The 57,010-nt window shown below is 70.0% G+C and carries 54 protein-coding genes, 4 tRNA genes and 1 rRNA gene (1 of these 59 cut by a window edge); 48 read left to right on the forward strand and 11 right to left on the reverse strand.

The genetic code is table 11. The annotated features are described in order from the left end of the window. The 18 genes from rrf to AC07FN_RS33100 all read left to right on the forward strand — a co-directional run. Positions 1-91: ribosomal RNA gene (rrf, locus tag AC07FN_RS33015) — 5S ribosomal RNA — on the forward strand; the annotation flags it as partial. Positions 92-477: 386 nt separating this feature from the next. Then, positions 478-1,776 (forward strand): geranylgeranyl reductase family protein, encoded by a 1,299-nt coding sequence (locus AC07FN_RS33020; RefSeq protein ID WP_478399148.1) that lies wholly within the window; start codon positions 478-480, stop codon positions 1,774-1,776. Between the two features lie 113 nt (positions 1,777-1,889). After that, entirely contained in the window at positions 1,890-2,300 is a 411-nt protein-coding gene (locus tag AC07FN_RS33025; protein WP_044577159.1) for an NADH-quinone oxidoreductase subunit A, read from the forward strand. Between the two features lie 70 nt (positions 2,301-2,370). Beyond that, the gene (locus tag AC07FN_RS33030) at positions 2,371-3,045 is read left to right on the forward strand and encodes a NuoB/complex I 20 kDa subunit family protein (RefSeq protein ID WP_452616287.1); all 675 of its coding nucleotides are present in this window, start codon (positions 2,371-2,373) and stop codon (positions 3,043-3,045) included. Positions 3,046-3,051: 6 nt separating this feature from the next. Beyond that, complete coding sequence (locus AC07FN_RS33035; RefSeq protein ID WP_478399149.1) at positions 3,052-3,765, forward strand: NADH-quinone oxidoreductase subunit C; 714 nt, start codon at positions 3,052-3,054, stop codon at positions 3,763-3,765. A 106-nt stretch (positions 3,766-3,871) separates the two neighbouring features. Continuing rightward, positions 3,872-5,227 carry an NADH-quinone oxidoreductase subunit D gene (locus AC07FN_RS33040; RefSeq protein WP_478399150.1) on the forward strand — a complete coding sequence of 452 codons (1,356 nt, stop codon included), beginning with the start codon at positions 3,872-3,874 and terminating at the stop codon, positions 5,225-5,227. Beyond that, entirely contained in the window at positions 5,224-5,982 is a 759-nt protein-coding gene (gene nuoE, locus AC07FN_RS33045; RefSeq protein WP_358574893.1) for an NADH-quinone oxidoreductase subunit NuoE, read from the forward strand. The genes AC07FN_RS33040 and nuoE overlap by 4 nt, the downstream gene beginning before the upstream one ends. 8 nt (positions 5,983-5,990) lie before the next feature. Continuing rightward, the gene (gene nuoF, locus AC07FN_RS33050) at positions 5,991-7,292 is read left to right on the forward strand and encodes an NADH-quinone oxidoreductase subunit NuoF (RefSeq protein ID WP_478399151.1); all 1,302 of its coding nucleotides are present in this window, start codon (positions 5,991-5,993) and stop codon (positions 7,290-7,292) included. Further along, on the forward strand, positions 7,289-9,811 hold the full coding sequence (locus AC07FN_RS33055) for an NADH-quinone oxidoreductase subunit G (protein ID WP_478399152.1): 2,523 nt from the start codon (positions 7,289-7,291) through the stop codon (positions 9,809-9,811). Before nuoF ends, AC07FN_RS33055 begins: the two co-directional genes overlap by 4 nt. After that, positions 9,808-11,121, forward strand: a complete 1,314-nt coding sequence (gene nuoH / locus AC07FN_RS33060) for an NADH-quinone oxidoreductase subunit NuoH (RefSeq protein ID WP_478399153.1) — start codon at positions 9,808-9,810, stop codon at positions 11,119-11,121. The genes AC07FN_RS33055 and nuoH overlap by 4 nt, the downstream gene beginning before the upstream one ends. Then, entirely contained in the window at positions 11,108-11,674 is a 567-nt protein-coding gene (gene nuoI / locus AC07FN_RS33065) for an NADH-quinone oxidoreductase subunit NuoI (RefSeq protein ID WP_452616294.1), read from the forward strand. Before nuoH ends, nuoI begins: the two co-directional genes overlap by 14 nt. Next, complete coding sequence (locus AC07FN_RS33070; RefSeq protein WP_478399154.1) at positions 11,671-12,612, forward strand: NADH-quinone oxidoreductase subunit J; 942 nt, start codon at positions 11,671-11,673, stop codon at positions 12,610-12,612. The genes nuoI and AC07FN_RS33070 overlap by 4 nt, the downstream gene beginning before the upstream one ends. Beyond that, positions 12,609-12,908 carry an NADH-quinone oxidoreductase subunit NuoK gene (gene nuoK, locus AC07FN_RS33075; protein WP_270947525.1) on the forward strand — a complete coding sequence of 100 codons (300 nt, stop codon included), beginning with the start codon at positions 12,609-12,611 and terminating at the stop codon, positions 12,906-12,908. The genes AC07FN_RS33070 and nuoK overlap by 4 nt, the downstream gene beginning before the upstream one ends. A 38-nt stretch (positions 12,909-12,946) precedes the next feature. Beyond that, positions 12,947-14,947, forward strand: coding sequence for an NADH-quinone oxidoreductase subunit L (gene nuoL, locus AC07FN_RS33080; RefSeq protein WP_478399155.1), 2,001 nt, complete (start codon positions 12,947-12,949; stop codon positions 14,945-14,947). 133 nt (positions 14,948-15,080) lie between these two features. Next, positions 15,081-16,658 (forward strand): NADH-quinone oxidoreductase subunit M, encoded by a 1,578-nt coding sequence (locus tag AC07FN_RS33085; protein ID WP_478399156.1) that lies wholly within the window; start codon positions 15,081-15,083, stop codon positions 16,656-16,658. 50 nt (positions 16,659-16,708) lie between these two features. Next, positions 16,709-18,241 carry an NADH-quinone oxidoreductase subunit NuoN gene (gene nuoN / locus AC07FN_RS33090; RefSeq protein ID WP_478399191.1) on the forward strand — a complete coding sequence of 511 codons (1,533 nt, stop codon included), beginning with the start codon at positions 16,709-16,711 and terminating at the stop codon, positions 18,239-18,241. A gap of 46 nt (positions 18,242-18,287) precedes the next feature. After that, on the forward strand, positions 18,288-19,319 hold the full coding sequence (locus AC07FN_RS33095) for a polyprenyl synthetase family protein (RefSeq protein WP_478399157.1): 1,032 nt from the start codon (positions 18,288-18,290) through the stop codon (positions 19,317-19,319). A gap of 311 nt (positions 19,320-19,630) precedes the next feature. Then, positions 19,631-20,671 carry a LapA family protein gene (locus AC07FN_RS33100; protein WP_478399158.1) on the forward strand — a complete coding sequence of 347 codons (1,041 nt, stop codon included), beginning with the start codon at positions 19,631-19,633 and terminating at the stop codon, positions 20,669-20,671. A 49-nt stretch (positions 20,672-20,720) separates the two neighbouring features. On the opposite strand, the gene AC07FN_RS33105 is transcribed toward AC07FN_RS33100, so the two are convergent. Next, a complete protein-coding gene (locus AC07FN_RS33105) occupies positions 20,721-21,164 on the reverse strand; it encodes an Lrp/AsnC family transcriptional regulator (protein ID WP_093265728.1) in 444 nt (147 codons plus the stop codon). 74 nt (positions 21,165-21,238) lie between these two features. Between AC07FN_RS33105 and ddaH the strand changes: the two genes are divergently transcribed. Further along, entirely contained in the window at positions 21,239-22,093 is an 855-nt protein-coding gene (gene ddaH, locus AC07FN_RS33110) for a dimethylargininase (RefSeq protein WP_478399159.1), read from the forward strand. Positions 22,094-22,143: 50 nt separating this feature from the next. Here the strand turns inward: ddaH and AC07FN_RS33115 are convergent, their stop codons facing one another. Continuing rightward, positions 22,144-23,055 (reverse strand): YceI family protein, encoded by a 912-nt coding sequence (locus AC07FN_RS33115; RefSeq protein ID WP_478399160.1) that lies wholly within the window; start codon positions 23,053-23,055, stop codon positions 22,144-22,146. 254 nt (positions 23,056-23,309) lie between these two features. Here AC07FN_RS33115 and htpX point away from each other — a divergent pair, with 254 nt between their 5' ends. Beyond that, complete coding sequence (gene htpX / locus AC07FN_RS33120) at positions 23,310-24,185, forward strand: zinc metalloprotease HtpX (RefSeq protein ID WP_358574906.1); 876 nt, start codon at positions 23,310-23,312, stop codon at positions 24,183-24,185. A gap of 412 nt (positions 24,186-24,597) precedes the next feature. Here htpX and rfbA read toward each other — a convergent pair whose 3' ends face one another. The 4 genes from rfbA to AC07FN_RS33140 form a co-directional block, all read right to left on the reverse strand. Beyond that, positions 24,598-25,479: a glucose-1-phosphate thymidylyltransferase RfbA gene (gene rfbA, locus AC07FN_RS33125; protein WP_478399161.1), complete on the reverse strand. Its 882-nt coding sequence runs from the start codon at positions 25,477-25,479 to the stop codon at positions 24,598-24,600. A 20-nt stretch (positions 25,480-25,499) separates the two neighbouring features. Next, positions 25,500-25,991, reverse strand: coding sequence for a YajQ family cyclic di-GMP-binding protein (locus AC07FN_RS33130; protein WP_132490318.1), 492 nt, complete (start codon positions 25,989-25,991; stop codon positions 25,500-25,502). 190 nt (positions 25,992-26,181) lie between these two features. Continuing rightward, positions 26,182-26,263 (reverse strand) — tRNA-Tyr (locus AC07FN_RS33135). A gap of 72 nt (positions 26,264-26,335) precedes the next feature. Then, positions 26,336-26,644, reverse strand: a complete 309-nt coding sequence (locus AC07FN_RS33140; protein ID WP_132490316.1) for a hypothetical protein — start codon at positions 26,642-26,644, stop codon at positions 26,336-26,338. A 104-nt stretch (positions 26,645-26,748) separates the two neighbouring features. Between AC07FN_RS33140 and AC07FN_RS33145 the strand changes: the two genes are divergently transcribed. After that, positions 26,749-27,006, forward strand: a complete 258-nt coding sequence (locus tag AC07FN_RS33145; protein WP_478399162.1) for a hypothetical protein — start codon at positions 26,749-26,751, stop codon at positions 27,004-27,006. A 32-nt stretch (positions 27,007-27,038) separates the two neighbouring features. On the opposite strand, the gene AC07FN_RS33150 is transcribed toward AC07FN_RS33145, so the two are convergent. Continuing rightward, complete coding sequence (locus tag AC07FN_RS33150; protein ID WP_478399163.1) at positions 27,039-27,458, reverse strand: TIGR03668 family PPOX class F420-dependent oxidoreductase; 420 nt, start codon at positions 27,456-27,458, stop codon at positions 27,039-27,041. Positions 27,459-27,486: 28 nt separating this feature from the next. Between AC07FN_RS33150 and AC07FN_RS33155 the strand changes: the two genes are divergently transcribed. The 7 genes from AC07FN_RS33155 (at position 27,487) to AC07FN_RS33185 (ending at position 33,119) form a co-directional block, all read left to right on the forward strand. Further along, positions 27,487-28,464, forward strand: coding sequence for an alpha/beta fold hydrolase (locus AC07FN_RS33155; protein WP_478399164.1), 978 nt, complete (start codon positions 27,487-27,489; stop codon positions 28,462-28,464). A 313-nt stretch (positions 28,465-28,777) separates the two neighbouring features. After that, positions 28,778-31,411 carry a putative bifunctional diguanylate cyclase/phosphodiesterase gene (locus tag AC07FN_RS33160; RefSeq protein WP_478399165.1) on the forward strand — a complete coding sequence of 878 codons (2,634 nt, stop codon included), beginning with the start codon at positions 28,778-28,780 and terminating at the stop codon, positions 31,409-31,411. Between the two features lie 133 nt (positions 31,412-31,544). Next, positions 31,545-31,617 (forward strand) — tRNA-Thr (locus tag AC07FN_RS33165). Positions 31,618-31,722: 105 nt separating this feature from the next. Continuing rightward, positions 31,723-31,798 (forward strand) — tRNA-Met (locus AC07FN_RS33170). A 67-nt stretch (positions 31,799-31,865) separates the two neighbouring features. After that, positions 31,866-32,030 carry a 50S ribosomal protein L33 gene (gene rpmG / locus AC07FN_RS33175; protein WP_010315521.1) on the forward strand — a complete coding sequence of 55 codons (165 nt, stop codon included), beginning with the start codon at positions 31,866-31,868 and terminating at the stop codon, positions 32,028-32,030. Between the two features lie 98 nt (positions 32,031-32,128). Next, on the forward strand, positions 32,129-32,593 hold the full coding sequence (locus AC07FN_RS33180; protein ID WP_478399166.1) for a MaoC family dehydratase N-terminal domain-containing protein: 465 nt from the start codon (positions 32,129-32,131) through the stop codon (positions 32,591-32,593). A gap of 100 nt (positions 32,594-32,693) precedes the next feature. After that, positions 32,694-33,119, forward strand: a complete 426-nt coding sequence (locus AC07FN_RS33185) for a MaoC family dehydratase (RefSeq protein WP_358574915.1) — start codon at positions 32,694-32,696, stop codon at positions 33,117-33,119. 60 nt (positions 33,120-33,179) lie between these two features. On the opposite strand, the gene AC07FN_RS33190 is transcribed toward AC07FN_RS33185, so the two are convergent. Further along, on the reverse strand, positions 33,180-34,409 hold the full coding sequence (locus AC07FN_RS33190) for a pyridoxal phosphate-dependent aminotransferase (RefSeq protein WP_478399167.1): 1,230 nt from the start codon (positions 34,407-34,409) through the stop codon (positions 33,180-33,182). 205 nt (positions 34,410-34,614) lie between these two features. On the opposite strand from AC07FN_RS33190, the gene AC07FN_RS33195 reads away from it, so the two are divergent. The 5 genes from AC07FN_RS33195 (at position 34,615) to rplA (ending at position 37,455) form a co-directional block, all read left to right on the forward strand. Further along, a tRNA-Trp gene (locus AC07FN_RS33195) sits at positions 34,615-34,687 on the forward strand. Positions 34,688-34,717: 30 nt separating this feature from the next. Then, a complete protein-coding gene (secE, locus tag AC07FN_RS33200) occupies positions 34,718-35,128 on the forward strand; it encodes a preprotein translocase subunit SecE (RefSeq protein WP_478399168.1) in 411 nt (136 codons plus the stop codon). 82 nt (positions 35,129-35,210) lie between these two features. Next, entirely contained in the window at positions 35,211-36,074 is an 864-nt protein-coding gene (gene nusG / locus AC07FN_RS33205; RefSeq protein WP_478399169.1) for a transcription termination/antitermination protein NusG, read from the forward strand. 156 nt (positions 36,075-36,230) lie between these two features. Continuing rightward, on the forward strand, positions 36,231-36,665 hold the full coding sequence (rplK, locus tag AC07FN_RS33210; RefSeq protein WP_358608342.1) for a 50S ribosomal protein L11: 435 nt from the start codon (positions 36,231-36,233) through the stop codon (positions 36,663-36,665). A gap of 82 nt (positions 36,666-36,747) precedes the next feature. Beyond that, entirely contained in the window at positions 36,748-37,455 is a 708-nt protein-coding gene (rplA, locus tag AC07FN_RS33215; RefSeq protein ID WP_132490298.1) for a 50S ribosomal protein L1, read from the forward strand. Between the two features lie 93 nt (positions 37,456-37,548). On the opposite strand, the gene AC07FN_RS33220 is transcribed toward rplA, so the two are convergent. Next, positions 37,549-38,367: a hypothetical protein gene (locus AC07FN_RS33220; RefSeq protein WP_478399170.1), complete on the reverse strand. Its 819-nt coding sequence runs from the start codon at positions 38,365-38,367 to the stop codon at positions 37,549-37,551. Positions 38,368-38,694: 327 nt separating this feature from the next. On the opposite strand from AC07FN_RS33220, the gene rplJ reads away from it, so the two are divergent. From rplJ to AC07FN_RS33285, 13 genes are all read left to right on the forward strand, one after another. Next, positions 38,695-39,222, forward strand: a complete 528-nt coding sequence (rplJ, locus tag AC07FN_RS33225) for a 50S ribosomal protein L10 (RefSeq protein ID WP_132490296.1) — start codon at positions 38,695-38,697, stop codon at positions 39,220-39,222. A gap of 87 nt (positions 39,223-39,309) precedes the next feature. Beyond that, a complete protein-coding gene (gene rplL / locus AC07FN_RS33230; RefSeq protein ID WP_093265703.1) occupies positions 39,310-39,693 on the forward strand; it encodes a 50S ribosomal protein L7/L12 in 384 nt (127 codons plus the stop codon). A 258-nt stretch (positions 39,694-39,951) separates the two neighbouring features. Then, positions 39,952-41,139 (forward strand): ABC transporter ATP-binding protein, encoded by a 1,188-nt coding sequence (locus tag AC07FN_RS33235; protein ID WP_478399171.1) that lies wholly within the window; start codon positions 39,952-39,954, stop codon positions 41,137-41,139. 56 nt (positions 41,140-41,195) lie between these two features. Continuing rightward, entirely contained in the window at positions 41,196-41,927 is a 732-nt protein-coding gene (locus AC07FN_RS33240; RefSeq protein WP_478399192.1) for an MlaE family ABC transporter permease, read from the forward strand. A 7-nt stretch (positions 41,928-41,934) separates the two neighbouring features. Beyond that, positions 41,935-42,774, forward strand: coding sequence for an MlaE family ABC transporter permease (locus tag AC07FN_RS33245; protein ID WP_132490288.1), 840 nt, complete (start codon positions 41,935-41,937; stop codon positions 42,772-42,774). Then, positions 42,771-44,120 carry an MCE family protein gene (locus AC07FN_RS33250; RefSeq protein ID WP_478399172.1) on the forward strand — a complete coding sequence of 450 codons (1,350 nt, stop codon included), beginning with the start codon at positions 42,771-42,773 and terminating at the stop codon, positions 44,118-44,120. The genes AC07FN_RS33245 and AC07FN_RS33250 overlap by 4 nt, the downstream gene beginning before the upstream one ends. After that, on the forward strand, positions 44,117-45,142 hold the full coding sequence (locus AC07FN_RS33255; RefSeq protein ID WP_478399173.1) for an MCE family protein: 1,026 nt from the start codon (positions 44,117-44,119) through the stop codon (positions 45,140-45,142). The genes AC07FN_RS33250 and AC07FN_RS33255 overlap by 4 nt, the downstream gene beginning before the upstream one ends. Continuing rightward, positions 45,139-46,119, forward strand: coding sequence for an MCE family protein (locus AC07FN_RS33260; protein WP_478399174.1), 981 nt, complete (start codon positions 45,139-45,141; stop codon positions 46,117-46,119). Before AC07FN_RS33255 ends, AC07FN_RS33260 begins: the two co-directional genes overlap by 4 nt. After that, positions 46,116-47,306: an MCE family protein gene (locus tag AC07FN_RS33265; protein ID WP_478399175.1), complete on the forward strand. Its 1,191-nt coding sequence runs from the start codon at positions 46,116-46,118 to the stop codon at positions 47,304-47,306. Before AC07FN_RS33260 ends, AC07FN_RS33265 begins: the two co-directional genes overlap by 4 nt. 119 nt (positions 47,307-47,425) lie before the next feature. Then, on the forward strand, positions 47,426-48,556 hold the full coding sequence (locus AC07FN_RS33270) for an MCE family protein (RefSeq protein WP_478399176.1): 1,131 nt from the start codon (positions 47,426-47,428) through the stop codon (positions 48,554-48,556). Continuing rightward, entirely contained in the window at positions 48,556-49,659 is a 1,104-nt protein-coding gene (locus AC07FN_RS33275) for an MlaD family protein (protein ID WP_478399177.1), read from the forward strand. Before AC07FN_RS33270 ends, AC07FN_RS33275 begins: the two co-directional genes overlap by 1 nt. Positions 49,660-49,671: 12 nt before the next feature. Beyond that, complete coding sequence (locus tag AC07FN_RS33280; protein ID WP_478399178.1) at positions 49,672-50,199, forward strand: hypothetical protein; 528 nt, start codon at positions 49,672-49,674, stop codon at positions 50,197-50,199. Between the two features lie 37 nt (positions 50,200-50,236). Continuing rightward, positions 50,237-51,208 carry a hypothetical protein gene (locus AC07FN_RS33285; RefSeq protein WP_478399179.1) on the forward strand — a complete coding sequence of 324 codons (972 nt, stop codon included), beginning with the start codon at positions 50,237-50,239 and terminating at the stop codon, positions 51,206-51,208. A 106-nt stretch (positions 51,209-51,314) separates the two neighbouring features. Here AC07FN_RS33285 and AC07FN_RS33290 read toward each other — a convergent pair whose 3' ends face one another. After that, complete coding sequence (locus tag AC07FN_RS33290) at positions 51,315-51,683, reverse strand: DUF1801 domain-containing protein (protein ID WP_478399180.1); 369 nt, start codon at positions 51,681-51,683, stop codon at positions 51,315-51,317. 144 nt (positions 51,684-51,827) lie between these two features. On the opposite strand from AC07FN_RS33290, the gene AC07FN_RS33295 reads away from it, so the two are divergent. Beyond that, positions 51,828-52,157 carry a YciI family protein gene (locus tag AC07FN_RS33295; protein WP_478399181.1) on the forward strand — a complete coding sequence of 110 codons (330 nt, stop codon included), beginning with the start codon at positions 51,828-51,830 and terminating at the stop codon, positions 52,155-52,157. Further along, positions 52,154-54,139 carry a sigma-70 family RNA polymerase sigma factor gene (locus tag AC07FN_RS33300; protein ID WP_478399182.1) on the forward strand — a complete coding sequence of 662 codons (1,986 nt, stop codon included), beginning with the start codon at positions 52,154-52,156 and terminating at the stop codon, positions 54,137-54,139. The genes AC07FN_RS33295 and AC07FN_RS33300 overlap by 4 nt, the downstream gene beginning before the upstream one ends. Positions 54,140-54,421: 282 nt before the next feature. On the opposite strand, the gene AC07FN_RS33305 is transcribed toward AC07FN_RS33300, so the two are convergent. Continuing rightward, positions 54,422-57,010: the 3' portion of a CHAT domain-containing protein gene (locus AC07FN_RS33305; RefSeq protein WP_478399183.1), read on the reverse strand. 549 nt of this gene lie beyond the right edge of the window; 2,589 of the gene's 3,138 nt are visible here — the last part of the coding sequence; the start codon falls outside the window, past its right edge — the gene reads right to left on this strand; its stop codon occupies positions 54,422-54,424.

The following is a 57,010-nucleotide window of genomic DNA, read 5'->3' on the forward strand; positions in this document are numbered from 1 at the left end:
GCCCGGTCCCATTCCGAACCCGGTAGCTAAGCTCCCCAGCGCTGATGGTACTGCACTCGACAGGGTGTGGGAGAGTAAGACACCGCCGACACATTTTGTGAGAAGGGTCCCTTCTTTTCCGGTCCACCGGAAAAGAAGGGACCCTTTTTTGTTCTCGCACAGTTCACGCGAACCGGTAAAAAGTGCCTCCTCTGGGAAAAATCACTCGCTCGCGCCGAGGTGGCAACGCGAGTGCCGCCGCGGGCTCCTCGGGTGCGCCGGCCGCGTCCCGGGGGCGCGCGGAGGTCACCTGGTCGGCCTACTTCGGGTGCCCTAACTGGGGTGATGCTCACTCGGGTGGCGTAGTTCGAGGGCTCGATCGCGAGGTTCGTCCGGCTTAGACTCGGGAGTTAGTGAACTCGTTCACAAGCGGGTTCCCGGGGCGGTCCACCGGGACGAGCGGGCCGCGCCGCGCATTGCACCGGATCAAGGAGTGTCATGACCAGCGCCACCAGCCGCCGCCGACCGGACGAGGACGCCGAGGTGATCGTCGTCGGAGCAGGACCGGCCGGATCGACGGCTGCGACGTACCTGGCCCGCGCCGGCCTGGACGTCCTGCTTCTCGAGAAGAGCGTGTTCCCGCGGGAGAAGGTCTGCGGCGACGGCATCACCCCGAGGGGCGTCAAGCAGCTCATCGACCTGGGCATCGACACCCGCGAGGAAGCGGGCTGGCTGCACAACCGGGGCCTGCGGGTCGTCGGCGGCGGCGTGCGGATGGAACTGGACTGGCCGAGCCTGGCAGCCTTCCCGCCCTACGGCGTGGTCCGCCCCCGCAACGACTTCGACGACCTGCTCGCCCGCAACGCCCAGCGCGCCGAGGCCCGGCTGCTGCAGCAGACCACGGTGACCGGCGCGATCACCGACGAGCGGACAGGCCGGGTCGTCGGCGTCGAGGCGAAGGCCGGCCCGGACCGGACCCCGGTCACCTACCGCGCGCCGTTGGTGCTGGCCTGCGACGGGGTTTCGGCCCGGTTGGCGCTGTCGGCGGGCATCGAGAAGCGCGACGACCGGCCGATGGGCGTCGCGGTGCGCCGGTACTACACGAGCCCGCGCAGCAAGGACGACTACCTGGAGTCGCACCTGGAGCTGTGGGACCGCTCGAACCCGGACGAGCCGAAGCTGCTGCCGGGCTACGGCTGGATCTTCGGGATGGGTGACGGCACCGTCAACGTCGGACTCGGGATCCTGTCGACCTCCAAGGCCTACGGCAAGACGGACTACCGCCAGCTGATGCGTTCCTGGTTGGACGGAACCCCGGAGGAGTGGGGGTTCAGGGAGGAGAACGCCACCGGCCGGATCGGCGGGGCGGCGCTTCCGATGGGCTTCAACCGGACGCCGCACTACCGGAACGGGCTGCTGCTGGTCGGTGACGCCGGCGGGATGGTCAACCCGTTCAACGGCGAGGGCATCGCCTATGCGATGGAATCTGCCGCGCTGGCAGCGGAATGCGTGGTGCACGCGCTCGCCCGGCCGGCCGGTTTCTCGCGGGAGCAGGCGCTGCGGCGGTACCCGACGGTGGTGCAGCAGGCGCTCGGCGGCTACTTCCGGATGGGCAACATCTTCAGCAAGTTGATTGGCAATCCCACCGTCATGAAGGTGGCCACCAAGCATGGTCTACCGAGGGCGACGCTGATGCGTTTCGTGTTGAAACTGTTGGCAAATCTGTACGACGAGAAGGGCGGCGACGCCATGGATCGTGTGATCAGCACCACTACTCGGCTGACCCCTAGCGCTTGAGCGCAAGAGTCTGGTCAGATGTCCCGAGCAGTGTGCCGGACGTCTCAAAGTTAGGTTCGCCTCACTACGGAGTCGATACGGTCGACCGCATAGAGTGCGCACCAAAGCCGTAGATGTGTTCTGCGTCTCGGCGGGGGCCGCCGAAGGAGGGCAGCGGAGTGCTCGATCCCTACGTCCCGCTGGTGTTGTTGTTCGCACTGGCACTCGCGTTCGCGGTGTTTTCCGTCGCGATCGCGCCGCTGGTCGGTCCCCGCCGTTACAACAAGGCGAAGCTCGACGCCTACGAGTGCGGCATCGAACCGTCGCCGCAGCCGGTCATCGGCGGCGGCCGGATGCCGGTCGCCTACTACCTGACCGCGATGTTGTTCATCCTGTTCGACATCGAGATGGTCTTCCTCTACCCGTTCGCGGTCTCCGCCGACGCCCTGGGCCTGTTCGGCGTGGTCGAGATCGTGCTCTTCATCGCCACCGTCGGTTTCGCCTACGTCTACGTGTGGCGCCGCGGCGGCCTCGACTGGAACTAGCACCGCCAAGCAAGACGACCGTACGACTCTCAAAGGACTAGCCGCAGCGACGCGGGAAGGAGTGCCGGAGATGGGGCTCGAAGAGCAGCTGCCCAACGGCATCCTGTTGGCCAACGTGGAAAAGCTCGTCAACTGGACGCGGAAGACGTCGATGTGGCCGGCGACGTTCGGGCTGGCCTGCTGCGCGATCGAGATGATGACCGTCGGCGGTTCCCGCTACGACATCGCACGCTTCGGCATGGAGCGGTTCTCCGCGACCCCCCGGCAGGCCGACCTGATGATCGTCGCGGGCCGGGTGACCAACAAGATGGCGCCGGTGCTGCGGCAGATCTACGACCAGATGCCGGAACCGCGCTGGGTGCTGGCGATGGGCGTGTGCGCCTCCAGCGGCGGCATGTTCAACAACTACGCGGTCGTGCAGGGCGTGGACCACGTGGTGCCGGTGGACATGTACCTGCCGGGATGCCCGCCGCGGCCGGAGATGCTGCTGGACGCGATCCTCAAGCTGCACGCCAAGATCATGGACGAGCCGATCAACGCGAAGCGGGCGCAGCTGAAGCTGGAGAGCGGCGAGCGCACCCCGATGATCCCGTCCTCCGAGCGGTACGCGCCGAAGAACTGGGCGCAGCGGCGCCGGGCCGAGCGGCAGCAGGCCAAGCAGCGCCAGGAGTTGGGTTCCGATCCGTCGTTGGGGGCGCTGGACGCAGCGCCGAAGCGCCCCCGCGAGCTCAAAGCGGGCAGGTGAGTTCGGTTGGCAGACAATGAATCCCAGTCCTCGGCGATGGAGCCGGCCCGGCAGGGTCCCGCGCCGGTCTCCGGTCGCGCCCGGCAGGGCATGTTCGGGGTTCGCGGCACCGGCGATACCTCCGGCTACGGCGGCCTGCGGCTGCCGGCCTACGTGCCGCCCGCGGCGGAGCGCCCGTTCGGTGGCTGGTTCGACGAGTTCGCCGACAACTTCTTCGCGGCGCTGAACGAGCAGGGCCTGCCCGCGGACACCGTGCAGCAGGTGACCGTCGATCGCGGCGAGATCACCTTCTACGTGCAGCGGGACCACCTGCTGGAGGTCTGCCGGACGCTGCGGGACGACCCGGCGCTGCGCTTCGAGCTGTGCAGCTCGGTGTCGGGTGTGGACTACGGCCCGGACGTGCCGCAGCGGCTGCACTCGGTGTACCACCTGACGTCGATGACCTACCGGCACCGGATCAGGTTGGACGTCGCGCTGGAGGTCGACGACCCGCACGTTCCTTCCGTCGTGCCGGTGTACCCGACAGCCGACTTCCAGGAGCGCGAGACCTGGGACATGTTCGGCATCGTCTACGACGGACACCCGGCCCTGACCCGGATCCTGATGCCGGACGACTGGGACGGCCACCCGCAGCGCAAGGACTACCCGCTCGGCGGGATCCCGGTGGAGTACAAGGGCGCCGAGATCCCACCGCCGGACCAGCGCAGGGCGTACTCGTGATGGCCGGGCGGCGTGGGTTTTCCGCAATTTCAATGGAAATCGGAGCTTCGATTTCCATTGAAATTGCGGTCCGAGGACCGCAGCACACCGCGGAGAGGTGCTGGAGATGACTACCGAACCACTGGCCGACACCGGCCTCGGCGACCCGCACGCCCAGCCGGGCGAGGCGGAGTCGAGGGAGACCACCGAGGGCCGGGTCTACACCGTCACCGGCGGCGACTGGGACGAGTTCATCGACGAGACGGCCGGCGAGGAGCGGGTCGTCATCAACCTCGGCCCGCAGCACCCGTCGACCCACGGCGTGCTGCGGCTGGTGCTGGAGCTGGAGGGCGAGACGGTCACCAAGGCCCGTTCGGTGATCGGCTACCTGCACACCGGGATCGAGAAGAACACCGAGTACCGCACCTGGACGCAGGGCGTCACGTTCGTGACGCGGATGGACTACCTGGCGCCGCTGCACAACGAGGCCGCCTACTGCATGGCGGTGGAGAAGCTGCTGGGCATCGAGGCGCCGCGGCGGGCGCAGGTGTTCCGGGTGCTGCTGATGGAGCTCAACCGGATCTCCTCGCACCTCGTGTTCCTGGCCACCGGCGCGATGGAGCTGGGCGCGACCACCGGCATGACCTACGGCTTCCGCGAGCGCGAAGAGGTCCTGCACCTGCTGGAGTACCTGACCGGCCTGCGGATGAACCACGCGTTCATCCGGCCCGGCGGCGTCGCCCAGGACCTCCCGGCGGACTACCGGGAGAAGATCCTGAACTTCATCCAGGTGATGGACAAGCGGCTGCCGGACTACGACAAGCTGTTCACCGGCCAGCCGATCTGGAAGCAGCGGCTGAAGGACGTCGGGTACCTGCCGCTGGACGGCTGCCTGCAGCTCGGCGTCACCGGCCCGCTGCTGCGCTCCGCCGGGCTCGCCTGGGACCTGCGCAAGATCCAGCCGTACTGCGGCTACGAGGAGTACGACTTCGAGGTGCCCACCAGCACCGACGCCGACTGCTACGCCCGGTACCTGCTGCGGCTGGAGGAGATCCACCAGTCGCTGAAGATCATCCGGCAGTGCTTGGACAAGTTCGAGCCCGGTCCGCACATGGTGGAGGACGCGAAGATCGCCTGGCCGGCGAAGCTGAGCATCGGCCCGGACGGCATGGGCAACTCGCTGGAGCACGTCCGCAAGATCATGGGTCAGTCGATGGAGTCGCTGATCCACCACTTCAAGCTGGTGACCGAGGGCTTCGACGTGCCGCCGGGCCAGGTGTACGTGCCGATCGAGTCGCCGCGCGGCGAGCTCGGCTACCACGTGGTCTCCGACGGCGGCACCCGGCCGATGCGGGTGCACGTGCGGGAACCGAGTTTCGTGAACCTGCAGGCGATGCCTGCCATGGTCGAGGGCGGACTGGTGGCGGACGCGATCGCGTCGGTCGCCTCCATCGACCCGGTGATGGGCGGGGTGGATCGATGACCGAGCAGTTCGAGTTCACCACGACGGAAGAGGCGGTTCACGAAACCGCTGACACGTCGGTGTTCGGCGAGGACGTGCGGGCCGACGCGAAGCAGATCATCGCGCGCTACCCGGAGTCCCGGTCGGCGCTGCTGCCGATGCTGCACCTGGTGCAGTCGGTGCAGGGGCACGTCAGCGCCGCGGGAATCCAGTTCTGCGCGGAGCAGCTGGCACTGTCCACTGCGGAGGTCAGCGCCGTCGCGACGTTCTACACCATGTACAAGCGCAAGCCCTGCGGCCAGCACCTGGTGAGCATCTGCACCAACACCATGTGCGCGGCGCTCGGCGGCGACGAGATCTACCGGAAGGTCGGCGAGCACCTCGGCGTCGGGCACAACGAAACTGCCGGCACGCCGGGTGAAGAGGGCTCGATCACCCTGGAGCACGCCGAGTGCCTCGCCGCGTGCGACCTGGCCCCGGTGCTGCAGGTCAACTACGAGTACTTCGACAACCAGACGCCGGAGCAGGCGCTGGAGCTCGTGAAGGCCCTGCAGCGCGGGGAGAAGCCGGCGCCGACGCGCGGTCCCGCGCTCTCCGACTTCCGCGGCGCGGAGCGCCAGCTGGCGGGCTTCTTCGACGACCTCGAGTCCACTGTGGCCGGGCCGTCGGCGGCGGTCGAGACGATGCGCGGCGCGCAGCTGGCCAACGAGCGCGGCTGGACCGCGCCGAGCATGCCCGACGACGCGGAACTCCCGCCGCTGCCGGAGAAGAAGTGAGGGTGGCCATGACCGAACCCAGCACCAGCCCGGTGACCCCGGTACTGACGAAGCGGTGGCTGTCGCCGACCTCCTGGACGCTGCGCACCTACGAGCAGCTGGAGGGCTACACCGCTCTGCGCAAGGCCCTGAAGGCGCACCCCGACCAGCTGATCGAGCTGGTCAAGGGCGCCGGGCTGCGCGGCCGCGGCGGCGCCGGGTTCCCGGCCGGGGTCAAGTGGAGCTTCATGCCCAAGGACCCGGTCAAGCCGCACTACCTCGTCATCAACGCCGACGAGGGCGAGCCGGGCACCTGCAAGGACATCCCGCTGATGATGGCCGACCCGCACTCGCTGATCGAGGGCTGCATCATCGCCAGCTACGCGATGCGCGCCAACCACTGCATGATCTACGTGCGCGGCGAGGCGCTGCACCCGATCCGGCGGCTGAACAACGCGGTCCACGAGGCCTACCAGGCCGGGTACCTCGGCAAGAACATCCTGGACTCGGGCTTCGACCTGGACATCGTGGTGCACGCCGGCGCGGGCGCCTACATCTGCGGCGAGGAGACCGCACTGCTCGACTCGCTGGAGGGCAAGCGCGGGCAGCCGCGGCTGAAGCCGCCGTTCCCGGCCGCCGCCGGGCTCTACGCCTGCCCGACCACGGTGAACAACGTCGAGACGATCGCCTCGGTGCCCTTCATCGTCAACGGCGGCGCCGAGTGGTTCCGCAAGATGGGCACCGAGAAGTCGCCCGGCCCGAAGATCTACTCGATCTCCGGGCACGTCGAGCGGCCCGGCCAGTACGAGGCTCCGCTGGGCACCACGCTCCGCGAGCTGCTAGAGCTGGCGGGCGGCATGAAGGACGGCATCCCGCTGAAGTTCTGGACGCCGGGCGGCTCGTCGACCCCGATGTTCACCGCCGAGCACCTGGACGTGCCGCTGGACTTCGAGGGCGCGGCCGAGGCCGGGTCGATGCTGGGCACCACCGCGGTGATGGTGTTCAACGAGACGGTGTCGGTGCCGTGGGCCGTGATGAAGTGGACCCAGTTCTACGAGCACGAGTCCTGCGGCAAGTGCACGCCGTGCCGGGAGGGCACGTACTGGCTGGCGCAGGTGCTGGAGCGGATGGTCGACGGGCACGGCACCGAGGAGGACATCGAAACCCTCCTCGACGTGTGCGACAACATCTTCGGCCGCTCGTTCTGCGCCCTCGGCGACGGCGCGGTCAGCCCGATCGTCAGCGGCATCAAGTACTTCCGCGAGGAGTTCCTCGCGCTGTGTGAGAAGAACAAGACCGCTGAGTCCGCACTGGTAGGAGCGGCCCGATGACCGTGGCACCAGAAGCCGAGACCCGTCCGGTACCGGAGGGGTACGTCCGCCTGACCATCGACGGCATCGAGGTCGTGGCGCCCAAGGGCGAGCTGCTGATCCGGACCGCGGAGCGGATGGGCATCACCATCCCGCGGTTCTGCGACCACCCGCTGCTCGACCCGGCCGGGGCCTGCCGCCAGTGCCTCGTCGAGGTCGAGATGGGCGGGCGGCCGATGCCGAAGCCGCAGGCGTCCTGCACGATGACCGTCGCCGACGGCATGGTGGTCAAGACGCAGCAGACCTCGCCGGTGGCGGACAAGGCGCAGCAGGGCGTGATGGAGCTGCTGCTGATCAACCACCCGCTGGACTGCCCGGTCTGCGACAAGGGCGGCGAGTGCCCGCTGCAGAACCAGGCGTTGAAGCACGGCCGGGCGGAGTCCCGCTTCCACGACACCAAGCGGACCTTCGCCAAGCCGGTGCCGATCTCCTCGCAGGTGCTGCTGGACCGGGAGCGCTGCGTGCTCTGCCAGCGCTGCACCCGGTTCTCGAAGCAGGTGGCGGGCGATCCGTTCATCGAGCTGCTGGAGCGCGGGGCGCTGCAGCAGATCGGCATCGGCGAGCAGCAGCCGTTCCAGAGCTACTTCTCCGGCAACACCATCCAGATCTGCCCGGTCGGGGCGCTGACCAGCGCGGCCTACCGGTTCCGGTCCCGGCCGTTCGACCTGGTGTCGACGCCCGGCCAGTGCGAGCACTGCGCGTCCGGCTGCGAGATCCGCAACGACTGGCGGCGCGGCAAGGTGATGCGGCGGCTGGCGGGCGACGACCCGGAGGTCAACGAGGAGTGGATCTGCGACAAGGGCCGCTTCGCCTTCCGCTACGCCACCGCCAACGACCGGATCACCCGGCCGCTGATCCGGGAGAACGGCGAGCTGCGGCCCGCGTCCTGGACCGAGGCGCTGCAGGCGGCCGCGAAGGGGCTCGCCGAGGCGCGTGACGCCGAAGGTGTCGGGGTGCTGCCCGGCGGGCGGCTGACGGTCGAGGACGCCTACGCCTACGCGAAGTTCGCGCGGATCGCCTTGCGCACCAACGACATCGACTACCGGGCCCGGCCGCACTCCGACGAGGAGCTGCGGTTCCTGGAGTCCACTGTGGTCGGCACCAGCCCGGGCAACGGCGTCACCTACCGGGACCTGGAGTCCGCGCCCGCGGTGCTGTGCGTGGCGTTCGAACCGGAAGAGGAATCGCCGATCGTCTTCCTGCGGCTGCGCAAGGCGGCCCGCAAGCGCGGCACCAAGGTGTTCCACGTGGCGCCGTGGGTCTCGCCGGGCGTGGAGAAGACGACGGTCATCGTGCACGACGGCGGGCCGGTGCGCACCGGGGAGCTGGTGCCGTGCGTGCCCGGCGGCGAAGCCGCGGCGCTGCGCGAGCTCCCGTCCGATGTGGACGAGGCGCTGCGGCAGCCGGGGGCGGTACTCCTCGTCGGCGAGCGCGCCGCGGAGGTACCCGGGCTGTACTCGGAGATCCTGCGCACCGCGCAGCGGACCGGGGTGAGCGTCGCATGGATCCCCCGCCGCGCCGGTGAGCGCGGCGCGATCGAGGTCGGCGTCCTGCCGACGCTGCTGCCGGGCGGACGCCCGGTGGCCGACGCCGAAGCCCGCGCCGAGCTGGAGCGGCACTGGGGCCTCGCCCCGGCCGCCCTGCCCGCCCGCGCCGGCCGCGACGTCACCGGAATCCTCGCCGCGGCGGCCGCCGGAGACCTCTCCGGGCTGGTCGTCGGCGGCGTCGACCCCAACGACCTGCCCGACCCGGCGCTCGCCGAGAAGGCGCTGCGCCGCGTGGGCTTCGTGGTCAGCCTGGAGCTGCGGCCGAGCGCGGTCACCGAGCACGCCGACGTCGTGCTGCCCATCGCGCCGAGCACCGAGAAGGCCGGCAGCTACCTGAACTGGGAAGGCCGCCACCGCGAGTTCCGCACCACCATCGAGGGCACCGGCGCGCTGCCGGACTGCCGGGTGCTGGACACCCTCGCGGTGGAGATGGACGTGGACCTGTTCACGCAGACCCCGGCCGCCGCGCTCGCCGAGCTCGAACGCGTCGGGCCGCACCTCGGCGCGGGGCTGCCCGCACCGGACGAGCCGCCCGCGGCGGCGCCGAGCCCTGGCGCGGGGCAGGCGGTGCTGGCGACCTGGCGGCAGCTGCTGGACAACGGATCGATGCAGTCCGACGAGCCGAACCTGGCCGGCACCGCGCGGCGCACCGTCGCGGTGCTCTCGCCGGGCACCGCGCAGCGGATCGGGCTCGGCGCCGGGCAGCGCATCGAGATCAGCACCGCCAAGGGCGCGATCGTGCTCGCGGCGGAGCTCGCCGAAATGCCCGACGACGTGGTGTGGCTGCCCGCCGACTCCGGTGCCTCGAAGGTGCACCGGACGCTGGGCGTCGGCCACGGCGCGGTCGTCGACATCGCCGCCACCACGGCGATGTCTCCCGCCGCCGGAAACGGCCACGGCGGCACGACCCACCTCGACGGGGGGAGAGCATGACCAGAACCGCGGAACTGCTCGCCGACGATCCGCTCTGGCTGATCCTGCTGAAGGTCCTCGCGATCTTCGTCTTCCTGGTCGTCATGACGCTGTTGACGATCTGGGCGGAGCGCCGGGTGATCGGGCGGATGCAGCACCGGCCCGGCCCCAACCGGGCGGGCCCGTTCGGGATCCTGCAATCGCTGGCGGACGGCCTGAAGCTGGCCTTCAAGGAAGACATCCGGCCGGTGCTGGCCGACAAGTGGGTGTACTTCCTGGCCCCGGTGATCTCCGCGACGCCCGCGCTGGTGTCGTTCTCGGTGATCCCGATCGGCCCCGAGGTCACCATCTTCGGCGAGCCCACCGCGTTGCAGCTGGTGGACCTGCCGGTCGGCCTGCTGGTCGTGCTGGCCTGCGCCTCCATCGGCGTCTACGGCATCGTGCTGGCCGGCTGGGCCTCCGGCTCGCCGTACCCGCTGCTGGGCTCGCTGCGCTCGGCGGCGCAGGTGATCTCCTACGAGATCGCGATGGGCCTGTCGTTCGTCGCGGTGATCATGTACGCGGGCACGCTGTCCACCTCGGGCATCGTCGAGGCGCAGAAGGACGGCTGGTTCTTCCTCCTGCTGCCGTTCAGCTTCGTGGTCTACGTGGTGTCCATGGTCGGCGAGACCAACCGCGCCCCGTTCGACCTGCCGGAGGCGGAGTCGGAGCTGGTCGGCGGGTTCCACACCGAGTACTCGTCGCTGAAGTTCGCGCTGTTCTTCCTCGCCGAGTACATCAACATGGTCACCGTCTCGGCGCTGGCGACCACGCTGTTCCTCGGCGGCTGGCACGCGCCGTGGCCGCTGTCGCTGATCGGCGACGGGGTGCTCAACACCGGCTGGTGGCCGGCGCTGTGGTTCCTCGGCAAGACGGTGGCGTTCCTGTTCTTCTTCATCTGGCTGCGCGGCACGCTGCCCCGCCTGCGCTACGACCAGTTCATGAACCTGGGCTGGAAGTTCCTGGTCCCGCTCAGCCTGCTGTGGATCATCGCGGTCACCGTGATCCGGGCGCTGCGCAACGAGGAAGCGGTCAGCTCGCAGCAGTTCCTCATCGGCGGCGGCATCGTGATCGCGATCCTGCTGGCGGCGACGTTCCTGATCCCGGACCGCAAACCGGCCAAGGACGCCGACGAGATCCCACTGGCCGGCAGCGGATACCCCGTTCCGCCGCTGGACCTGCAAGTCCCCGAGACCCCGCCGCGCCGCACCCCGGTGCACAGCGGTGCCGACCGCACTGCGGGCGAGGTCGCGGGTCCGGAAGGCGAGGAGGCGCCTCATGGGAATGTTTGATCCGATCAAGGGCTTCGGCGTCACCTTCTCGACCATGTTCAAGAAGGTCGTCACCGAGGAGTACCCCGAGGTCAAGAAGATCCCGGCGCCCCGGTTCCACGGCCGCCACCAGCTCAACCGGCACCCGGACGGGCTGGAGAAGTGCGTCGGCTGCGAGCTGTGCGCGTGGGCGTGCCCGGCCGACGCGATCTTCGTGGAGGGCGGCGACAACACCGACGAGGCCAGGTACTCGCCCGGTGAGCGCTACGGCAAGGACTACCAGATCAACTACCTGCGCTGCATCGGCTGCGGGTTGTGCATCGAGGCCTGTCCGACGCGCGCGCTGACGATGACCAACGAGTACGAGACCGCCGACGACAACCGCCAGGACCTGATCTACACCAAGGCGGACATGCTGGCGCCGCTGCTGCCCGGCATGGAGCAGCCGCCGCACCCGATGCGGCTCGGCAACGACGAGCAGGACTACTACGTGCGCGGGCCGGAACTGGCCCAGCAGCGAGGGGTTCCGGCGGAGCAGACGGTCGAGTCCGGGCACGAGGAGGCCGGGAGATGACCATCGAAGCGGTGCAGTTCCTCGCTCAGGCGCCCAGCGGCGTGGTGGGCACCGGCGAGACGGTGGCCTTCTGGGTGCTCGGACCGCTGGCGCTGGTCGGCGCGCTGGGCATGGTGTTCGCCCGCAACGCGGTGCACTCCGCGCTGTGGCTGGTGCTGACGATGCTGTGCCTGGGCGTGCTCTACATGGCGCAGAGCGCACCGTTCCTCGGGTTCACGCAGATCATCGTCTACACCGGCGCGATCATGATGCTGTTCCTGTTCGTGCTGATGATGGTCGGCCGCGACTCGTCCGACTCGGTGGTCGAGGTCCTGCGCGGGCAGCGGTTGTGGGCCGGGATCGGCGGCATCGGCCTGGCGGCCCTGCTGGTGTCCGGCCTGGCGCGGGCGCTGGCCGAGGTGACGCCCGCCGCGCCGCTGAACCCCTGGACGCCGACCGGCGGCGGCGCCGGCGGCCTCGGCCGGTTGATCTTCACCGACTACCTGTTCCCGTTCGAGCTGACCTCGGCGCTGCTGATCACCGCCGCGGTGGGCGCGATGGTGCTGGCCTACGGCGGCAAGGGCCGCGGCCCGCGGCTGAGCCAGAAGGAGCGGGCCGAAGCCCGGTTCCGCGGCTCCCGCCCGTCGCCGCTGCCCGGGCCCGGCGTGTACGCGACGGCCAACTCGGTCGCCGTCCCGGCGCTGCTGCCCGACGGCTCGGTGGCGCCGGAGTCGCTGTCCGAGCTGCTGGAGAACCTGCCCGCGGACCGGCTCGGCGACGAGCGGCGCGCGGTCGCAGGCCAGGAGCCGGCGCCCGACCCGCACGCGCTGACCGGCGGGCACCACGAGGAGACGCCCCCGGTGCCCGAGCAGAAGCCGCCGCAGACCAACGGGAACGGGGCCCACCAGAACAACGGCCACGAGTCCGAGCACGTCTCCTCCGAGGAGGTCCGGCAGTGACCCCCACCTACTACCTGCTGCTGTCGGCGTTGCTGTTCACCATCGGCGCCGTCGGGGTGCTGGTGCGGCGCAACGCGATCGTGGTGTTCATGTGCGTCGAGCTGATGCTCAACGCGGTCAACCTGACGCTGGTGACCTTCGCTCGCATCGAGGGTTCGGTGCACGGGCAGGTCATGGCCTTCTTCGTGATGGTCGTCGCCGCGGCCGAGGTGGTGGTCGGCCTGGCCATCATCATGTCGATCTTCCGGACGCGTCGCTCGGCCTCGGTCGATGACGCAAACCTGCTGAAGTACTGAGAGGGCGCGTGGTGACGGCAAATACGATTACCGCGGCGATGAATTCCGGGGCCTTCCTGACCGGGACCAACCCGGACGTGGTCAGCGCTGCCGGCGCGATCCAGCAGAACGCCTGGCTGCTGGTCGGGTTCCCGGCGCTGGGCGCGCTGATCCTGCTCGTCGCCGGGCGCCGGGCCAACGGCTGGGGCCACATCCTCGGCTGCGCCACCGTGATCGCGTCGTTCGTGTACGGGTTGCTGCTGTTCAGCTCCATCGCCGGGATGCCGGAGAGCGGCCAGGTGCGGGAACTGCACATGTTCTCGTGGATCCCGGTGAACGCGCTGCAGGTCGACTTCGGGCTCCGGATCGACCCGCTGTCGATGGTGTTCGTGCTGCTGATCACCGGCGTCGGCTCGCTGATCCACGTCTACTCGATCGGCTACATGTCGCACGACCAGGAAGGCCGCACCGGGCGGGACAACACCGAACGCCGCCGGTTCTTCGCCTACCTCAACCTGTTCGTCGCGGCGATGCTGGTCCTGGTGCTGGGCAACAGCTTCGTGACCCTGTACCTCGGCTGGGAGGGCGTCGGTCTCGCGTCGTACCTGCTGATCGGCTTCTGGCAGGGCCGGCCGTCGGCGGCCGCGGCGGCGACCAAGGCGTTCGTGATGAACCGCGTCGGCGACGTCGGGCTGGCGCTGGCGATCTTCCTGCTGTTCGCCAACCTCGGCACCACGCAGTTCACCGAGGTCTTCGCCCGCGCCGGTGAGCTCACGCCGGGCGTGCTGCTGGCCATCACGCTGTTGCTGCTGCTGGGCGCCTGCGGCAAGTCCGGCCAGGTGCCGCTGCAGGCGTGGTTGCCGGACGCCATGGAGGGCCCGACCCCGGTGTCCGCGCTCATCCACGCGGCGACGATGGTCACCGCGGGCGTGTACCTGATCGCGCGGTCCAACCCGCTGTTCACGCTTTCGCCCGGCGGGCAGCTGGCCGTCACCATCGTCGGTGCGGTGACGCTGCTGGTCGGCTGCATCATCGGCTGCGCCTACGACGACATCAAGAAGGTCCTGGCGTACTCCACGGTCAGCCAGATCGGCTACATGATGCTGGCCGTCGGGCTCGGGCCGGCCGGGTACGCGCTGGGCATCATGCACCTGCTCACCCACGGCTTCTTCAAGGCCGGGCTGTTCCTCGGCGCCGGTTCGGTGATGCACGGCATGAACGACGAGGTCGACATGCGCAAGTTCGGCGGCCTCTACCGGTTCATGCCGATCACCTTCGCCACCTTCGGGCTCGGCTACCTGGCGCTGATCGGCTTCCCGTTCCTGTCCGGGTACTACTCGAAGGACGCGATCATCGAGGCGGCGTTCGGCCAGGAGGGCTGGCGCGGCTGGGTGTTCGGCGGCGCGGCGATGCTGGGCGCGGCGATCACCGCGTTCTACATGACCCGCCTGGTGCTGATGACGTTCTTCGGCGCGAAGCGCTGGGAGAACCTGAAGGCGAGCAACGGCAAGGACTTCCACCCGCACGAGTCGCCCGCGGTGATGACCGCGCCGATGATCGTGCTGGCCATCGGTTCGGTCGCGGCGGGCATGTTCCTCGCCGGCGGCGACCGGTTGGTCGGATTCCTGGCGCCGTCGCTGGGCGAGCTGCACGAGGCCGAGCACACCGCGATCCCGCACGCGCTGATCCCGGTGCTGACCGTCGCGCTGTCCGCGCTGGGCGCGCTGATCGCCTGGCTGGTGGTCGGGCGCAAGCCGGTGCCGGTGGAGCGCCCGGAGCGGGTTTCGCCGATCGTCCGCGCGGCCCGCGCGGACCTGGGCGGCAACGCGCTGAACAACGCCCTGGCGGTGCGGCCGACGTTCGGCCTGACGCGCGGACTGGTCACCGTGGATCGCAAGGGCGTCGACGGCGCGGTCAACGGCATCGCCGGATTCCTCGGCTTCAGCTCCGGCCGCCTGCGCCGGCTGCAGACCGGTTTCGTCCGGTCCTACGCCCTGTCCATGCTCTTCGGCGGAATCCTGGTGATCGCCGCCCTGATGGCAGTGGGGATCCCGACATGACGACCTGGCTGCGCCCCGGACCGCGGTTTCAATTGAAACCGCGGTCGCCCCGGGGATCCGGGCCGCGGTTTCAATTGAAACTGCACGTCCACTGTGGACTCGGTTGGCCGAGTGAGCTCCGGGAGGAGATCCGATGACCCTGCTCCTCGCACTGATCCTGCTGCCGATCGTCGGGTCGGTGGTGGTGGCGCTGCTGCGCGGCAACGCGCCGGTGGCCAAGTGGACCGCGCTCGGGTTCTCCCTGGTGGAGCTGGTGATCGCGCTCGCCGCGTGGGCCGCCTACGACCCGGCGGGTCCGCGGCTGCAGCTCACCAGCTCGGTGGAGTGGATCCCGGCGTTCGACATCCGGCTCTCGTTCGGCGTGGACGGCATCGCGCTGGTGATGATCGCGGTGATCGCGCTGCTCACCCCGCTGGTGCTCGGCTACAGCTGGGGCGAGCGGCTGCCCGCCGGGCGCACCCACGGCGGCTTCTTCTCGCTGCTGCTGCTGGAGCAGGCCCTGACGGTGGCGGTGTTCGCCGCGACCGACCTGTTCCTGTTCTACGTGCTCTTCGAGATCATGCTGATCCCGATGTACTTCCTCATCGGCGGCTACGGCGGCGAGAAGCGCACCTACGCCGCGGTGAAGTTCTTCCTGTACTCCTTCCTCGGCGGCCTGATCATGCTGGCCTCGGCGCTCGGCGCGTACGTCTACAGCGCAGAGGTCACCGGCACCGGCACCTTCGACTGGGCGACGCTGGTGCCGGTGCTCTCCGAAGCGCCGACCAGCGTGCAGGTGTGGCTGTTCCTCGGGTTCTTCACCGCGTTCGCCATCAAGGCCCCGCTGATCCCGTTCCACACCTGGCTGCCGGACGCGGCGCAGCAGGCGCCGATCGGCGTGGCGGTGATCGTCGTCGGCGTGCTCGACAAGGTCGGCACCTTCGGCTTCCTGCGCTACAGCCTGCCGCTCACGCCGGAGGCGTCGAAGCTGCTCGCCCCGCTGGTGCTGGTGCTCGCGGTGATCGGCGTGCTCTACGGCTCGCTGCAGGCCTTCGGCCAGACCGACCTCAAGCGCTTCATCGCCTACGTGTCGATCGCGCACTTCGGCTTCATCGCGCTGGGCATCTTCGCGTTCACCTCGCAGGCGCAGGTGGGCGCGGTGTCGTACATGATCAACCACAGCATCGCGACCGGCATGCTGATCCTGGTGATCGGCATGGTGATCGCGCGCGGCGGCTCCACCCGGATCGCCGACTACGGCGGCATGGCGAAGGTGGCGCCGCTGCTGGCCGGCACGCTGCTGATCGCCGGGCTGAGCACCCTGTCGCTGCCGGGCACGAACTCGTTCATCAGCGAATTCCTGGTGCTGGTCGGCGCGTTCCAGACGCAGCCGGTCTACACGGTGCTCGCCACCATCGGCATGGTGCTGGCCGCCGTCTACGTGCTCTGGCTGTACCAGCGGACGATGCAGGGCCCGGTGCGCGGCGACGCGCTGCTGGGCACCGCCGGCGGCCCGGGCGCGGTGACCGACCCGAACAAGCCGGGCGCGCACCGGCTGCGGGTGGCCGACCTCGGCGCCCGCGAGATCGCGGTGCTGACCCCGCTGATCGTGCTGGTGCTCGCGTTGGGCTTCTACCCGAAGCCGGTGTTGGACGTGATCAACCCGTCGGTCGCGGCAACCATGAGCGAGGTCGGCGTCACCGACCCCGTGACCTCGCAGGGAGGTAACTGACAGTGGGTGCTTTGACGCAGGGGCCGGCTGCCTTCGCGCAGCTCCCGCCCGTGGAGATCCCGCCGATCGACTACGCGGCCATCGCGCCGGTCCTGGTGATCCTCGGCGCGGCCTGCCTGGCGATCCTCGTCGAGGCGTTCCTGCCGCGGCACCAGCGCTGGTCGGTCCAGGTCGGGCTGAGCCTGGTGGCGATCGTCGTCGCCGGGGTGGCGCTGGCGGTGTACGCCCGCTCCGGCAGCACCGGCGTGACCACGCTGTCCGACACCCTCGCGATCGACCCGCCCACGCTGTTCCTCTGGGGCACGCTCCTCGCGCTCGGCCTGGGCGCGATCCTGCTGATCGCGGACCGCTCGGTGGAGCCGGGCGGCGCGTTCGTCGCCGAGTCGCGGGCGACCGATGGGCCGGGCGCGATGACCCGCGCGGCCGCCGGTGTCGCGGGGATGCGCACGGAGGTCTTCCCGCTCGCCCTGTTCTCGCTCGGCGGGATGATGGTGTTCTGCGCGGCGAACGACCTGCTGACGATGTTCATCGCGCTCGAGGTGCTGAGCCTGCCGCTGTACCTGATGTGCGGGCTGGCCAAGCGCCGGCGGCTGCTGTCGCAGGAGGCGGCGGTCAAGTACTTCCTGCTCGGCGCGTTCGCTTCGGCGTTCTTCCTGTACGGCCTGGCCCTGCTCTACGGCTACGCGGGTTCGGTGAAGCTGCAGGCGATCGCGGACGCCACCGCCGGTTCGGACCGCTCGGACACGCTGCTGTTCGCCGGGCTCGGCCTGCTGCTGGTGGGCCTGCTGTTCAAGGCCTCGGTCGGCCCGTTCCACACCTGGACCCCGGACGTCTACCAGGGCGCCCCGACCGCGGTCACCGCCTTCATGGCCGCCTGCACCAAGGTCGCCGCGTTCGGCGGGATCCTGCGGGTGCTGCAAGTCGCGTTCCAGGCGTCCAGCTGGGAGTGGCGCGGCGTGCTGTGGGCCGTCGCGATCGCCTCGATGGTCATCGGCGTGGTGCTCGGCCTGACGCAGCGCGACATCAAGCGGATGATCGCCTACTCGTCCGTCGCGCACGCCGGGTTCATGCTGATCGGCTCGCTGGCGCTGACCGGTCGCGGCCTGTCCGCCACGCTGTTCTACCTGCTGGCCTACGGGTTCACGACGATCGCCGTGTTCGGGGTGATCAGCCTGGTGCGGCGCGCCGATGGTGAGGCAACTCACCTTTCGGACTGGGCGGGGCTGGCGAAGCGTTCTCCGCTGGTCGCAGGGGTGTTCACCTTCCTGTTGTTCGCCCTCGCCGGCATCCCGCTGACTAGCGGTTTCGTCGGGAAGTTCGTGGTGTTCGAGGCGGCGCTGGCCGACGGCATGGCACCGCTGGTGGTGGTGGCCCTGGTGGCCAGTGCGGTTGCCGCCTTCTTCTACCTTCGTGTCATCGTGCTGATGTACTTCAGCGAACCCGCCGAGGACGGCCCCACCGTCAGCGTGCCGGGTGCGTTCACGACAGCGGCGATCACGCTCGGTGTGGTCGTCACGCTGTTGCTGGGCGTGCTGCCGACTTTGGCGCTGGACTGGGCGAACGTCGGCGGCTTCGTGTCGTAGAGTGCTCGCCCGTAGGGCGAACCGGGGGAGCGAAGGCGACGGTGACGTGAGCAAGTCAGCGGGTGACCCGATCAACGACCTGTCCGCGGGTGGATTGGGCGGGTTCGTCGACATCGCCGACGAGGCGTTGGCCGACTCGGTGCGGCAGGGCATGGACCGGGTGGAGCGGCTCCTGCGCGAATCCGTGCGCAGTGACCTCGAGTTCGCCACCCGCACCTCGCTGCACCTGGTGGACGCGGGCGGCAAGCGGTTCCGGCCGCTGTTCACGCTGCTGGCCGCGCAGTTCGGCAACCCCGCCGCGGACGAGGTGATCAAGTCCGCCGCGGTGATCGAGATGATCCACCTCGCCACGCTCTACCACGACGACGTGATGGACGAGGCGACCATGCGGCGCGGCGCGACCAGCGCCAACGCCCGCTGGGACAACTCGGTGGCGATCCTGACCGGTGACTTCCTGTTCGCCCAGGCGTCCCGGCTGATCGCCGATCTGGGCGGCGCCGCGGTCCGGGAGATGGCGGGCACCTTCGAGGCGCTGGTCACCGGTCAGATGCGGGAGACCGTCGGGGTCGGCGAGGACGAGGACGCGGTCGAGTTCTACCTGAAGGTGATCTTCGAGAAGACCGGATCGCTGATCGCCACCGCCGGGCGGTTCGGCGCCTGGTTCTCCGGCGCGGACGAGGCGACGATCGACGCCCTGGAACGGATCGGCCGGATCATCGGCACCGGTTTCCAGATCTCCGACGACATCATCGACATCGCCTCGCCGGCCAAGGAATCGGGCAAGACCCCGGGCACCGACCTCCGCGAGGGCGTCCGGACGCTGCCGATGCTGTACGCGCTGGCGGACGCGGAGACCTCCCCTCGGCTGCGCGACCTGCTGTCCCGGCCGCTGAGCGAGGACGCCGAGGTCGACGAGGCGCTGGAGCTGCTGCGCGGGTCCAGCGGGCTCGCGCGGACCCGCGCCACCCTGGACGAGTACGCCGACGACGCCCGCAAGGAACTCGCGTCGCTGCCCGACGTCCCGGCCCGCGAAGCGCTGTCGATGCTGGTCGACTACGTGGTGGCGCGCACCCGCTGATCGCCGGCTGAACCTGTTTCCAGGCTTGTTCTGCGTGGCGGGCGGCCCCTGAGGGAGTTGCTGCGGCCTTCTCACTGTGCAACCACGCCGGGGCTGTCCTCGCCGGGAGAACCCCGCGGCGGTGCGAGTTGCTTGGGTGGGCCAAGCGGCTGCGCCGCTTCGAAGAAGAAGCACACGTGCCCGGAAAGTTGTGCAAGCACCACCCGCGTGTGTCACGAGCCGGGCAAGCTGGTCCGCGGCCGGGGTGCCGCGTGATAGGTATCCCCGGAGAACTGGCGGCGCTGCTGGAGCCCTGAGGAGGGACATCTCTCGTGATCACCTGGCTGTTCACCCAGGTGTGGCTGTGGAGCCTCGCCGCGTTCGCATTGGGTGCGCTGATCACCTGGCTGCTCTTCGTCCGCCCGCTGCGCAGGCAACTGGCCGAACTCAGCGCCGGCTACCCGGAGGGCGAGTACCTGTACGAGCAGGACGAGCCGGCCGTCGCCGAAGCCCCGCTGGACCTGCTGCAACCCGCGCCGCCGCGCTGGGAGCGGCCGGACGACCCCGAGGTCGGCGACTGGGGCCGGGCCCCGCGCGCCTGGGTGGCGCCGGAGAAGGCCAATCCCGAGCGGTCCGACTCGGACAGCGAGTGGTTCCGCCAGTGGGACGAACGCGTGAACGGGGTCGACCAGGCCGACGCCGCCGTGACCGCGGTGCAGCCGCGAGTGCCATCGGCGGCTGAGGCCCCGAAGCCCGAGTTCCCGAAGCCTGAGTTCCCGAAGTCCGAGGAGCCGGATGCGGACGAGCCGACGGAGTCGGTGAAGCCGGTGCAGCCGCCCGCGGAAGTGCCGGTGGAATCGCCGGCCGCGGAGCGGAAGGCGGAGGAGCCCGCGACCGACATCTCGGCGTGGCCGGAGGCCGAGCCCGAGGAGTCGCAGATCTCCGGGCGGCTCGAAGACGCGGACGACGCGACGGAGTCGCGGTTGTCCGGGCAGCTGCGGTCGCTGTTCGAGAACGTGGAGCCGCGCAGCGGCGCAGCGGCCGAGACGCCGTACGTGCCACCGGTCGGAGCGGATGCGACGCAGGTGATCCCGAAGGTCGCAGACCGAGGGCCGGAGAGCGCGGCCAGCGCGGAAGGGTCGGCGGAGCCGCCGCCGCTGCCGCGGCGGACGCCCGGCGCCGGGCCGCGGCCTGGGCGGGAGGGCGGCTCGGGGCCGATGATCAAGGGGCACTCCGCGTCGAGGCAGTACCACAGCCCCGAATCGCCGGCCTACGACAAGATCGTCGCCGACGTGTGGTTCCGCACTCCGGCCGACGCGGAGATCGCCGGTTTCCAGCCCTGGAACGGCCAGCGCACCACGGGAAGCTCGTGAGCGTTTCGGACCGCCATGGCGCTCCAAAACGCTCACGAGGGCAGTCGCCTCACTCCGGTTGGGGCTGGCGTTCCAGGAGCCGGGAGAGCACCACTGTCGACACCGTCCGGCTCACGAACTCGACCGACCGCAGCCGCTCCATCGCCTCTTCGAGGTGGTGGATGTTCGCCGCTCGCAGGTGCACGATCGCGTCCGCCTGCCCCGACACCGTGTAGGCCGCGACCACTTCCGGCAGCGGTTCCAGGCCGTTGCGGATCCGGTGCGCCGGGACGTTGCCGTCGCAGTGCACCTCCACGAACGCCTCCGTGCCCCAGCCCAGCGCCTCCGGGTCCACGACGGCCGTGAACCCCTGCAGCACGCCCTGGTCCAGCAGCTTGTCCACCCGGCGCTTCACCGCGGGCGCCGACAGGCCAACCTCCGCGCCGATCTCCGCGTAGCTCGCCCGGGCGTCGGCCACCAGGCGCGAAATGATTCGTTGGTCCAAGGCGTCCATACGCAACATTCTGCCGTAAAAAACGAACGTAGCGTTATTGATGGGCGTTCAGGAGAACACTTAGATTTCGATTCATGACGGTTACCGCCGATTCGGCTCTTGAGGCCCTCGCGCCGCCCCAGGCCACCACGCGCCACTACGTGATGTGCGCGCCCGAGTACTTCACCGTCGAGTACTCGATCAACCCGTGGATGGACCCGGGCAAGCCGGTGGACGCCGACCTGGCGATGGTCCAGTGGACGGAGCTGAAGCGCACCTACGAGCGGCTCGGGCACGTCGTCGAGCTGGTCGAGCCGCAGCCGGGCCTGCCCGACATGGTGTTCGCGGCCAACTCGGCGACCGTGATCGACGACCGGGTGCTGGGCGCCCGGTTCCGCGCGCCGCAGCGGACCGCAGAGGCCGAGCACTTCCGGCGCTGGTTCGTCACCCGCGGCTACCGGAACCTGGTGATGCCGTCGCGGATCAACGAGGCGGAGGGCGACTTCGCCTGGACCGGCCGGGTGCTGCTGGCGGGTAGCGGGTTCCGCACCGATCCGGAAGCGCACGCGGAGGCCCAGGAGGTGCTCGGGGTGCCCGTGGTCTCGCTGCGGCTGGTCGACCCGCGCTACTACCACCTGGACACCGCGCTGTTCGTGCTGGAGCGCGGCGAGCGGGCGCAGATCGCCTACTTCCCGGATGCCTTCTCGCCCGGGTCGCGCCGCGTGCTGGAGCGGATGTTCCCGGACGCCGTGATCGCCGACGCCACCGACGCCGCCTGCCTCGGCCTGAACGGGGTTTCCGATGGGCGGCACGTGGTGCTGCCCGCGGAGGCGACCGGGCTCGCCGCGCGGCTGGCCGCCCGCGGCTACGAGCCGGTCCTGCTGGACATCTCCGAGCTCCGGAAGTCCGGCGGCGGCCCGAAGTGCTGCACGATGGAACTCCACGCCTGAGGGGGCGGGGTGCGAAGGGCGTCGTTGACCTGCAACGACGCCCTTCTTCGTTACTCGTCCAGGACGGCCTGCACGCCGAGCTCGATGCTGATCGTGGGACCGACCACGGCGATGCCCTTCGCCAGGGTGGCCTGCCAGTTCACCGAGTAGTCCTCGCGGCGCAGCGTCGCGGTCGCGTGGCAGGCGACCCGCAGGTCGCCGTCGAAGCCCGGCCCCTGCCACTTCCGCTGGCCCAGGTAGGTGGTCTCCAACTGCACCGGGCTGCTGGTGCCGCGCAGCGCCAGGCGGCCGCTGATCATCCAGCGATCGGCGCGCAGGTGCGTGAACCGGTCGCCGGTGAAGGTGATCCGCGGGTGGTTGGCCACGTCGAAGAAGTCCGCCGACCGCAGGTGGTCGTCGCGCATCTTCACACCGGTCTCGATGCTGGCCGCGTCGATGGCCACCTGGATCCGCGAGTCCTCGAACCGCGGCGCCACCTCCACCACGCCGTCGTAGTTCTTGAACATCCCGTGGATCTTGGACATGCCGATGTGCTGGGCGATGAACCGGATCTCGGTGTGGTACGGGTCGAACCGGTAGCGGCCCGGGCGCGGCAGTTCCAGCGAGGCGTCCGGCTCCAGGCGGATGCCGCCGAGCGAGCACTGCTGGTTGACCCGCACCTCCACGCGGGTGGTGTACCGGCGGTAGCCGCCCGCGCTGATCGACATCTTGTGGGTGCCGGGCGCGATTGACGTGACGAAGCAGCCGTAGCTGTCGGTGGTGCCGTGCGCGGACCGCTGGTTCAGCCGGTCCAGCAGCGTCACGGTCGCGCCGGGCAGCAGCGAGCCGCTCTCGTCGTGCACCTGGCAGGTCAGCAGGCCGCTGTCGAGCGGCGTCGGGGGGAGGAAGCCGCCGGAGATACCGGTTCGCGCCGGCGTGCCCTTGCTGGTCGAGTGCCGGCGACGCAGCCTGGCGAAGATCATTCAGTGCCCTCTTCTGGTTCTCCGGTCCCCGAACCGGATAAAGGTTGTGATTTCAACTAGCTGACCATGGTAAGCCCGCGAGCCCGGTGGTCCGGCCCTCCGGTGACGTTGGCTTCAGCACATCCGCCCAGCGGAACTACGACTCGCGCCGAGTCGTTTTCTGGGTGACCTTCGGATTACGTGGAAAGGTGTTCTGGGAGGCCATCCATCCCGGTCGGGGAACCGGGACTGGCCCTCGGGCGGAGGCAGGCACGGTGCACAGTCACGTCAACGGTTTGAAGACCGCTCTGCTGCTCGGCGGCATGAGCGCGCTGGTCCTGCTGGTCGGGTCGATCTTCGGCCGGACCGGCCTGGTCATCGCGTTCTTCGTGGCGTTGGGCATGAACGGCTACGCGTACTTCAACTCGGCCAACCTGGCCCTGCGCGCGATGCGCGCCCGGCCGGTGTCGGAGGCCGAGCAACCGGCCATGTACCGGATCGTGCGCGAGCTGGCGACCTCGGCGCGGCAGCCGATGCCCGCGCTGTACATCAGCCCGACGCGAGCGCCCAACGCCTTCGCCACCGGCCGCAACCCGCGCAACGCCGCGGTGTGCTGCACGTCGGGAATCCTCGAACTGCTCAACGAGCGCGAGCTGCGCGCGGTGCTCGGCCACGAGCTCTCGCACGTCTACAACCGCGACATCCTGATCTCCAGCGTCGCCGGGGCGCTCGCCAGCGTGGTGACGTTCCTCGCCAACTTCGGGATGTTCTTCGGCATGTTCGGCGGCAACGACGAGAACCGACCCAATCCGTTCGCGATGCTGCTTGTGGCGCTGCTGGGCCCGATTGCGGCTGCCGTGGTGCAGATGGCCGTCAGCCGCTCCCGCGAGTACCAGGCCGATGCGTCCGGGGCGCAGCTGACCGGGGATCCGCTGGCGCTGGCGTCGGCGCTGCGCAAGCTGGAGCGCGGTACCCAGCTGGCGCCGCTGTCACCGGAGCCCCAGCTGGTGTCCCAGTCGCACCTGATGATCGCGAACCCGTTCCGCCCCGGCGAGCGGTTGGCGAGGCTGTTCTCCACGCACCCGCCGATGGCCGACCGCATCCGCCGCCTGGAAGGCATGGCCGGCCACCAGCTCCCCCCGGCCTGGTGACGCAATTTCAATGAGGCTTTTCCAACCTCGTTCTGCGTGGCGGTGCGAGTAGCGGAACCTCAGAGGCTCCCTGGACTGTGGGTGCCCTGACTTATGTATGCCCAATACACGGCGTCAGGGCCGTCCTCGCCAGGAAACCTCTGAGAACCCGCGGCGGTGCCAGTGTCGTAGGTGGGCTATGCGCCTGCGGCGCATGCGACACCCATCGACGTGCAGCTTTACGACCCGCGACTGCGGGCCGACCAGGATGAAAAAGGCTCAAATGGAAATTGCGGGACAGTAACGGCGTGTCGCGCCCCGACACGCGGCAACCTGTGGACAACCTCGGGTTCCTGTGGACAACTTCCGCAATTTCAATGGAAATCGGACCTTCGATTTCCATTGAAATTGCGTGGGAGGAGGAGTGGACGGGTCAGCCTGAGGCGCCGGAGCGGCGGGCGACGTCCATGACGTACTCGCCGTAGCCCGACTTGGCCAGCTTGGCGCCGAGCTCGAAGCACTCGTCCGCCGAGATGTAGCCCATGCGCAGGGCGATCTCCTCCAGGCAGGCGATCCGCACGCCCTGCCGGTGCTCCAGCACCTGCACGAACTGCGAGGCCTCCACCAGCGAGTCGTGGGTGCCGGTGTCCAGCCAGGCGAAGCCGCGGCCGAGTTGCGTCAGCCGCGCCCGGCCCTCCCGCAGGTAGGCGAGGTTGACGTCGGTGATCTCCAGCTCGCCGCGGACCGACGGCGTCAGCCCCTTGGCGATGCCCACCACGTCGTTGTCGTAGAAGTACAGGCCGGTGATGGCCATGTTGGACTTCGGCTCCGCCGGCTTCTCCACGATCGACACCAGCCGGCCGTCCTCGCCCACCTCGCCGACGCCGTAGCGCTGCGGGTCGCGGACCGGGTAGCCGAACAGGGTGCAGCCGTCGAGATCGCGAACGCACTGCTGGAGAACCCGGGAGAAGCCCTGCCCGTAGAAGATGTTGTCGCCGAGCACCAGCGCCACCGGATCATCGCCGATGAAGTCCGCCCCGATCACGAACGCCTCGGCGAGTCCGTTGGGCTGGGCCTGCTCGGCGTACTCGATGCGGATGCCGAACTGGGAGCCGTCCCCGAGAAGTCGCCGGAACAGCGGCATGTCGGCCGGGGTCGAGATGAGCAGCACTTCCCGGATGCCGGCCAGCATCAGCACCGACAGCGGGTAGTAGATCATCGGTTTGTCGTAGACCGGGAGCAGCTGCTTGGACACGGCCTGCGTCAGCGGATACAGGCGCGTCCCGTTGCCGCCCGCCAGCACGATCCCCTTCACCTGGGTCCTCCAGCGGTGGTTTACCGGAAATTCTCGAACTGGAGCGGGGCGTCGAAGTCGCCGGACTTCAGCAGCTGGATCACGGCCTGCAGGTCGTCCTTCTTCTTGCCGGACACCCGCAGCTGCTCGCCCTGGATCTGGGCCTGGACTCCCTTGGGGCCCTCGTCGCGGATCTTCTTGGAGATCTTCTTCGCGACCTCCTGCGAGATGCCCTGCACGACCTTGCCGGTGGCCCGGAAGATCTGACCGGAGCTGGCCGGCTCACCCATGTCCAGCGCCTTCAGCGAGATGCCGCGCTTGATCAGCTTCTCCTTGAAGACCTCGATGGCGGCCTTGCAGCGCTCTTCCGTCTCCGACTCCAGCACCACGCCGTTCTCGCCCGACCACTGGATCTTCGAGCCGGTGCCGCGGAAGTCGAACCGGTTGGCGAGTTCCTTTGCCGCCTGGTTCAGCGCGTTGTCCACCTCTTGGTGGTCCACCTTGCTCACCACGTCGAAGGACGGGTTTGCCACGTGACTACCTCCTGTTGAGCCGAAGCAGCGCGAGCTGCGAAGTTCTGCCGCCACACGCTACCGGCCAACGCAGCAGACCGGAGACCGGTCGAGCCGGAGTCGATTCGCGCTCGTCCCCGGCACCGGCCACGAACAGCGCAAACGAAGATGCCCCCACGACCGGACCGGTCACAGGGGCATCTTCGCTGAGTGCCAGGTGGAGGATTCGAACCTCCGAAGGCATTGCCGGCTGATTTACAGTCAGCTCCCTTTGGCCGCTCGGGCAACCTGGCGTGCGCACCAGCATCGCTGGCTTGCGAGGAAATAATACATACCGGCCGTCATCGGTATTCCAGGGGGGCCGCTCAGTCCGGCTCGGGGTGGAAGACCAGCGCATCGGCCTGGGCCAGGCCCGCGTCGAGCGCCGCGCGGGCCGTTTCCGGCAGCCCGTCGCGGAAGTCAGGGCCGGCCGCCTTGACGAGCACCATCAGCCGCTTCGCGAGCCCGCGGGCCTGGGTGAGGCGGATCTCCTCGGCCGCCAGCACCTGGCGGGAGTCGGCGATCAGCTTGCGGTAGCGGTGGTTGAGCTCGGCCTGGTCGTCGACGACGTCCAGCGCGCTCGCCAGATCCGCGAGTTCCGCCGTGCTGACCAGGACAAAGTACGGATCGGGCACGAATCCGCAGCCTAGTTGACCCGCGCCCGCCGGCCGCCGGGCGCGGCTTGGCGTCTTCTCGGCAGCACCGGCCGACGCCGCCGCGACCGGGCTAACCTGGGCGGATGGCCATAGATCGAGCAGGTCGGGCGAAGCGGCGGCAGGAGCAGCGCGCCGCGGCGCCGCCCACCCCGGCGCAGTCCGAGGAGCAGCGCCGGACCGCCTCGGCGGCGTTGGGCGTCGAGGGCCTGTTCAGCGCGGGGGCCAGGCATCAGCTGGAACAGCTCGCCTGGGTGGAGGTCGTCAAGGAGGACGACCGGGAGGCGGGCGGCCCGCTCGATCTCGACTCGGACGTCGTCCACCTGGAGCGGAAGAGCGGATAAGAACCCCCGCGACCAGCGGGAATGGCGTTCTGTCACGGCTGTTCGGCCGACCAGGCGCTCCACCGTGTCACCCGGATCACGATCAACGTGCCCGTCGGCGGGTGCTCCCGGTACTGCGGGTACTTCTCCACGAGCGCCGCGACGAGATCCGGGCGCGCCGCGCTGCCGGTCTGCTCCGCCTCGCCGTCGGCGCGCGCCCACCACAGGCGGGACCAGTCGTCCTCGTAGTGGTCGGCGAGCAGCGCCACCTGCGGGTTCGCGGCGATGTTGCGCAGCCGCCTGAGGTTCGTGGTCCGCTTCGGCTTGTGGTCCACTGCGGTGACGATCACATCCCCGCGGATCGCGAAGGTGATCGGCACCAGGTGCGGTCGTCCCAGCTCATCGGCGCTGGCCAGGCGTGCCGACCGTGCCCGCGCGAACCAGGTCCGTGCCTGCTGTTGGCTGATGCGCATCGTCCGGTCCGGTCCGTATGTTCGGAGTGTGCCTTCGGCTCCATCCACCCCAGGGTCCGCCACCGTCGTCGGCCCCGGCTACCGCGACCAGCAGTACTGGCTCCGCTACCAGGACTTCTTCCCCGGTGCGCTCCGCGTCACCGCCGAGAACGCCCCGGCCGAGCAGTGGTGGCCGTGGCGCGGCACGGCGGTCCACCTCGACCGCGTCGCGCGCCCGAGCGCCCCGACCAAGCTGATCGCGTTGCACGGAGTCGGCACCTACGGCCGCATGCTCGCCCCGTACGGGCGGCTGCCGTCGCTGGCGGACTTCGAATTCATCGCCCCCGACCTGCCCGGCTTCGGCCTGACCGGCGCCTCCCGGCGCGCGATCACCTACCGGGACTGGGTTTCCTGCGTGCTCGACCTGGTCGAGGCCGAGCGGGCCCGCGACGAGCGGCCGATCGTGCTGCTCGGCGTCAGCACCGGCGGCCGGCTCGCCTACGACGTCGCCGCGCAGGCCGGCGGCGCGGTGGCCGGCGTGATCGCGACCTGCCTGGCCGACCCGCAGCGCGACGACGTCCGGCGGCGGCTCGCGGCCCGGCCGGAGATGGCCCAGTGGGCCGGGCTGCTGACGCTGGTCCCGAAGCCGCTCGCGGCGGCGCGGGTGCCGGTGCACTGGCTGACGAACATCGCCGCGGCGTCCAACCACGGCCAGTTCGCCAACCTGGTGTGGGCCGACGAGATCGGCGGCGGAAGCTGGCTCGCGCTCGGCTTCGCCCGCAGCTGCCTGGCCACTCCGCCCGCGGTGGCGCCCGAGGACTACGCTGGGCCGCCGCTGCTGCTGGCGCACCCCGACGACGACCGGTGGACGCCGCTGCTGCTGTCCCGCCAGTTCTTCGACCGGATCGCCGGGCCCACCCGCTTCGCGACGCTCAGCGGCGCTGGCCACCTCCCGGTGGAGGAGTCGGGGCTGGCGGATCTCGACCGCGCGGTCCGGGATTTCCTCGACGAGTTCGGACTGCAGTAGTAACCGTCCGTTCTCGCCGGTCGCGTACGGTATTCGGCCCGATTGGTTGCTGCGGCGATCATCACAAATCTCCGGGGTGCGCCTCGCCGCACCCGCCGGACCGCGGCACCCGGCGGTCGTTGTGAAATCTTTGCTGGTCAACTCCCGATGCTGTGCAAGGATGTCGCCGCGAACCACCCGCATCAACGCAGCTGCGTGCGTCCAGCAGATGCGACGGGGACCATTGGCCCCTGGCCTTCCGCGCGGTCGTGCGTCACGATTTGCCACGGCATTCGTGTGGTGCGCACGCGCCGCCGGCTTGGGAGGAGCGTGGATGATCGAGCGTCACCGCTCCCTCGGTCCGCAATCCAGCCTGGAATCCGCCCGCCCGCCGGTGCGCGCCGAGGTGGATCCGGTCCGGCGCCGGATGTTCACCGGGTTCTCGTTCGTGGTCCTCGCCGCCGGCCTCCTCGCGTCCGCCGCGACCTCGGCCTGGTTGCCCTTCCACTACCGCTCGGACCTGCTGTTCATCGGACCGCTGCTGGCCATGGGCTTCCTGCTGGCCGAGCAGCTGACCATCGACGTCGACGTGAAGCGGGTCGGTTGGACCATCTCGTTCACCGAGATCCCGCTGATCCTCGGGCTGCTGACGGTGCCGTTCGAGGTGGTGCTCGCGGCCAACCTGCTGGCCGGGCTCGGCGCGCAGGTCGGACGTCGCGCGGCCACCCACGTCGTCTACAACGCGGGCGTGCTGTGCCTGGAGATCGCGGTGCCGTTCGCGGTGGCAAACGCGGTCAACCTGGCGCTGGTCGACGTGGCCCCGGCCTGGTTCGGCCCGGTCGTCGGCACCCTGACGTCGCCGCTGATCAGCTGCGCCTTCGCGCTCGCCGCGCTGCACGTGCTGGGCGGCGCGATGCGGGTGTCCGCCGGTGTCCGGCTCGCGGTGAACACGCTGGCCGTGGGCCTGCTCAACACCTCGGTCGGCCTGGTCGGCTACGAGGTCTCGATCAGCACGCCGTGGGGCTGGCTGCTGGTGGCGCTGGTCGCGGTGGCCGTGATCGGCCTGTACCGCGCCTACTCCGGCCTGCTGCGCGAGCAGCGCGACCTGGAGGCACTCAGCGACGTCAGCCTGAGCGTGGCCCGCTCCGGGCAGACCGCCGCGCACGGCCCTTCAGACGCCGTGGCCGGCGAGCCGGAGGTGTCGGTCAGCGAGTGGGAGCCGGTCGCGGAGCGGATCCGGGAGCAGCTGAACGCGACCCGCGTGGTGCTGCGGCTGCGGCTGGATCCGAGCGGCGAGGTCAGCACGCTAGTCGCGGGGGAGTCGCTGCCGGAGATGGCGCAGCAAGCCGCGCCCTCGGCATTGCGCGACGATCCGCTGCTCCAGCTGCCGGGCAGCCACGTGCGTTCCTTCCGGACGCTCGAAGCGCCCGAAGAGGTGCGGCGCGCGCTGCGCCAGCGCGGCGCTTATGAGGCGCTCGTAGTGCCGCTGCGCGGCGCGAGCCAGTTGCTCGGGGCGGTCGAGGTGCACGACCGGGTCAGCCGGTGGCGCGGCTTCGGCCGGGCCGACGTGCGACTGCTGCACACCCTGGCCAGCCACCTCGCGACCGCGATGGACAACCGCCGCCTGCTCGCGCGGCTACGGCACGACGCCTACCACGACCCGCTGACCGGCCTGCTCAACCGGACCGGCTTCCGCGAGATGGCCGCCGAGGAGCTGCGCAACGGGCGCACTGCGGTCGTGCTGCGGATGGACCTCGACGTGCTCACCACCGTCAGCGAGGCCCTCGGCTACACCTGGGGCGACCGGATGATCGTCGCCGCCGGGCGCCGGATGCGCGACGAACTCGGCGAGGCGCCGCTGGCCAGGCTCGAAGCGAACTCCTTCGCGGTGCTGCTGCTGGACCACAGCGAGGCCCAGGCGCACGAGTTCGCCCAGCACCTGCGCGAGGTGATCGGCAAGCCGTACCCGCTGGACCGGATCGTCGTGGAGGCCGCGGGCGTCGCCGGGTACGCCTCGTCCGCGCCGGCCGACGGCGAGTGCGAGACCGACATCGACACCCTCCTGCAGCGCTCCGACGTCGCGGTCCGGGCGGCCCGCAACGGCGAGGACGGGGTGCGCGGCTACGCCCCCGCGATGGGCCAGGTCTTCCTGCGCCGCTTCCAGCTGGTCACCCAGTTCCGGCAGGCGCTGGACACCGGCCAGGTCGAGGTGCACTACCAGCCGAAGGTCGCGCTGCCCGAACGCCAGGTGGTGGGCGCCGAAGCCCTCGTGCGCTGGTCGCACCCCGAGTACGGGCGGCTGGACCCGGACGAGTTCGTGCCGCTGGTGGAGGCGACCGGGCTGGTCGACGCGCTCACCGCGTTCGTCATGGAGTGCGCGCTGATCAAGATCCGGAAGTGGATGGATCGCGGCCTGCGGATGTCGGTGGCGGTGAACCTGTCGGTGCGCAACCTCGCCGACGAGACCTTCCCGGACCGGGTCGGCGAGGCGCTGCTGCGCCACGACATCCCGCCGGAGCTGCTCACCTTCGAGCTGACCGAGTCCAGCGTGATGGCCGACCCCGAACGCTCGCTGCCGCTGCTGCGGAGGCTGCACGCGATGGGCGTGGTGCTGGCGGTGGACGACTTCGGCACCGGCTACTCGTCGCTGGCCTACCTGCGGCAGCTGCCGGTGGACGAAGTGAAGATCGACAAGAGCTTCGTGCTCGGCATGGGCACCGATCTCGGCGACATGGCGGTGGTGCGCTCCATCGTCGAGCTCGGGCACTCGCTGGACCTCGCGGTGGTCGCCGAGGGCGTCGAGGACGACGCCGCCCGCGATCAGCTGGTGGAGATGGGCTGCGACGTCGCCCAGGGCTACCTGATCTCGCGCCCGCTCTCGGAGGAGCGGTTCGAGGCGTGGCTGCAGGCCCGCACCAAGCGCGGCCGGGGCGCCCGGTCCGAGACCGTCCTCACACTCCTGCACTGAGCCCGGTTTTCGCCCCCATGCGCCGCCTGTGGGGTGAAAACCCCGTCATGACCTGCGTTTTCGCAAAAAGGTACCCCCCTGTTTCGAGGGGGTCCGGGCGGTGTGTAAAGTTCTAGACGTTCCGCAAGGAAACGCCCCAATAGCTCAGTCGGCAGAGCGTCTCCATGGTAAGGAGAAGGTCTACGGTTCGATTCCGTATTGGGGCTCGAAAGGCAGCTGCGGTACTCGGTAAACTGGGTGCTGTGGCTGTTTTGCATGGGATATCCTGCGTCGGCTGAGGCGCGAGGTGCGTGCACCGAAGGTCCCAGCATGGCGGTGTAGCTCAGTCGGTAGAGCAAGCGGCTCATAATCGCTGTGTCGCCGGTTCAAGTCCGGCCACCGCTACCAGTCACGGGTTCGCACGGATCTACGGCGAACCGTTCCGGATTTACGACCGAGAGAGAAAGGCACCCCCGTGGCCGCCACCGACGTCCGACCCAAGATCACGCTGGCGTGCGAGGAGTGCAAGCACCGCAACTACATCACCAACAAGAACCGGCGCAACGACCCGGACCGCTTGGAGATGAAGAAGTTCTGCCCGAACTGCGGTACGCACAAGCTGCACAAGGAAACCCGCTGATCGAGCGGTTTCAACCCCAGCTTCAGCGAGAGCCCGCCCCCGGTACCCGGGGGCGGGCTCTCGTCGTTGTGCCCAGGTGTGCCGGGTAGCCTGCGGGCGTGCCGCTTGACCAGTCATTCATCGGGCGTGAGTACCCGCCCACCGTCACCTACGAGGTGGGCCGGGAGAAGATCCGCGAGTTCGCCGCGGCCATCAAGGACGACTCGCCGCTGTACCGCGACGTCGACGCCGCCAAGGCCGCCGGATACCCGGACGTGATCGCGCCGCCGACGTTCGCGGTGATCCTCTCCATGGCCGCCCACGACGCGATCGTCGAGGACCCGCAGCTCGGCCTGGACTACAGCCGCGTGGTGCACGGCCAGCAGGACTTCACCCACCACCGGCCGATCCGGGCGGGCGACCGCCTCGTCACCGTGGTGCACGTGGACGACATCAAGGTCCGCGCGGGCAACGACTTCCTGACGGTGCGCGCCGAGATCGGCACCGTCGACGGCGAGCCGGTGTGCACCGCGAAGTCGATGCTGGTGGCCCGCGGCACGACCGACGAGGAGGAGGGCGCATGAGGAGCCCTGTGCCAACCCGAGTCCTCCTCAACCGCACCTCAGGGGAACGTGACGCTAGCCAGCTACAAGAAACGGCGAAACGCGGAGAGGCGGAACTGGCATGAGCGTGCGGATGTCCGAGGTCGCCGTCGGCGACCAGCTGCCGGTGCTGAGCGTGCCGCTCACCCGTGCCGATCTGGTCCGCTACGCCGGGGCGTCCGGCGATTTCAACCCGATTCACTGGAACGAGCGGTTCGCGACCGAGGTCGGCCTGCCCGACGTGATCGCCCACGGGATGCTCACGATGGCCGTCGCCGGCCGCCTGGTCAGCGAGTGGACGGGCGACCCGGGCGCGATCGTGCACTACGGCGTGCGGTTCACCCGGCCGGTGGTGGTCCCCGACGACGGAACCGGGGCGCTGGTCGAGCTGTCCGGCAAGGTCGCGAAGAAGAACGACGACGGCACGGTGAAGGTCAGCATCACGGCCCGCAGCGCTGACCAGGGCGTCCTCGGCGGCGCCAGCGCCACCGTCCGCCTCCCGGAGTAGTGAGAACGCGAAAGGCGCCCCCGGCCGAGCCGCCGGGGGCGCCTTTCGCGTGTTGCGGGACTACTTGGCTTCGCCGAGGAGTTCCGCCATCCGGGTCACGCCGGTGACGAGGTCTTCGTCACCGAGGGCGTAGGACAGGCGGAAGTAGCCCGGGGTGCCGAATGCCTCGCCCGGGACCACCGCGACCTCCGCCTGCTCCAGGACCAGGCTCGCCAGCTCCACGCTGGTCTCCGGGCGGACGCCGCGGATCTCCTTGCCCAGCAGGCCCTTGACCGACGGGTACGCGTAGAACGCGCCCTGCGGCTCCGGGCAGCTGACGCCGGGGATCGCCGAGAGCAGCTCGACGATCTTGCGGCGGCGGCGGTCGAACGCCGAGCGCATCTCCGCGACGGCGTCCAGGGAGCCGCTGACGGCCTCCAGAGCGGCCCGCTGCGAGACGTTGGCGACGTTGGACGACAGGTGCGACTGCAGGTTCCCGGCCGCCTTGATGACGTCCGGCGGGCCGATCATCCAGCCCACCCGCCAGCCGGTCATGGCGTAGGTCTTGGCGACCCCGTTGAGCACCACGCAGGTGTCCGCGAGCTCCGGGACCACGGCGGGCATCGACACGTGCCGGGCGTCGCCGTAGACCAGGTGCTCGTAGATCTCGTCGGTGACCACCCAGATGCCGTGCTCGACCGCCCAGCGACCGATCGCCTCGACCTGCTCCGGCGGGTAGATCGCGCCGGTCGGGTTGGACGGCGAGTTGAACAGCAGCACCTTGGTGCGCGGCGTCCGCGCGGCCTCCAGCTGCTCGACGGAAACCAGGTAGCCGGTCGACTCGTCGGCGGGCACCACCACCGGAACTCCACCCGGCAGGGTGATCGCCTCCGGGTAGGTGGTCCAGTACGGGGCGGGCAGCAGGACCTCGTCGCCCGGGTCGAGCAGCGTCTGGAACGCCTGATAGACGGCCTGCTTGCCGCCGTTGGTCACCAGCACCTGACTGGCCTGCACGGTGTAGGCGGAGTCACGCAGCGTCTTCGCGGCGATGGCCTCGCGCAGCTCCGGCAGGCCGGCCGCCGGGCTGTAGCGGTGGTTCTTCGGGTCGGAGCAGGCGGCGATGGCGGCATCCACGATCGGCTGCGGCGTCGGGAAGTCCGGCTCGCCGGCGCCGAACCCGATCACCGGTCGGCCGGCCGCCTTGAGCGCCTTCGCCTTGGCGTCGACGGCCAGCGTGGCGGACTCGCTGATCCCGCCGATCCGCGCGGACACCCGCGCCCTGGTCTCTTGGTCTGTCTGAGGTGCGGCCATGCTTGCATCCTGACAGACGCGGCGTGTCGTCGAACACGCTCCCCACCTGCGGCGGAGTTGTTCACGACCCGGCTCAGGGGGTGCCGTTGGAGCAAGGTCGTCGGCGTGCCGTACACTTTCGAACCTGGATGCCTGAACACCGTGGAACCCCGGTTCCAAGGCCGGTGGCGGGCGTCCTGAATGCGGTCGAGCTCCAGGGCCGCAAAGGGGTGTAGCTCAATTGGCAGAGCAGCGGTCTCCAAAACCGCAGGTTGCAGGTTCAAGTCCTGTCACCCCTGCGTCGATGCGACGGTGAGCGGAGGATGGGCGTGAGCGAGGACCGCGAGCAGGAGCAGGACGGAGCGCGCGACGACGCAGCCCGTCCGTCCAGCGCCGCGGCGCGGCGCGAGCGCCGTGCCTCCGCCCGTCCGGCCGGCCGCAAGGGCCGGTCCGGTGAGTCGGGTTCGGCCGGAACGAACTCGGCGCGCACAACTGAGTCGAAGGGTCGGCCCACCCCGTCGCGGGATGGCCGGCAGGGTCGGGTTTCGCTGTTCCGGAAGATCGGACGCTTCCTGCGCGAGGTCGTCGCCGAACTGCGCAAGGTCATCTGGCCGACGCGCAAGGCGCTGGCGACCTACACCCTCGTGGTGCTGGTCTTCGTCAGCATCATGGTGGCGTTCGTCGCCGGCGTGGACGTGCTCTTCGCCAAGGGAGTGGGCTGGCTGTTCGGCTCCGGCTGAACGGCTGCGGGCCCGCCCTAGGTGGTGCCGGCGGCGGAACGACGACCCGGCACGCAACGCACGAGAGGAAGCGAGACCGACTGTGACCTCCCACGAGGGCCAGGAATCCACCGGCCTCACCGACGAGCAGGTGCAGCCCGAGGCCGCGGAGGCCGAGGCGACCGCCGACTCGGTCGACGCAGTCGAATCCGCGGACAGCGCCGACTCCGGCGAGGACATCGACTCGGCCGACCAGGCCGAGGAGTCGGCCGAGGACGCCGACGAAACCGGTGAGGAAGGCGAAGCCGGCGAGGAAGCGGCCGGCGAAGAAGTGGCCGCGGAAGAAGTGGCCGCCGAAGCGGACCCGGTCGAGGAGCTGCGCGCGGCGCTGCGGCGCGCCCCCGGCGACTGGTACGTCGTGCACTCCTACGCGGGCTACGAGAACAAGGTCAAGACCAACCTCGAAACGCGGGCCCAGACGCTCGACGTCGAGGACTTCATCTTCCAGGTCGAGGTGCCGACCGAAGAGGTCACCGAGATCAAGAACGGCCAGCGCAAGCTGGTGCAGCGCAAGGTGCTGCCCGGCTACATCCTGGTCCGGATGGAGCTCAACGACGCGTCCTGGAGCGCGGTGCGCAACACGCCGGGCGTCACCGGCTTCGTCGGCGCCACCTCCAAGCCGTCGCCGCTGACCATCGACGACGTGCTGAAGTTCCTGGCGCCGCAGGTCGAGGAGAAGAAGGCCGAACCGGGCAAGAAGGCCGCCGCTTCGGCCGCCGCCAAGCCCTCGGTCGAGGTCGACTTCGAGGTCGGCGAGTCCGTCACCGTCATGGACGGGCCGTTCGCGACCCTGCCCGCGACGATCAACGAGGTCAACCCGGACGCCCAGAAGCTCAAGGTGCTGGTGTCGATCTTCGGCCGCGAAACGCCGGTTGAGCTTTCGTTCAGCCAGGTTTCCAAGATCTGACCGTTCTCCCGCGGTGCGGGAGTGCGGCGGCTGCGCGCGGATCTGGCAGGACCCGTGCGCAGAACCGGGCGAAGCCACCGTTTCGTGGTCTCGCCGATTCGGCTCCGCCACTAGGCGGGGCCGGGCAACCGGATAGCGAAGACACAGGAAGCAAACATGCCGCCCAAGAAGAAGAAGCTCGCAGCGATCATCAAGCTGCAGATCCAGGCCGGCCAGGCCAACCCGGCCCCGCCGGTCGGCCCGGCGCTGGGTCAGCACGGCGTCAACATCATGGAGTTCTGCAAGGCCTACAACGCCGCCACGGAGAACCAGCGTGGCAACGTCGTGCCGGTCGAGATCTCCGTGTTCGAAGACCGCTCCTTCAGCTTCGCGCTGAAGACCCCGCCGGCGGCCAGGCTGCTGCTCAAGGCGGCGGGCGTGGCCAAGGGCAGCGGCGAGCCGCACAAGACCAAGGTCGGCAAGGTCTCCATGGACCAGGTCCGCGAGATCGCGCAGACCAAGATGGCCGACCTCAACGCCAACGACATCGACCAGGCCGCCAAGATCATCGCGGGCACCGCCCGGTCGATGGGCCTGACGGTCGAGGGCTGACCCAGCCGGACGGCTGGCAGTGTGGGAGGGCTCCAGCGCAGCCCGACCAACCACAACTGATCCACCTGCGATAGGGACAGAAATGGCAAAGCGCAGCAAGGCATATCAGCAGGCGGCCGAGCTGATCGATCGCGCGCGGCTGTACGCGCCGACGGAGGCCGCCGAGCTGGCCAAGAAGACCGCCAAGGTCAAGTACGACGCCACCGTCGAGGTGGCGCTGCGGCTGGGCGTCGACCCCCGCAAGGCAGACCAGATGGTCCGCGGCACCGTGAACCTGCCGCACGGCACTGGTAAGACTGCCCGCGTCATCGTGTTCGCCGTCGGGGACAAGGCCGCCGAGGCCGAGGCCGCCGGTGCGGACGCGGTTGGTTCCGAGGACCTGATCGAGCGCATTCAGGGCGGCTGGCTCGATTTCGACGCGGCGATCGCCACCCCGGACCAGATGGCCAAGGTCGGCAAGATCGCTCGGGTGCTCGGCCCGCGCGGCCTGATGCCGAACCCGAAGACCGGCACCGTCACTCCGAACGTCACCAAGGCGATCACGGAGATCAAGGGCGGCAAGATCAACTTCCGCGTCGACAAGCAGGCCAACCTGCACTTCATCATCGGCAAGGCGTCGTTCGACACCGAGAAGCTGGTGGAGAACTACGCGGCTGCGCTGGACGAGATCCTGCGCGCGAAGCCGTCGGCGTCGAAGGGCCGGTACCTGAAGAAGGTCACCTTCACGACCACGATGGGCCCGGGCATCCCGGTCGACCCGAACGCGACCCGGATCACGGCCTCGGCCTGATCCCGGAGTTCCGCTGAAAGGGCGGGCCACCCCACCAGGGGCGGCCCGCCCTTTCGCGTCGAAGGCCCAATTCCGGGCAATATCGGAAACTCGCTAGCCGCCGCAGCTCTCGGCCTGGAGGGCGTAGGCGCTGATCGTCCAGCCGCCGTCCGATTGCTGGGTGAGCTTGAAGGTGCCGAGGCGGGGACCGCCGTTGACCTGCACGCGGCAGCCGAGGACCTGGGCCTCCTGGCCGATCTCGGTCACCGCGTTGTGGTCGAACTTGGGGTTCGCGTACGCGTTCGGGTCGGTGATCTGCTCGTGCACCTGGCGCGCCGCGGTGGCGCAGTCCGGGGCTTGGTAGGCGCCGGCGAAGCCGGACTTGCCATCCGCGTCGAACAGCTCGCAGGTCCGTTCCGGGCCCGCCCCGCGCAGGTAGTTGTAGACGCTGCGCACCGCCTGCTGGGGGTTCGTCGACTTCACCGGCACCGAGTCGGCCGGTATGCCGCCGTTGCCGTTGCCGTTGCCGCCTCCGGTGCTGCCGAACCAGGAGGTCATCACGCTGTTGTACAGGTAGTTGAGCAGCAGGAGCGCCAGCAGCAGGTAGATCAGGCGGCGGACCGTCTTGTAGCGCAGCAGGCCCAGGGCCCGCTTCCACCAGGCCTTCTTCGGCATCGTCGGAGTCGCCGCCAGGGGCGCCGCCGGCGGTGGGACCGCTACTTCCCCGTCCTGGGACCGCTGCCATTCGCGGAACTTCTGGAACTCCAGGAATTGCTGGTACTGGCGGAACTCCGCGTCGTCCGCCGGCTGCTGCGGGCGGGCCGGTGCGTCGGCCTCGACGACCTCGCTGTCCACCACCTCGGCGTCGACGACCTCCGCGGTGCGCGGTTTCTCCGGCAGGTTCGGGCGGGGCGACTCGTGCTGATCAGCCACGCACCACATGATGCCCGGCCGTCGCGTCCAGGTCACGACCGGTGACCGCCGGAAAGCAGGACCGGGGGTGGTTGGTGGGCCCCGGGGCGGGTCGCGTACGCTGGTCGAGGTTCCACCCAAGACCGCTGGTCTTCTCCGCGCCCCGCCAGGGGTGGGGAGAACGAAGGTCCCGTGAGATGCGGGCGGCCCGCGCAGGAGGGACGAGGCTATCCGTGCGCGCGCTGCGCGCCCATGATCTTGACGCCCCGTGCTTCCCTGCGCCGGGGCGTTTTGTCGTCTCAGGACCGACTGGATGCGGATCACAGCCGGAAATAGAGAGGAGGCGACATGGCGAAGCCCGACAAGGTTGATGCGGTCACTGAGATCGCGGACAAGTTCAGCAACTCGACCGCTGCGGTCGTGACCGAGTACCGCGGGCTGTCCATGGCGCAGCTGTCTGAGCTGCGTCGTGCCCTCGGTGCGGGCACCTCGTACCGTGTCGCGAAGAACACGCTGGTCAAGCGTGCCGCCGAGCAGTCCGGCGTCGAGGGCCTCGACGACCTGTTCGTCGGCCCGACCGCGATCGCCTTCGTCGAGGGCGAGCCGGTCGACGCGGCCAAGGCTCTGCGTGAATTCGCCAAGGACAACAAGGCCCTGGTGATCAAGGGCGGTTACATGGACGGCCGCGCGCTGTCCGTGTCCGAGGTCGAGGGCATTGCCGACCTCGACTCCCGTGAGGTCACCCTGGCCAAGCTGGCCGGTGCCATGAAGGCCAAGATGGGCCAGGCCGCCGCGCTGTTCGCCGCGCCGGCGTCCCAGGTGGCTCGGTTGGCCGCCGCTCTGCAGGAGAAGAAGAGCGGCGAAGCCGACGCCTGAGTCCCTATGGGATGCGGTTGTCGGTTGCAAGAACTCCCCACCCGGGTACTTCCCGTTCCCGGGCACTGAACTGAAAGGAACGCCGCCGTGGCGAAGCTGAGCAACGATGAGCTGTTGGACGTCTTCAAGGAGATGACCCTCCTGGAGCTGTCGGAGTTCGTGAAGCAGTTCGAGGAGACCTTCGACGTCACCGCCGCCGCCCCGGCCGCCATCGTGGCGGGCCCGGCCGGCGCCGCTGCCCCGGCCGCCGAGGAGCAGGACGAGTTCGACGTCATCCTCGAGGGTGCTGGCGAGAAGAAGATCCAGGTCATCAAGGTCGTCCGTGAGATCGTCTCCGGCCTGGGCCTGAAGGAGGCCAAGGAGCTGGTCGAGGGCGCTCCGAAGCCGATCCTGGAGAAGGTCGAGAAGGAGAAGGCCGAAGAGGTCAAGGCCAAGCTGGAAGAGGCCGGCGCTTCGGTCTCCGTCAAGTGAGCATCTGACTGACGGTAAAAGGGCGAGCACTCGCGGTTGCGAGTACTCGCCCTTTTTGCTGTCCCGGAAAGAAGAATCGCTTTTACCGGACGAATCCTGTGGTTTCCCGAATCGAAGTGAACTGGCGAGTAACCCGTTCGCGTCAGGCTCGTTGCATAGGTGTGACGCCGATGACCTTCGTTAAGCGCGTCACATGTGCCAGGCTGCCTCACCGGGGTTACCCCCGATGCGGTTAATTCGAGGAACGCGGAGGTGCGGATGGGCGTCGAGGTGGTTGTCGACGGACTGTCGAAGTCCTTCGGCGCGCAGACCATCTGGCGGGACGTCACTCTGACGCTTCCTCCCGGCGAGATCAGCGTGCTGCTCGGGCCTTCCGGGACCGGGAAGTCGGTGTTCCTGAAGTCCCTGGTCGGCTTGTTGAAGCCGGAGCAGGGCAAGGTGGTCATCAACGGCACGGACATCTGCACCTGCTCGGAGCGCGAGCTCTACGAGATCCGGAAGATGTTCGGCGTGCTGTTCCAGGACGGCGCGCTGTTCGGGTCGATGAACCTCTACGACAACATCGCGTTCCCGCTCCGCGAGCACACCCGCAAGGGCGAGTCCGAGATCCGCGACCTGGTGCTCGAGAAAATGGAGATGGTCGGTCTCCTCGGCGCGGAGGAAAAGCTTCCCGGCGAGATCTCCGGCGGTATGCGCAAGCGCGCCGGGCTGGCCCGCGCGCTGGTGCTGGACCCCGAGATCATCCTGGTCGACGAGCCCGACTCCGGGCTGGACCCCGTCCGCACCGTGTTGCTGAACCAGCTGATCGTCGACCTGAACGCGCAGATCGACGCCACGATTCTGATCGTCACGCACGACATCAACACCGCCCGGACGGTGCCGGACAACATCGGCATGCTCTACCGCCGGAACCTGGTGATGTTCGGGCCGCGCGAGGTGCTGCTGACCTCGGCCGAGCCGGTGGTGGTGCAGTTCCTCAACGGGCGCGCCGACGGGCCGATCGGCATGAGCGAGGAGAAGGACATCGGGCCGTCCGAGCTGGCGCGGCTGAGCGAGCTCGCCGTGCCGCCGATGATGGCGCAGCTGGAGGTCTCGCCGGGGATGCCGGAGCGGACCGCGGTGCGCCGCCGCAAGGACCGGGTGCTGCGCCAGCTGCGGACGCTGAACCCGTCGGCGCAGCAGGAGATCCTCAAGACGCTGACCCCGGACGAGCTGGCGCTCTACGGTTTTTCCACGCCCGCGACCGGCGCGTGGCCGCAGCAGACCGAGCCGGTGCAGGCGGCGGCCCCGGACCGGCTCCCGCCGGCGGCGGTCGCCGACGTGCCGCCGCAGCAGGCGCGCCCGACGCCCCACCCCCGGCAGCCGGAGGCGACGCCGTGGGATGGGGAGGAGCCGGTCGAGTCGTCGCGGCGCCGCTGGTTCGGCCGCAAGCGGGGTGAGTCGTGAGTTCGCCGTCCCAGGCGCGGTTCCCGGGTGCGGGCGGGCTTCGGGAGACCGGCCGCATGTTCGCGCTGGCGCTCGACGTGGTGCGGGCGATGCGCAGCCGCCCGTTCCAGATCCGTGAGTTCATCCAGCAGTGCTGGTTCATCGCCAGCGTGACGATCCTGCCGACCGCGCTGGTGTCGATCCCGTTCGGCGCGGTGATCGCGCTCCAGCTCGGCTCGCTGACCAGGCAGATCGGCGCCCAGTCGTTCACCGGCGCGGCGAGCGTGCTGGCGATCATCCAGCAGGCCAGCCCGATCGTGACCGCGCTGCTGATCGCGGGGGCCGGCGGTTCGGCGATCTGCGCGGACCTCGGCTCCCGGAAGATCCGCGACGAGATCGACGCGATGGAGGTTCTGGGGATCTCGCCGATCCAGCGGCTGGTGGTGCCGCGGGTGCTGGCCGCGATGCTGGTGGCGCTGCTGCTCAACGGCATGGTCAGCGTCGTCGGCGTGCTCGGCGGCTACACGTTCAACGTGATCATGCAGGGCGGCACGCCCGGCGCGTACATGGCGAGCTTCAACGCGCTGGCACAGCTGTCCGACCTGTGGATCGGCGAGCTGAAGGCGGTGATCTTCGGGTTCCTGGCCGGCGTGGTGGCCGCCTACCGCGGCCTGCACCCGCCGCCGGGACCGAAGGGCGTCGGGGACGCGGTGAACCAATCGGTGGTGATCACCTTCCTGCTCCTGTTCGCCGTGAACTTCGTCCTGACGACGCTCTACCTGCAACTGGTCCCGCCAAAGGGAATGTGACGGGGACATGGTGACCATCTCGCAGCGCGCGAAGCGCGCGGCCCGGCGGCCGCTGGTGATGCTGGACGACCTGGGTGACCAGATGTCGTTCTACCTGCGCTCGCTGGCGTGGATTCCGCGGGCGATCGCCCGCTACGCGAAGGAGACGCTGCGGCTGCTGGCCGAGGTCAGCTTCGGCAGCGGCGCGTTGGCGGTGATCGGCGGCACGGTCGGCGTGATGATCGGCCTGACGCTGTTCACCGGCACCGTGGTCGGCCTGCAGGGCTTCGCGGCGCTGGACCAGCTCGGCACCTCGGCGTTCGCCGGCTTCGTCTCCGCGTACTTCAACACCCGCGAGATCGCGCCGCTGGTCGCCGGGCTCGCGCTGTCGGCGACGGTCGGCTCCGGCTTCACCGCGCAGCTGGGCGCGATGCGGATCTCCGACGAGATCGACGCGCTGGAAGTCATGGGCGTGCCGAGCCTGCCGTACCTGGTGACGACCCGCGTGATCGCCGGGTTCATCGCGGTGATCCCGCTGTACGTGCTGGGCCTGCTCACGTCGTACATCGCCGCCCGCGCGGTCACGATCTACATCTACGGCCAGTCCGCGGGCACCTACGACCACTACTTCAACCTGTTCCTGCCGCCCGAGGACGTGTTGTGGTCCTTCGGGAAGGTGCTCGTCTTCAGCGTGGTGGTGATCATGACGCACTGCTACTACGGCTACCGCGCCAGCGGCGGCCCGGCCGGTGTCGGCATCGCGGTGGGTCGCGCGGTGCGGACCGCGATCGTGACCACCGCGCTCCTCGACTTCTTCCTCAGCCTCGCGATCTGGGGCACCACGACGACGGTTCGGATCACGGGATGAGCACGCGAAGCGCGTTGACGACGCTCCGGCGCCGCGCCCTCGGCTTGGCGTTGCTGATGAGCATGGTGCTGTTCATCGGGTTGACCGTGGCGATCTACCAGAAGGCCTTCGCGTCCAGCGTGGACGTCGTGCTGAAGGCGCCGTCGACCGGGAACCAGCTGCTGCCCGAGTCGGACGTGAAGGTGCGCGGCATGGTCGTCGGCCGGGTGGTGAGCGTGACGTCCACAGGGGACGGTGCGGAGCTGCGGCTGGCGCTGGACCCGGAGCGGGCCGAGCAGCTGCCGTCGAACGTGTCGGCGCGGCTGCTGCCGCGGACGCTCTTCGGCGAGCGGTACGTGTCGCTGGAGCTGCCGGCGCAGGCGTCGACCACGACGCTGGCCTCCGGTGACGTGATCGAGCAGGACCGCACCAGCGCGGGTATCGAGCTGGAGCAGGTGCTGTCCGACACGATGCCGGTGCTGCAGGCGGTCCACCCGGACGACCTGGCCGTGACGCTGAACGCGCTGGACCAGGCATTGGCCGGGCGCGGCAAGCCGCTGGGCGAGACGCTGTCGCAGCTGAACACCTACCTGGACGGGCTCAACCCGTCGGTGCCGGACCTCAAGGAGAACCTGCAGGAGCTGGTCGGCGTCGCGCAGACCTACGAGCAGGCCGCGCCGGACGTGCTGGAGGCGCTGGACAACTTCAGCACCACCGCCCGGACCCTGGTGGCGCAGCGGGAGAACCTGACCGCGCTCACCTCGCAGCTGACCACCAGCTCCGGTGATCTGACCGGCTTCCTGCGGGACAACCGGCAGAACATCATCCAGCTCGGCGACGCGCAGCGGCCGACGCTGGACGTGCTGGCCAAGTACGCGCCCGAGTACCCGTGCTTCCTGCAGGAGATGGCGGAGTTCGTGCCGCGGATGCGGCAGGTGCTGGGCGAGGGGTCCGCCGAGCCGGGCCTGCACATCACCCTGGAGGTCGTCGCGACCCGCGGCAAGTACCGGCCGAACCAGGACGAACCGGAGTTCGCCGACAAGCGCGGCCCGCGCTGCTACAACTTCATGCCGCTGCCCGATCCGGTGCCGGAGTACCCGCCGGACGGGCCGTACAAGGACGGCTCGGTTCCGCCGCCCGCTTCCCGGCCGGCCGACGGCGGCCTGAACCCGCCGTCGATGGGCCAGGGCTACCTGCCCGCCGGCACCTCGCCGCAGTCCGCGACCTGGGTGAACTCCCCGGCCGAGCGGGACATGGTGGCGGTGCTGCTGGCGCCCGCGGTGGGCCGCCCGGCGAGCGAGGTGCCGGACTGGGGCTCGCTGCTGGTCGGGCCCGTGCTTCGCGGAGCGGAGGTGAGCTACCGGTGAACGGCCGCAGCATCGTCGCGCCACTGGTGAAGTTCCTGATCTTCGTGCTGGTCACCGTGCTGGCCACCGGGTTGCTGATGCTGACCATCGCCAACCAGGACCTGCGCGCGTCGGAGTCCTACACGGCGCGGTTCACCGACGTCACCAACCTCAACGAGGGCGACGAGGTGCGCATCTCCGGGGTCAAGGTCGGCCAGGTGGAGAGCATCGAGGTGGTCGACCGGCGGCTCGCCGAGGTGCGGTTCAACGTGTCGGACCGGCGGCTGCCGGGCTCGGTGACCGCCACCATCAAGTACCGGAACCTGGTGGGCCAGCGGTACATCGCGCTGGAGCAGGGCGCGGGCGATTCCAGCGGAGTCCTGGCCCCGGGCGGCGAGATCCCGCTGGAGCGCACCAAGCCGGCGCTGGACCTGACCGTGCTGCTGGGCGGGTTCAAGCCGCTGTTCCAGGCGCTCTCCCCGGAGGACGTGAACAAGCTGTCCTACGAGATCATCCAGGTGCTGCAGGGCGAGGGCGGCACGGTGGAGAGCCTGCTGGCCCACACCGCCTCGCTGACCTCCACGATCGCCTCCCGCGACCAGGTGATCGGGCAGGTCATCGACAACCTCAACGGCGTGCTGGACACCGTCAACGCCCGCGACCAGCAGCTGTCCGAGCTCATCGGCCAGCTGCAGCAGGTGGTGTCGGGGCTGTCCGCCGACCGGGATTCGATCGGCTCCGCGATCACCGCGATGGACGGCCTGACGAACAGCACCGCGGGCCTGCTGACCGAGGCGCGACCGGGGCTGCAGCAGGACATCGCGGGTCTCGGTGAGCTGTCGAAGAACCTCAACGACCACGAGCAGCTGACCGAGCAGGTGCTGCAGAACATGCCCGGCAAGCTCGAAACGATCGGCCGGACGGCCAGCCACGGCTCCTGGTTCAACTTCTACTCGTGCAAGATGAGCGGCACGGTGGGCGTCGGCGACCTGAACCTGCCGCTGCCGCTGATGCCGGTGACGCAGCCGAGGTGCCAGCGATGACCGCATTCTCCCAGCGCGATCCGCTCAAGATCGGCATTGCCGGCCTCCTGGCGCTGGTGCTGATGTTCCTGCTCGCGCTGAACTTCGAGCGCCTGCCGTTCATCGGCGGCACCACCTACACCGCGCAGTTCACCGAGGCCGCGGGGCTGCGGCCGGACAGCGAGGTGCGCATCGCCGGGGTGAAGGTCGGCACCGTCTCGGACGTCGAGATCGAGGACGACCACGTGCTGGTCAGCTTCCGGGTCGGCGACGCGTGGCTGGGCGACCACACCACCGCCGCGATCCGGATCAAGACGCTGCTCGGCCAGAAGTACCTGGCGCTGGACCCGCAGGGCGGCGAGGAACTGTCGCCGTCCGAGCCGATCCCGCTGCAGCGCACCGTGTCGCCCTACGACGTCATCGAGGCCTTCAGCGACCTCTCGACCACTGTGGACAAGATCGACACCGGGCAGCTCGCGGAGAGCTTCCGCACGCTCTCCGACACGTTCAAGGGCACGCCGGACGAGGTCAGCGGCGCGCTGGACGGGTTGTCGCAGCTGTCGCGCACCATCTCCTCGCGCGACGAGCAGCTGGAGCAGCTGCTGAACAACACCTCGCAGGTGTCGAAGACGATCGCCGACCGCAATGCCGACTTCGAGAAGCTGCTGGCCGACGGCAACCTGCTGCTGCAGGAGATCCGGGCGCGGCGGGATTCGATCAGCGGCCTGCTGGACGGCACCCGCGCGTTGTCCCAGCAGCTCAGCGGGCTGGTCGACGACAACAACGCGCAGATCGGCCCGGCGCTGCAGCAGCTGGACCGGGTCACCAAGATGCTGCAGCGCAACCAGGACAACCTGAACCGCAGCCTCGAGATGTTCGCCCCGTTCACCAGGTACTTCTCCAACGTGCTGGGCAACGGCCGCTGGTTCGACACCTACATCTGCGGCCTGCTGCCGCCCGCCATCGGTCCGATCAACCAGAAGGGCTGCCAGCCATGACCAGCGCACGCCCGTCGCTGACCAGGACGCTGTCGATCGCCGTGGTGGTCGTGCTCGCCGCGACCCTCGGGGTGTGGTGGCTGTTCTACGGCGCCGCCGAGCGGAAGGTCACCGCGTACTTCCACGCCGCCGTGGGCATCTACCCGGGCGGTGACGTGCGGATCCTCGGGGTTCCGGTGGGCACCGTCGACGAGGTCGTGCCGCAGGGTCAGGTGGTGCGCGTCGTGATGAGCGTGGACCGCGACGTGAAGGTGCCCGCAGACGCGGGCGCGGTGGCGGTCGCGCCGAGCGTGGTCAGCGACCGGTACGTGCAGCTCGCCCCCGTCTACCGGGGCGGGCCGGAGCTGGCGGACGGCGCGGTGATCCCGAAGGAGCGCACCGCGACTCCGGTGGAGCTGGACCAGATCTACCGCAGCCTCAACGACATCACGACCGCGCTGGGGCCCGACGGCGCCAACGCCGACGGCGCGCTGACCGACCTGCTCAACACCAGCGCGGCGAACCTCGACGGCAACGGGAAGGCGCTGTCGGAGACCATCCGCAACCTCGGTGAGGTCGGCACCACGTTGTCCGGCAACAGCGATCAGCTGTTCGCCACCGTCGACAACGTGCAGCGGTTCACCACGATGCTGGCCGGGAACGACGACCAGGTGCGCCGGTTCAACACGCAGATGCAGCAGGTCAGCTCGCTGCTGGCGGGCGAGCGCGAGGACATGAGCGCGGCGCTGGCGGAGCTGGCCGTGGCGCTGGGCAAGGTCGAGTCCTTCGTGCGGGACAACCGGGGCCTGGTGAAGTCCAACGTGGACCAGTTGAACGCGGTGGCGAACGTGCTGGTGGAGCAGAAGGCAGCGCTCAGCGAGTCGCTGAACAACGCACCGCTGGCGCTGAGCAACCTCAACAACGCCTACAACGGCGCGGCCGGAACGCTGGACGTCCGCGCGAACTTCAACGAGCTGAACCAGCCGCCGGTGGTGGCGGTGTGCAAGATGCTGCAGCAGCACAACCCGGCGGACCTGCCGAAGGACGTCAGCGACGCGTGCAAGTCGCTGCAGCCGATCCTCGACGGCGTGGTGAAGCTGCCCACCCCGGCGGAAACCCTCAACGCCATCCAGAACGGCAAGCTCCCGCCGCTGCCGCTTCCGCTCTCCGACGCGAGCGGCACCCGAACCGCGGGAGGTACCCGGTGAAGGGACTGTTTCCGACGCAATTTCCATTGAAATCGAACCTTCGATTTCAATGGAAATTGCGGACCCGCTCGGGGCGGGCACGGTCGTCGTTGCGGCGTGGTCCGAAGGTCGGGGCCGCCGTGCTGGCTCTCGTCGTGCTCGGCGGGTGCGGTTCGCAGGGCGTCTACGACATGCCGCTGCCCGGCGGCGCCGACCTCGGCAGCGACCCCTACGAGGTCAAGGTGCGCTTCGCCGACGTGCTGGACCTGGTGCCCAACGCCGGGGTGCGGGTCAACGACGTGCCGGTCGGCCGGGTGTCGACCATCGGCCTCGCCCCCGACTCCTGGCAGGCCGAGGTGACGGTGCAGGTCAACGGCGACGTCAAGCTGCCGGCCAACGCGACCGCCCGGGTTCGGCAGTCCAGCCTGCTCGGCGAGAAGTACGTCGAGCTCGCCGGCCCGCCGCAGGGGCAGTCCGCCGTCGGCCGCCTCGCCGACGGTGCCCTGATCGGCCTCGACCGCACCGGCCGCAACCCCGAGGTGGAAGAGGTGCTCGGCGCGCTGTCCATGCTGCTCAACGGCGGTGGCGTGGCGCAGCTGCAGAACATCACCAAGGAGCTCAACGCCGCGCTGGAGGGCCGCGAGTCCGACGTCCGCAGCCTGCTGTCCAATTTGGACGAACTGGTCGCCGGGCTGGACGCGCAGCGCGACGACATCACGCGGGCGCTGGACAGCATCAACCGGCTCAGCGCCCGGCTCGACGAGCAGCGCGGAAGCATCGACACCGCGCTGCGCGACCTGGAACCGGGGCTGCGGGTGCTCAACGAGCAGCGCACCCAGCTGGTCACCATGCTGCAGTCGCTCGACGAGCTCTCCGGCGTCGGCACGGACGTGGTCAACAAGTCCCGCGACGACCTGGTGCACAACCTCAACCAGCTCGCCCCGGCACTGAACCAGCTGGCCGCGGCGGGCGAGAGCCTGCCGAAGTCGCTGGAGGTGCTCGTCTCGTTCCCGTTCCCGGACAACGCGGTCGACGGCATCGGCAACAGCGACTTCACCAACCTCTACGCCAACGTGGACCTGAACCTCACCCACGTGCTGGAGAACCTCGGTCGCAGCCGGCAGCCGCTGATCCCGCTGCCGGACGCCCTGAGGTCCATCCCGCTGCCGCTGACGCCGCAGGCGCCGCCGGAGCAGCCCGCGCAACCGCCGGCCGAGCCGGAGCGCGAATCCGGTGGCCTGCTGGGCTCCTTGCTGGGAGGTGGCCGCTGATGCTCACCCGTCGAGTGCGCCTGCAGATCATCGCGTTCGTCGCGATCGCCCTGGTCGGCGTCAGCTACGCCGGAGCCCGCTACGCGGGCCTGGACCGGCTGTTCGGCCCGCGCGGCTACGTGGTGACGCTGCAACTCGCCGACACCGGCGGCGTCTTCAACAACGCCGAGGTCACCTACCGCGGGGTGCCGGTCGGCCGGGTCGGCGACCTTGAGCTGACCGGCACCGGCGTGGAGGTGCCGCTGGACATCGAGTCCAGCGCGCCGCGGATCCCGCGCGACGTGCAGGCGGTGGTGACCAACCGGTCCGCGGTCGGCGAGCAGTACGTCGACCTGCGGCCCAAGAGCGACAACGGTCCGTTCCTGGCGGACGGTTCGGTGATCGCGCAGGAATCCGCGACCACGCCGCTGCCGGTGGAAAGCCTGATAACCAACCTGGACGCGTTCGCGAACTCGGTGCCGGAGGAGTCGCTGCGCACCGTGGTCAGCGAGCTCGGCACGGCGTTCCGCGACAACGGCGGCAACCTGCAGACCATCTTGGACACCAGTCGCGAGTTCACCGCCGCCGCGCAGGAGCACTTGCCGCAGACGGTGCAGTTGCTCCAGGACGGCAAGACGGTCCTGGCCACCCAGAACGAGCAGGGCTCGGCGATCAGGTCGTTCGGCGAAGACCTGCGGCTGCTGTCGGAGTCGGTGAAGAACTCCGACGGCGACCTGCGCGCGGTGATCGAGCGCGCCCCGCCGGCGGCCCGCCAGATCAGCGCGCTCCTGCAGGAGAACCAGCAGCTGAGCCCGCTGCTGGCGAACCTGACGACCACCTCGCGGGTCATGGCCAAGCGCGTCGACGGCATCGAGCAAATCATGACGCTGTACCCGGCGATCGTCACCGCCAGCAACACAGTGGTGCCCGGCGACGGCACCGCGCACTTCGGCCTGGTGCTCAACGTGTTCGACCCGCTGCCCTGCACCAAGGGCTACGAGTCGACCGAGCGGCGCGCCGGCGACGACTTCCGCGAGATGCCGCTGAACCCCAACGCGCACTGCGCGGAGCCCCGGGGCAGTGACACGTCGGTCCGCGGCGCGCAGAATGCACCGGGACAGTAGGAGGAGGCGGACATGACCACCGGAACCGCTGAGCGGAAGCGCCCGGTCCTGGCCCTGATCACGGGCCTGACGCTGCTCGCGATCGGCGTGGTGGCCAGCCTGTTCTTCGGCGTCACCTGGGCGCTGGCCGGCAACAGCGACTCGGTCGCCCGCGCGGAGGTGCGGGACGCGGCGCTGCACGACGGGACGAGCGCGATCATCAGCTTCAACAGCCTCGACTACCGGGATGTGGACGGCGGCCTGAAGCGCTGGGAGGACAACTCGACCGGCCCGCTGCGAGACGAGATCCGGCAGGGCCGGCAGAACTACGCGACCCAGATCACCCAGGCCAAGAGCAGCACCACGGCCCGGGTGCTCGACGCCGGGATCGTCGAGCTCGACGAGAACGCGGGCAAGGCCCGGATGATCGCCGTGGTGCAGGTGACGGTCACCATCGAGGGCCAGCAGCCGACCAACAAGCAGGACCGCTACCAGGCCGAGCTCACCCGCGAAGGCGAGACCTGGAAGCTCAGCGGGCTCGGCACCGTGCCGGTCGGCTGAACGGCGACACTCGCAAGCAATTCGAGGAGTGCAGTCAGTGCCAAGCAACCGCCGCAAGACCCCCACCCGCCGTCCCAAGGTGGCGGGCCTGCGCAACCGCGAAACCCTGCTCGGCGACGCCCTCCAGGAGGAGGCCCGGGAAGCCCGGCGCACCGCGGCGGAGCGGCAGGCTGCCAACGGGACTGCGAAGCGCGAGCCGGATGCCCCGCGCGGCGGGTCCGCCGAAGCCGCGCCGGAGCGCAGCGACGTCGCACCGGCGGCCGGTTCGGTGCAGCCGACCGTCGAGGTCGGCGAAGCCGATGTGGCGGAGCGCAGCTCCGAGGAGCGTGGCTCGGGGGAGCGTGGCTCGGGGGAGCGTGGCGAGGCCGTTTCCGCGGAGCGCGGCGAAGCGACCGGGGCGGAGGAGGGGTCTAGCGGCGTAGCCGCGGCCCCGTACGACGCGCAGCAGGCGTGGAGCGGGGCGCAGCCCGGCGTCGCGTCCGGCGCGGCACCGTCCGGCAAGACGTCGTCGACGGGCCTGGCATGGACGATCTGGATCCTCGCGGTCCTGTTCGTCGGAGCGGCGGTGTTCCTCGGCATCAAGGCGTTCGATGCGCGGTACTCCGGGGCCGGGGCCAACCAGGCGCTGGTCTCGGCCGGGGCCACCAGCGAGGTCAACGGCCAGATCAGCGATGCCGTGGAGAAGGTGTTCTCCTACGACTTCAACGACACGGGCAAGACCGAGGCCGCCGCGCGGGACCTGCTGGTCGGCTCGGCGGTGCAGAAGTACGACGACCTCTTCAAGGTGGTCCGGGAGCAGGCCCCGCAGCAGCAGCTGATCGTCACCACGACGGTGAAGAACAGCGCGGTGACGAGGCTGCAGGGCGACCGCGCCGAGCTCCTGCTGTTCGTCGACCAGCACGCGATGCGCGCCAACACCGGCGAGAGCAACGTCGGCCCGGCCCAGATCTCGGTGAGCGCCGAGAAGCAGGGCGAGAAGTGGAAGATCACCCAGATCACCCTGCGTTGACCGACGCCGCGAGCCCCCAGGGCCGCCGTTTTCGCGCGAAAGCGGCGCACGGCACACCAGAACGATCACGAGGAGCTGCGCCCGGCGCCGCTCCTCGTAGTTCAGGTCAGTCGGCTGCGGTTTCCAGGTCGTGGGTCGCGCGCAGCCAGTCGGTGAACAGCTCGGCGTCGATGTCGGCCGGGGTGCGGAGCTTCACGCTGGCCATCGCCCGTGAGCCGGGCGCGAGGCGGCCGGAGGCGTCGGAGATCTCCTGGCCGCGCCAGAAGCCGAAGGACAAGTGGGCGGAGTACGCCTTGATGAAGCAGACCGGCGACTTGCCGGGCGCCGGGCCGAGGCTCCACACCGGGTGGCCGTGCCAGACCGCTCCCGCGCCGGGCAGCGCCTCGTCGATGAGCGGGAGCAGCTCGTCGGCGATCGCGCGCTGGGCCTCGGGGAGCGAGGCGGTGTACTCCTGCACGGTGGCGAACTTGGTCATGGCTTCGTCCTTCCTGTTGCGGTGCTCGGGTTCTCGCCACCACGTCGAACCGGCGATGCGACAGGGAATGCGCCCGTTCCCCGTCGCATAAGCTCGTCCGACGCTGATGCGGAAGGCAGCTCAGCGAAGGAAGGGGACAGCGCCGTGCGCTACCTGATGATGACCAAGGCTTCCGACTCCGATGCCGCTCCCGACGACAGCCTGTACGTCGAGATGGGCAAGTTCGTCGAGGAGCTGACCGCGGCCGGGATCCTGCTGGCCACCGGCGGCCTCGAACCCGGCGGTGTCCGGGTGACCTCCGCGGACGGCGAGATCACCGTGACGGACGGACCGTTCGCCGAGGCGAAGGAGTCGGTGGCGGGCTTCGCGCTGGTCGAGGTGCGGTCCAAGGAGGAAGCGATCGAGCTGGCCCGCCGGTTCCGCAAGATCGTCGGTGACGGCGAGAGCGTGGTCCAGCAGGTCTTCGGCCCGTGACGCCCGGCCCGCGCCGCCCCGACCGGGGCGGCGCACCCGCCGTGCGGCGCACCGTCGACGCGATCTGGAAGCTCGAATCGGCCCGGATCATCGCCGGGCTCACGCGGCTGGTGCACGACGTCGGCCTGGCCGAGGAACTGGCCCAGGACGCGCTCGTGGCCGCGCTGGAGCAATGGCCCGCGGGCATCCCGGACAACCCGGGCGCCTGGCTGATGGCGATCGCCAAGCGCCGCGCCATCGACCACATCCGGCGGTCCCGCCGCCTGGAGGAGAAGCACGAGCAGCTGGCGCGCGAGCGGGAACAGCAGCAGGACCTCGAACAGGACGACGTGCTGCGGCTGATGTTCATCTCCTGCCACCCGGTGCTGCCGATGCGGGAGCGGGTCGCGCTGACGCTCCGGCTGCTCGGTGGCCTGACGGCCGCGGAGATCGCCCGGGCGTTCCTCGTCAGCGAGCCGCAGATCGCCCGGCGGATCGCCGCGGCGAAGCGGACCCTGGCCCAGGAGCAGGTGCCGTTCGACCTCCCGGACGGCCCGGAGCTGGCCGATCGCATCTCGTCGGTGCTCGGCGTCGTCTACCTGATCTTCAACGAGGGGTACTCGGCGACCGCCGGCGACGACCTGCTGCGCCCCGGGCTCTGCCAGGAGGCCCTGCGGCTGGGGCGGTTGCTCGCCGAGCTGGCGCCGCACGAGGCCGAGGTGCACGGGCTGGTCGCGCTGATGGAGATCCAGGAGTCGCGATCGGCCGCGCGCACCGGCCCGTCGGGGGAGCCCGTCCAGCTGCACGAGCAGAACCGGGGGCGCTGGGATCAGCTGCTCATCCGCCGGGGCTTCGCCGCGCTGCTGCGAGCGAGGGAGATCGGCGGCACCCCCGGCCCGTACGTGCTGCAGGCCGCGATCGCCGTGTGCCACGCGCGGGCGCGGACCGCCGAGGACACCGACTGGGCGCAGATCGCGGCGCTCTACGAAGCGTTGTCCCGGCTGTTGCCGACGCCGATCGTGCAGCTCAACAAGGCTGTGGCGGTCGGCATGGCGCGCGGGCCGGAGGCCGGGCTCGCGCTGGTCGATTCGTTGGGCGCCGACCCGGTTCTGCAGAACTACCACCTGCTGCCCAGCGTCCGGGGCGACCTCCTGGCGCGGCTCGGGCGCGGCGGAGAGGCGAAGTTCGAGTTCGAGCGGGCCGCGGCGCTCACCCGGAACAGCGCGGAACGCGCTTTCCTGCTCCGCCGGGCGGAAGAGCTCGCCGGCAGTGGCGATTCCGGCCCGACGCTCGTGGCGGCGGTCGAGGAATTCTTGGCGCGCGACGAGCTGAACGCCGCGACGACCCGCTCCTACGGGCAGACCCTGCGACGGCTCCGCCTGGCCGTGGGGGATCGGTTACCGCTGGCCGACCTGACCGCCGAGCAGGTGGCGAGGGTGTTCGGGACGGCATGGGGCTCGGCGGCGCCGAAGACCTGGAACCGGCACCGCGCGGCGATCCGGTCGTTCGGCGCCTGGGCGGGCCTGGGCGATCTGGCGGCGGACCTGGACCGCCGCGCCGAAACCCGCTCCCCGGCGCTGCCGATCGATCCCGCGCAGCTCGACGAGATCTGGAACCGCCCCGGGATCCCGCTGCGGGAACGCACCTTGTGGCGGCTGCTGTACGAATCCGGGGCCGCGGTGACGGCGGTCCTGTCCCTGAACGTCGAGGACCTGGACCTGGACGACCGCCGCGCCCGGGGGGCCGGCGCCTGGGTGAGCTGGCGATCCGGCACGGCCGCGCTGCTCCCGGAGCTGGTGGCGGGCCGCACCCGGGGCCCGCTGTTCCGGACCGATCGCAGGCCCGGGCCGTCCCGGAAGCCCCGGGACGGCGACCTGTGCCCGGAGACGGGCCGCAGCCGCCTGTCCTACGAACGAGCCGAGTACCTGTTCAAGCGAGCCACCGCGGCCCTGGACCCGGCCGGCGACGGCTACACCCTCCGACGGCTGAAACCCCGTCCCTGAAAGCGAAATCCACCCGCCGTCCCGAATCCCGATTTCACCCAAGGGGCCGTTTCAGAATGGTGCACGGGCACGTGCAGGAGTGGCTGCCTGGAATGCGGACGCCGATTTCGCGCGAAATCACCGTTCCACGTGAGGGGCTGGTGGCGATTTCGCGCGAAATCGCCACCATGTCCGGGAATCGGGCCTTCGAGCGGAGCCGGGCGGCGCCATATGGGAACGACCGCTGAAAACTGGGACGTTCTCCATGCCTGCGGGAGCGCACCGGTTCTGCCCGGGATGGCGTTACGGTCCGATGTGGACGTGCGCAGCCCAGATGCAGTGCTCCTCGGGATAGCGGGCTCGGAGCTGGCGGGCCGCGTTGTGCAGGGCGTAGGACGAGCGGTCCGTGTCGAACTCCTCGCCGCCGAACACCGCGGCGTAGACGTCGGCGTGCACCTGCACCGCGCTCTCCGGGTCGATCTCCCACAGGGTGCCGATGACGTGCGTGAACCCTGCGAAGCCCAGTGCTCCGGGCAGGGACACCGCCGCTGCGCACGGCGGATCCGCCGCCGTCGCGCACTGGCCGAGGTAGCCGAACTCCGCTTCCTCCAACGGCGCCTGGCCCAGTTCGACCACGCCCAGCGGCCGGTGCGGCGATTCGCGGTCCAGCAGCAGCGCCGCCGCCGGCTGCCCCGGGAACTGCGAACTCGGCTCGCACACGTGCAACCACGGGTGTTCCGGCAGCAGCTGCAGCATCTCGGCCGCGCTGGTGCTCTCCACCGACGCGATCTCCGCCGACGGCCAGTGCTGCGCCAGGACCTGGTTCTGCGGCGGGAGTTCCCGCCCGACCTGCTCGGCCGATCCGGCCGCCACCAGGGCCCGGCCGCCCGTCGGCACCGGCCGCTGCGTCGCCCGGAGCAGGCAGCCCAGCGTCGGGGTGTACGACGACACCACCCGGTCCAATGTGGACTCGCCGGTCCGCGAGGTCGCCGCGTGCACCGGGAGGAACGCCATCGCGCCGAGGGCGCTCCACCACATCCTCGGCCACCGGGCGCCGGGCTCCGGCGTGCGCAGGTAACCCATCCGTTCCATGACCGGGCGCGCGATCCGGTCCCAGGTCCAGTCGAGGGCCTCGGACAGCGCCTCGTGGTCGTCCTGCTGCGCGGCGGCCAGCAGCTCGCTCGCCCGGTCGGCCGCGGTCTCCGGCGCGGCGTTCGGCAGCGGCACGGTCAGCACTCGCCCGGCGATGAGCACCAGCGCATCCGACCGGTAGCGGCTGAGGTTGACCAGCGCCGCGCAGCCGTCCGGCACCGCGGCCGACAGCTTCTCGATCGGCGTGCGCAGCAGATGGCCCGGCTGCACCTCGCGGATCTCCGCGAGCAGCTCGTCCCAGGTGTGCGCCAGCCGCATCCGGTCGTCGGACCCGATGAGCACCGGCTCGTCCACCGGCCGGTCCAGCAGCCGCCGCACCCGGACCGCCTCGTCCGCGAGGTCCGGGTGGGTGCGGTGCAGCGCGCCGAGCTCTCCACCGGTCGGCAGGAAGTCCGCCAGGACCGCGTTCTGCCCGTGTTCCAGCAGCTCCACGGCCCGCTCGGGCGCGCCGCTCTCCAACGCGCACGCCGCGGCATCGGCTGCGATCGACGCCCACCGCTGCTGCGCGGCAGGCGACGCGACGACCCGCTTGCCTCGCGTGACCAGCGGCAGCAGGTCGACCGCGACCTCGTACGACTCCAGCGCCTCCGTCCACCGGTGCGCCTGCGCGCAGATCTGACCGGACAGGCTCGCCGCCCGGATCCGCTGGTCGGTGGGGGCGTTGGGCTGCTCGGCGGCCTCCATGAGGACTTTGCGCGCCCACCGGTAGTACCGCCGCCGCCCGCTGCGCTGGTAGAGCGTGCGCAGGGCGCGACCGAGGTGGACGGCGATGCCCGCGCGGTTCGGCGCGGTCGCCGGCATCGCGATGAGCGCCTGGTCCAGCAGCTCGACGGCGGCCTCGATGTCCCGCGTCTTGGCGGTCAACCGGAACCGGTGCGCCGAGACGATGCCGAGCTGCGCCCACGCCGCGGGCTGCGACGCGGCGTCGAGCTTCGCGGCTTCGCGCGCGATCTCGGCCGCACGGTCCAGGTCGGTGGCCTCCCCGTGGTGCTCGAAGCGGCCGATCAACGTGGTGACCAGCGAGTGCAGCATCGCGCCGCGGTCCGCCGCGCTCGCCGCCTCCACCGCGGCCTCGCCCGCGGTGACCGCGGTGTCCAGCACCTTGGCCTCCCCGCCGTGCAGGAAGTGCCTGCGCAGCAAGGTCGCGTAACCGGCGAGGGCGACGGACCGGCTCTGGTCGTCGGCGGACATCGCGCGCACCGCGGGCGCGATCGGTCGCAGCACGCGGCGCAGCTGGCTCGCCTCGCCGGTGGCGTCGACGTGCTCGACGGTCGCCGCGGCGAGGTGCCAGATCGCCGTGCCCAGCAAGGGATTTCCGCTTTCCAGCATCCCGAGCACGCCGATCAGCTCGCTGATCGCGGAGTTCAGGTCGGTCAGATCGCCGTTGCGCTGGAACCGCAGCCGCAGCGCCTTGGCCAGGTGGCACAGCGCGGCCCGCCGCGGTTCGCCGTCGGCGAGGGCGCCGGCGCCGGACCCGAGGTGCTTGATGCCCTCGTCGAGGTCCTCGGGCGAGCCGCCGCGCTCGAACCGGCGCAGCAGCGCAGCGCCGAGGTTGATCAGCAGCTCGGAGGTGGCCGGGTCGTTCGCCGGCGAGATCCGGGCGGCCTCCCGGAACACGTCGATCGACTCGTCGTCGGACTGCGGCGCGTCGGCCAGCCGGGCGTGCAGCAGCAACGCGTTGGCCAGCCGGATCAGCGCCATCGCGCGGCGCTGGTCGCGGCGCGGCGTCTGCTCGACGGT

The sequence above is a fragment of the Saccharopolyspora sp. NPDC045941 genome (genome assembly GCF_056431445.1).

Coding starts and splice junctions, on each gene's coding strand:
- AC07FN_RS33020 (WP_478399148.1), top strand. CDS start 478: ATGACCAGCGCCACCAGCCGCCGCCGACCGGACGAGGACGCCGAGGTG.
- AC07FN_RS33025 (WP_044577159.1), top strand. CDS start 1,890: ATGTGTTCTGCGTCTCGGCGGGGGCCGCCGAAGGAGGGCAGCGGAGTG.
- AC07FN_RS33030 (WP_452616287.1), top strand. CDS start 2,371: ATGGGGCTCGAAGAGCAGCTGCCCAACGGCATCCTGTTGGCCAACGTG.
- AC07FN_RS33040 (WP_478399150.1), top strand. CDS start 3,872: ATGACTACCGAACCACTGGCCGACACCGGCCTCGGCGACCCGCACGCC.
- nuoE (WP_358574893.1), top strand. CDS start 5,224: ATGACCGAGCAGTTCGAGTTCACCACGACGGAAGAGGCGGTTCACGAA.
- nuoF (WP_478399151.1), top strand. CDS start 5,991: ATGACCGAACCCAGCACCAGCCCGGTGACCCCGGTACTGACGAAGCGG.
- AC07FN_RS33055 (WP_478399152.1), top strand. CDS start 7,289: ATGACCGTGGCACCAGAAGCCGAGACCCGTCCGGTACCGGAGGGGTAC.
- nuoH (WP_478399153.1), top strand. CDS start 9,808: ATGACCAGAACCGCGGAACTGCTCGCCGACGATCCGCTCTGGCTGATC.
- nuoI (WP_452616294.1), top strand. CDS start 11,108: ATGGGAATGTTTGATCCGATCAAGGGCTTCGGCGTCACCTTCTCGACC.
- AC07FN_RS33070 (WP_478399154.1), top strand. CDS start 11,671: ATGACCATCGAAGCGGTGCAGTTCCTCGCTCAGGCGCCCAGCGGCGTG.
- nuoL (WP_478399155.1), top strand. CDS start 12,947: ATGAATTCCGGGGCCTTCCTGACCGGGACCAACCCGGACGTGGTCAGC.
- AC07FN_RS33085 (WP_478399156.1), top strand. CDS start 15,081: ATGACCCTGCTCCTCGCACTGATCCTGCTGCCGATCGTCGGGTCGGTG.
- AC07FN_RS33105 (WP_093265728.1), bottom strand. CDS start 21,164: ATGGACGCCTTGGACCAACGAATCATTTCGCGCCTGGTGGCCGACGCC.
- ddaH (WP_478399159.1), top strand. CDS start 21,239: ATGACGGTTACCGCCGATTCGGCTCTTGAGGCCCTCGCGCCGCCCCAG.
- AC07FN_RS33115 (WP_478399160.1), bottom strand. CDS start 23,055: ATGATCTTCGCCAGGCTGCGTCGCCGGCACTCGACCAGCAAGGGCACG.
- AC07FN_RS33145 (WP_478399162.1), top strand. CDS start 26,749: ATGGCCATAGATCGAGCAGGTCGGGCGAAGCGGCGGCAGGAGCAGCGC.
- AC07FN_RS33150 (WP_478399163.1), bottom strand. CDS start 27,458: ATGCGCATCAGCCAACAGCAGGCACGGACCTGGTTCGCGCGGGCACGG.
- AC07FN_RS33160 (WP_478399165.1), top strand. CDS start 28,778: ATGATCGAGCGTCACCGCTCCCTCGGTCCGCAATCCAGCCTGGAATCC.
- AC07FN_RS33185 (WP_358574915.1), top strand. CDS start 32,694: ATGAGCGTGCGGATGTCCGAGGTCGCCGTCGGCGACCAGCTGCCGGTG.
- AC07FN_RS33190 (WP_478399167.1), bottom strand. CDS start 34,409: ATGGCCGCACCTCAGACAGACCAAGAGACCAGGGCGCGGGTGTCCGCG.
- rplK (WP_358608342.1), top strand. CDS start 36,231: ATGCCGCCCAAGAAGAAGAAGCTCGCAGCGATCATCAAGCTGCAGATC.
- rplA (WP_132490298.1), top strand. CDS start 36,748: ATGGCAAAGCGCAGCAAGGCATATCAGCAGGCGGCCGAGCTGATCGAT.
- rplJ (WP_132490296.1), top strand. CDS start 38,695: ATGGCGAAGCCCGACAAGGTTGATGCGGTCACTGAGATCGCGGACAAG.
- AC07FN_RS33235 (WP_478399171.1), top strand. CDS start 39,952: ATGGGCGTCGAGGTGGTTGTCGACGGACTGTCGAAGTCCTTCGGCGCG.
- AC07FN_RS33240 (WP_478399192.1), top strand. CDS start 41,196: ATGTTCGCGCTGGCGCTCGACGTGGTGCGGGCGATGCGCAGCCGCCCG.
- AC07FN_RS33245 (WP_132490288.1), top strand. CDS start 41,935: ATGGTGACCATCTCGCAGCGCGCGAAGCGCGCGGCCCGGCGGCCGCTG.
- AC07FN_RS33250 (WP_478399172.1), top strand. CDS start 42,771: ATGAGCACGCGAAGCGCGTTGACGACGCTCCGGCGCCGCGCCCTCGGC.
- AC07FN_RS33260 (WP_478399174.1), top strand. CDS start 45,139: ATGACCGCATTCTCCCAGCGCGATCCGCTCAAGATCGGCATTGCCGGC.
- AC07FN_RS33265 (WP_478399175.1), top strand. CDS start 46,116: ATGACCAGCGCACGCCCGTCGCTGACCAGGACGCTGTCGATCGCCGTG.
- AC07FN_RS33275 (WP_478399177.1), top strand. CDS start 48,556: ATGCTCACCCGTCGAGTGCGCCTGCAGATCATCGCGTTCGTCGCGATC.
- AC07FN_RS33280 (WP_478399178.1), top strand. CDS start 49,672: ATGACCACCGGAACCGCTGAGCGGAAGCGCCCGGTCCTGGCCCTGATC.
- AC07FN_RS33290 (WP_478399180.1), bottom strand. CDS start 51,683: ATGACCAAGTTCGCCACCGTGCAGGAGTACACCGCCTCGCTCCCCGAG.